This is a genomic window from Anaerovirgula multivorans (assembly GCF_900188145.1).
GTDB classification, from domain to species: domain Bacteria; phylum Bacillota; class Clostridia; order Peptostreptococcales; family Natronincolaceae; genus Anaerovirgula; species Anaerovirgula multivorans.
The window spans coordinates 1-57671 of the sequence record NZ_FZOJ01000028.1; the positions used below are offsets into that span (position 1 = coordinate 1).

General features: G+C 35.8%; 56 protein-coding genes, 1 pseudogene and 1 riboswitch (1 of these 58 running past the window's edge). Of the genes and pseudogenes, 54 read left to right on the forward strand and 3 right to left on the reverse strand.

The annotated features are described in order from the left end of the window. Positions 1–474: 474 nt before the first annotated feature. The 3 genes from CHB72_RS19735 to CHB72_RS19745 all read left to right on the forward strand — a co-directional run bounded on the left by CHB72_RS19735 (position 475) and on the right by CHB72_RS19745 (position 2985). On the forward strand, positions 475–1182 hold the full coding sequence (locus CHB72_RS19735; protein WP_089284597.1) for a LytR/AlgR family response regulator transcription factor: 708 nt from the start codon (positions 475–477) through the stop codon (positions 1180–1182). Positions 1183–1184: 2 nt separating this feature from the next. Next, on the forward strand, positions 1185–2558 hold the full coding sequence (locus CHB72_RS19740) for a sensor histidine kinase (RefSeq protein WP_089284598.1): 1374 nt from the start codon (positions 1185–1187) through the stop codon (positions 2556–2558). A 97-nt stretch (positions 2559–2655) separates the two neighbouring features. Next, on the forward strand, positions 2656–2985 hold the full coding sequence (locus CHB72_RS19745; protein ID WP_089284599.1) for a FlxA-like family protein: 330 nt from the start codon (positions 2656–2658) through the stop codon (positions 2983–2985). A 60-nt stretch (positions 2986–3045) separates the two neighbouring features. On the opposite strand, the pseudogene CHB72_RS28345 reads toward CHB72_RS19745, so the two are convergent. Beyond that, positions 3046–3150: pseudogene (locus CHB72_RS28345) on the reverse strand (hypothetical protein); the annotation flags it as partial. A 142-nt stretch (positions 3151–3292) separates the two neighbouring features. On the opposite strand from CHB72_RS28345, the gene CHB72_RS19750 reads away from it, so the two are divergent. From CHB72_RS19750 to CHB72_RS19800, 11 genes are all read left to right on the forward strand, one after another. Next, on the forward strand, positions 3293–4195 hold the full coding sequence (locus CHB72_RS19750) for a helix-turn-helix transcriptional regulator (RefSeq protein ID WP_089284600.1): 903 nt from the start codon (positions 3293–3295) through the stop codon (positions 4193–4195). A gap of 426 nt (positions 4196–4621) precedes the next feature. Then, positions 4622–5155, forward strand: a complete 534-nt coding sequence (locus tag CHB72_RS19755) for an RNA polymerase sigma factor (protein ID WP_089284601.1) — start codon at positions 4622–4624, stop codon at positions 5153–5155. Next, positions 5130–6371 carry a hypothetical protein gene (locus tag CHB72_RS19760; protein ID WP_089284602.1) on the forward strand — a complete coding sequence of 414 codons (1242 nt, stop codon included), beginning with the start codon at positions 5130–5132 and terminating at the stop codon, positions 6369–6371. The genes CHB72_RS19755 and CHB72_RS19760 overlap by 26 nt, the downstream gene beginning before the upstream one ends. Positions 6372–6947: 576 nt before the next feature. Continuing rightward, a complete protein-coding gene (locus tag CHB72_RS19765; protein ID WP_089284603.1) occupies positions 6948–8081 on the forward strand; it encodes a hypothetical protein in 1134 nt (377 codons plus the stop codon). A 201-nt stretch (positions 8082–8282) separates the two neighbouring features. Continuing rightward, complete coding sequence (locus CHB72_RS19770; protein ID WP_089284604.1) at positions 8283–8924, forward strand: GyrI-like domain-containing protein; 642 nt, start codon at positions 8283–8285, stop codon at positions 8922–8924. Next, entirely contained in the window at positions 8921–9964 is a 1044-nt protein-coding gene (locus CHB72_RS19775; protein WP_089284605.1) for a BtrH N-terminal domain-containing protein, read from the forward strand. Before CHB72_RS19770 ends, CHB72_RS19775 begins: the two co-directional genes overlap by 4 nt. A 198-nt stretch (positions 9965–10162) precedes the next feature. Beyond that, complete coding sequence (locus CHB72_RS19780) at positions 10163–10756, forward strand: TetR/AcrR family transcriptional regulator (protein ID WP_089284653.1); 594 nt, start codon at positions 10163–10165, stop codon at positions 10754–10756. A 246-nt stretch (positions 10757–11002) separates the two neighbouring features. Continuing rightward, positions 11003–11824: a DUF4097 family beta strand repeat-containing protein gene (locus tag CHB72_RS19785; RefSeq protein ID WP_089284606.1), complete on the forward strand. Its 822-nt coding sequence runs from the start codon at positions 11003–11005 to the stop codon at positions 11822–11824. Between the two features lie 543 nt (positions 11825–12367). Further along, positions 12368–13480: a hypothetical protein gene (locus tag CHB72_RS19790; protein ID WP_089284607.1), complete on the forward strand. Its 1113-nt coding sequence runs from the start codon at positions 12368–12370 to the stop codon at positions 13478–13480. A 314-nt stretch (positions 13481–13794) separates the two neighbouring features. Continuing rightward, a complete protein-coding gene (locus CHB72_RS19795; protein WP_089284608.1) occupies positions 13795–14151 on the forward strand; it encodes a hypothetical protein in 357 nt (118 codons plus the stop codon). Between the two features lie 19 nt (positions 14152–14170). After that, entirely contained in the window at positions 14171–14413 is a 243-nt protein-coding gene (locus tag CHB72_RS19800) for a hypothetical protein (protein WP_089284609.1), read from the forward strand. 211 nt (positions 14414–14624) lie between these two features. Here the strand turns inward: CHB72_RS19800 and CHB72_RS19805 are convergent, their stop codons facing one another. Beyond that, a complete protein-coding gene (locus CHB72_RS19805; protein ID WP_089284610.1) occupies positions 14625–15086 on the reverse strand; it encodes a redoxin domain-containing protein in 462 nt (153 codons plus the stop codon). Between the two features lie 337 nt (positions 15087–15423). On the opposite strand from CHB72_RS19805, the gene CHB72_RS19810 reads away from it, so the two are divergent. From CHB72_RS19810 to CHB72_RS19845, 8 genes are all read left to right on the forward strand, one after another. Beyond that, on the forward strand, positions 15424–16542 hold the full coding sequence (locus CHB72_RS19810; protein ID WP_089284611.1) for a carbohydrate-binding domain-containing protein: 1119 nt from the start codon (positions 15424–15426) through the stop codon (positions 16540–16542). 207 nt (positions 16543–16749) lie between these two features. Then, on the forward strand, positions 16750–17406 hold the full coding sequence (locus tag CHB72_RS19815) for a pentapeptide repeat-containing protein (RefSeq protein WP_089284612.1): 657 nt from the start codon (positions 16750–16752) through the stop codon (positions 17404–17406). Between the two features lie 230 nt (positions 17407–17636). Beyond that, a complete protein-coding gene (locus CHB72_RS19820; RefSeq protein ID WP_089284613.1) occupies positions 17637–17897 on the forward strand; it encodes a DUF5320 domain-containing protein in 261 nt (86 codons plus the stop codon). A gap of 63 nt (positions 17898–17960) precedes the next feature. Then, positions 17961–18341, forward strand: a complete 381-nt coding sequence (locus tag CHB72_RS19825; RefSeq protein ID WP_089284614.1) for a DUF134 domain-containing protein — start codon at positions 17961–17963, stop codon at positions 18339–18341. Between the two features lie 35 nt (positions 18342–18376). Continuing rightward, positions 18377–18745 carry a NifB/NifX family molybdenum-iron cluster-binding protein gene (locus tag CHB72_RS19830; RefSeq protein WP_089284615.1) on the forward strand — a complete coding sequence of 123 codons (369 nt, stop codon included), beginning with the start codon at positions 18377–18379 and terminating at the stop codon, positions 18743–18745. A 1-nt stretch (position 18746) separates the two neighbouring features. Then, complete coding sequence (locus CHB72_RS19835) at positions 18747–19604, forward strand: nucleotide-binding protein (RefSeq protein ID WP_089284616.1); 858 nt, start codon at positions 18747–18749, stop codon at positions 19602–19604. Further along, the gene (locus CHB72_RS19840) at positions 19582–20448 is read left to right on the forward strand and encodes an ATP-binding protein (protein WP_089284617.1); all 867 of its coding nucleotides are present in this window, start codon (positions 19582–19584) and stop codon (positions 20446–20448) included. The genes CHB72_RS19835 and CHB72_RS19840 overlap by 23 nt, the downstream gene beginning before the upstream one ends. A gap of 204 nt (positions 20449–20652) precedes the next feature. Next, positions 20653–21864, forward strand: a complete 1212-nt coding sequence (locus CHB72_RS19845; protein ID WP_089284618.1) for an iron-sulfur cluster carrier protein MrpORP — start codon at positions 20653–20655, stop codon at positions 21862–21864. Positions 21865–22203: 339 nt separating this feature from the next. Here CHB72_RS19845 and CHB72_RS19850 read toward each other — a convergent pair whose 3' ends face one another. Beyond that, positions 22204–22782, reverse strand: a complete 579-nt coding sequence (locus CHB72_RS19850; protein ID WP_242975207.1) for a hypothetical protein — start codon at positions 22780–22782, stop codon at positions 22204–22206. Positions 22783–22976: 194 nt separating this feature from the next. Here CHB72_RS19850 and CHB72_RS19855 point away from each other — a divergent pair, with 194 nt between their 5' ends. The 32 genes from CHB72_RS19855 to CHB72_RS20010 form a co-directional block, all read left to right on the forward strand. After that, positions 22977–23426, forward strand: coding sequence for a MarR family winged helix-turn-helix transcriptional regulator (locus CHB72_RS19855; RefSeq protein ID WP_089284619.1), 450 nt, complete (start codon positions 22977–22979; stop codon positions 23424–23426). Between the two features lie 6 nt (positions 23427–23432). Beyond that, complete coding sequence (locus tag CHB72_RS19860) at positions 23433–24851, forward strand: MATE family efflux transporter (protein ID WP_089284620.1); 1419 nt, start codon at positions 23433–23435, stop codon at positions 24849–24851. Between the two features lie 219 nt (positions 24852–25070). Then, the gene (locus CHB72_RS19865; RefSeq protein ID WP_089284621.1) at positions 25071–25754 is read left to right on the forward strand and encodes a sialidase family protein; all 684 of its coding nucleotides are present in this window, start codon (positions 25071–25073) and stop codon (positions 25752–25754) included. A gap of 148 nt (positions 25755–25902) precedes the next feature. Next, the gene (locus CHB72_RS19870; RefSeq protein ID WP_089284622.1) at positions 25903–26589 is read left to right on the forward strand and encodes a response regulator transcription factor; all 687 of its coding nucleotides are present in this window, start codon (positions 25903–25905) and stop codon (positions 26587–26589) included. 1 nt (position 26590) lies between these two features. Then, positions 26591–27874, forward strand: coding sequence for a sensor histidine kinase (locus CHB72_RS19875; RefSeq protein WP_089284623.1), 1284 nt, complete (start codon positions 26591–26593; stop codon positions 27872–27874). Between the two features lie 336 nt (positions 27875–28210). After that, positions 28211–29656 (forward strand): ABC transporter permease, encoded by a 1446-nt coding sequence (locus tag CHB72_RS19880; RefSeq protein ID WP_089284624.1) that lies wholly within the window; start codon positions 28211–28213, stop codon positions 29654–29656. A gap of 13 nt (positions 29657–29669) precedes the next feature. After that, on the forward strand, positions 29670–30335 hold the full coding sequence (locus CHB72_RS19885; RefSeq protein ID WP_089284625.1) for an ABC transporter ATP-binding protein: 666 nt from the start codon (positions 29670–29672) through the stop codon (positions 30333–30335). Positions 30336–30436: 101 nt separating this feature from the next. Continuing rightward, complete coding sequence (locus CHB72_RS19890; protein ID WP_089284626.1) at positions 30437–30790, forward strand: hypothetical protein; 354 nt, start codon at positions 30437–30439, stop codon at positions 30788–30790. A gap of 166 nt (positions 30791–30956) precedes the next feature. After that, on the forward strand, positions 30957–31838 hold the full coding sequence (locus CHB72_RS19895) for a carbohydrate ABC transporter permease (RefSeq protein WP_089284627.1): 882 nt from the start codon (positions 30957–30959) through the stop codon (positions 31836–31838). A gap of 7 nt (positions 31839–31845) precedes the next feature. Beyond that, on the forward strand, positions 31846–32742 hold the full coding sequence (locus CHB72_RS19900) for a carbohydrate ABC transporter permease (RefSeq protein ID WP_242975208.1): 897 nt from the start codon (positions 31846–31848) through the stop codon (positions 32740–32742). A gap of 79 nt (positions 32743–32821) precedes the next feature. Beyond that, positions 32822–34150: an HlyD family secretion protein gene (locus tag CHB72_RS19905; protein ID WP_242975209.1), complete on the forward strand. Its 1329-nt coding sequence runs from the start codon at positions 32822–32824 to the stop codon at positions 34148–34150. A gap of 14 nt (positions 34151–34164) precedes the next feature. Further along, entirely contained in the window at positions 34165–35565 is a 1401-nt protein-coding gene (locus tag CHB72_RS19910) for an ABC transporter permease (RefSeq protein WP_089284656.1), read from the forward strand. After that, the gene (locus CHB72_RS19915) at positions 35558–37903 is read left to right on the forward strand and encodes an extracellular solute-binding protein (protein WP_089284629.1); all 2346 of its coding nucleotides are present in this window, start codon (positions 35558–35560) and stop codon (positions 37901–37903) included. Before CHB72_RS19910 ends, CHB72_RS19915 begins: the two co-directional genes overlap by 8 nt. A 115-nt stretch (positions 37904–38018) precedes the next feature. Continuing rightward, positions 38019–38378, forward strand: coding sequence for a BlaI/MecI/CopY family transcriptional regulator (locus CHB72_RS19920; protein WP_089284630.1), 360 nt, complete (start codon positions 38019–38021; stop codon positions 38376–38378). A 10-nt stretch (positions 38379–38388) separates the two neighbouring features. Then, the gene (locus CHB72_RS19925) at positions 38389–39864 is read left to right on the forward strand and encodes a M56 family metallopeptidase (protein WP_089284631.1); all 1476 of its coding nucleotides are present in this window, start codon (positions 38389–38391) and stop codon (positions 39862–39864) included. Positions 39865–40326: 462 nt separating this feature from the next. Next, positions 40327–40986, forward strand: coding sequence for a hypothetical protein (locus CHB72_RS19930; RefSeq protein WP_089284632.1), 660 nt, complete (start codon positions 40327–40329; stop codon positions 40984–40986). A gap of 82 nt (positions 40987–41068) precedes the next feature. Beyond that, complete coding sequence (locus tag CHB72_RS19935; protein ID WP_089284633.1) at positions 41069–41854, forward strand: copper amine oxidase N-terminal domain-containing protein; 786 nt, start codon at positions 41069–41071, stop codon at positions 41852–41854. A gap of 411 nt (positions 41855–42265) precedes the next feature. Then, a complete protein-coding gene (gene rpsD, locus CHB72_RS19940; RefSeq protein WP_089284634.1) occupies positions 42266–42862 on the forward strand; it encodes a 30S ribosomal protein S4 in 597 nt (198 codons plus the stop codon). Between the two features lie 27 nt (positions 42863–42889). Then, a complete protein-coding gene (locus CHB72_RS19945; protein WP_089284635.1) occupies positions 42890–43606 on the forward strand; it encodes a hypothetical protein in 717 nt (238 codons plus the stop codon). A 143-nt stretch (positions 43607–43749) separates the two neighbouring features. Then, a riboswitch (cobalamin riboswitch) is annotated at positions 43750–43932 on the forward strand. Positions 43933–44418: 486 nt separating this feature from the next. Continuing rightward, positions 44419–44604, forward strand: a complete 186-nt coding sequence (locus CHB72_RS19950; protein ID WP_089284636.1) for a hypothetical protein — start codon at positions 44419–44421, stop codon at positions 44602–44604. A 119-nt stretch (positions 44605–44723) separates the two neighbouring features. After that, entirely contained in the window at positions 44724–46340 is a 1617-nt protein-coding gene (nikA, locus tag CHB72_RS19955) for a nickel ABC transporter substrate-binding protein (RefSeq protein ID WP_089284637.1), read from the forward strand. Positions 46341–46410: 70 nt separating this feature from the next. Then, the gene (opp1B, locus tag CHB72_RS19960; protein WP_089284638.1) at positions 46411–47349 is read left to right on the forward strand and encodes a nickel/cobalt ABC transporter permease; all 939 of its coding nucleotides are present in this window, start codon (positions 46411–46413) and stop codon (positions 47347–47349) included. Continuing rightward, on the forward strand, positions 47350–48186 hold the full coding sequence (gene nikC, locus CHB72_RS19965; protein WP_089284639.1) for a nickel ABC transporter permease subunit NikC: 837 nt from the start codon (positions 47350–47352) through the stop codon (positions 48184–48186). Between the two features lie 13 nt (positions 48187–48199). Next, on the forward strand, positions 48200–49195 hold the full coding sequence (locus tag CHB72_RS19970) for an ABC transporter ATP-binding protein (RefSeq protein WP_089284657.1): 996 nt from the start codon (positions 48200–48202) through the stop codon (positions 49193–49195). Beyond that, positions 49182–50144 (forward strand): oligopeptide/dipeptide ABC transporter ATP-binding protein, encoded by a 963-nt coding sequence (locus CHB72_RS19975; protein ID WP_089284640.1) that lies wholly within the window; start codon positions 49182–49184, stop codon positions 50142–50144. Before CHB72_RS19970 ends, CHB72_RS19975 begins: the two co-directional genes overlap by 14 nt. Before the next feature lie 93 nt (positions 50145–50237). Beyond that, the gene (locus CHB72_RS19980) at positions 50238–50984 is read left to right on the forward strand and encodes a class I SAM-dependent methyltransferase (RefSeq protein WP_089284641.1); all 747 of its coding nucleotides are present in this window, start codon (positions 50238–50240) and stop codon (positions 50982–50984) included. A gap of 179 nt (positions 50985–51163) precedes the next feature. Beyond that, on the forward strand, positions 51164–52891 hold the full coding sequence (locus CHB72_RS19985) for an ABC transporter ATP-binding protein/permease (RefSeq protein WP_089284642.1): 1728 nt from the start codon (positions 51164–51166) through the stop codon (positions 52889–52891). 13 nt (positions 52892–52904) lie between these two features. Further along, positions 52905–54677, forward strand: a complete 1773-nt coding sequence (locus CHB72_RS19990; protein ID WP_089284643.1) for an ABC transporter ATP-binding protein — start codon at positions 52905–52907, stop codon at positions 54675–54677. 130 nt (positions 54678–54807) lie between these two features. After that, a complete protein-coding gene (locus tag CHB72_RS19995) occupies positions 54808–55362 on the forward strand; it encodes a TroA family protein (RefSeq protein ID WP_089284644.1) in 555 nt (184 codons plus the stop codon). Then, entirely contained in the window at positions 55298–55963 is a 666-nt protein-coding gene (locus tag CHB72_RS20000) for an ABC transporter substrate-binding protein (RefSeq protein WP_207652614.1), read from the forward strand. The genes CHB72_RS19995 and CHB72_RS20000 overlap by 65 nt, the downstream gene beginning before the upstream one ends. 465 nt (positions 55964–56428) lie before the next feature. After that, positions 56429–56683 carry a TIGR03905 family TSCPD domain-containing protein gene (locus CHB72_RS20005; protein ID WP_089284646.1) on the forward strand — a complete coding sequence of 85 codons (255 nt, stop codon included), beginning with the start codon at positions 56429–56431 and terminating at the stop codon, positions 56681–56683. 490 nt (positions 56684–57173) lie between these two features. After that, positions 57174–57671, forward strand: the 5' portion of a protein-coding gene (locus CHB72_RS20010) for a CobW family GTP-binding protein (RefSeq protein ID WP_089284647.1). 417 nt of this gene lie beyond the right edge of the window; only the first 498 of its 915 coding nucleotides appear in the window; it begins with the start codon at positions 57174–57176; the stop codon falls past the right edge of the window.

A 57671-nucleotide genomic window follows, 5' to 3' on the forward strand; every position in this document is an offset into this window, starting at 1 on the left:
GTTTGTCAATAGTGAATTAGCACTATTTGTTAATTATATTCTTATGCAATTTTCAAGGATCAAAAAACTTATTTTCTTAAGTTGATGACAGTGACATCGAGACACTATATATTGATCTTAGCGATTTTAGAAATGCTATTTATGCTTGGTGAAAAAGAAATGTGCGTAGATGAAATTGCGAGTGTTTGTTATTACCTCAGTGGTGACAGTGTCACACTAATCGGAAGTATAGCCGCACTTCCTGTGCTTGCTATGTTACTCAATCCTTCTATTACTACAACCAAAAGTCTTGAATTTGTCTAATTTATTTAAAAAAGTGAAAAAGTATTCTTAAGGCTATAATGCAAGATAAAATTTCTTTTTTAATAATCATAACATTATGGAACAGGAAACTTACATTTTAGAGCAGTGCTATTGAATGTAGATATATAAATCTATATACTTAAATGGATAGCGCTAAAAAGGGGGGAAACCATGATTTCAATTGCTATTTGTGATGATGAAGATTATATGTTAAATGAATTACAACAAAAAATATCGACATATATGGACACTAACGAATTGCTATATTCAATACAATTGTTTAACTCATCCGAAAGTTTATTATATAAAAAAAGTCATTTTGATATTATTTTTTTGGATATTCAAATGGATAGAGTAAATGGAATGGAAGCTGCAAAACAAATTAGAAAAAAAGATGAAAAATGCTTTATTATTTTTATTACAGTGTTAAAAGAAATGGTATTTGAGGCATTTGAAGTAGGAGCTTCAAATTATTTAATTAAGCCCCTTGCAGATGATAAATTATCACGAACTTTAGATAGAATTATCAAGCAATTATCAGATGCAGAGTGCCAATACATAATAATACATAAAGGACAGGCATATTGGCAAATTAAGATTTCAGATATTTATTACTGCGAAGTCATAAAACGAAAAATATATATTCATTTAAAGAATGAAATTATGGATTATTATGATAGCATTGAAAGTTTAGAAAAAACCTTACCTACAAATTTTTTTCGTTGCCACAGAAGCTATTTAATTAACCTAAATTATGTAAAAGGCTATGAAAATAGTAATGCAATTTTAGCGAACGGCAGTAGTATACCAGTTTCCAGACTGCGACAACAAGATTTTTCACAAGCTATATTAAAATACATGAAGAATAGAGGAAAATAGAAATGAATAGTCTTTTAATCAATCCATCTTTTGGATATGGATTTTTATTTATCGCAGTTGCATATAATAGTTTTTTATTTTTTATTCAATGTTATTTTCTCATATCTTTTACAAAGGTTAGCTCAAAAAAAACATTTTATTTGTGGTATTTGTTGTTATCGTATATAAATGTATTTGCAATATCCTATTTTCATTTTTCAGAATTGTTGTCGGTATTGCTTTTTTTATGCACAATATATATTTTTGCAAAATTTATTTTAAAGCAATCTGTGGCATTAGCAATTATATCTAGTTTGTTAATATATGTACTAGGACAACTTGCTTTAGGCATTGTAGCGCCATTAAATTATATGATATTTAATCATGGCAACAGCATATTAGTATACCAAGTGGGTATGATGGCTTATTCCTTACTGACCATAATAATAATAACAGTTATGTATCGGTATATTGCAAAAAAAATAGAACTTAAATCTGTTGAATTAAATCGCTATTTTTTTATACTGCTGGCACCAATGTTACTTCTATTATCCTTTTTTAAATTAACTGAAAATACAGGATACTGGGATACTACTACAGTTATTGATATAGAGAGTAATCAGGTGCAGATTTTATTTCAACCTCCTTTTGTTCAAGAATTACAGGTTTTTTGTATCTCTCTTATAGCATTTGCAAGTATATTTGCAATATTGTTTTCTTATCAAAAAGTTATAGAGTTTTTTTATGCAGAACAAAAGAAAATTATTTTAGAACAACAAATTTACGCACAGAAAAATTATATTAAAGAGGCAAAATCGAGGATAACTCAAACTCTGGCTTTCCAGCATGATTTTAAAAATCATCTTTCTATTGTAAATGGATTATTGGAAAAAGCCAATATAGCGGAAGCTATAGGTTATTTGAATAAGCTGGAAAAAGTAACAAATAGCCTTTCCTTTTTATGCAATACAGGGAATCCTACTGTAGATGCACTTTTTTGCAACAAACTAAGCATAGCCAAGCAAATGAACATTGAAATTGAATGCGAAGTAACTATTCCTTTCGACCAAGCCCTTGATGATTTGGATTTGTGTATTATTTTTGCTAATGCAATTGACAATGCTATAACAGCCTGCCTATTAGTCGATAATAGAAAGAAATATATTAAACTCTCCACTAAATTGGATGGTAACTTTTTTATGATAGAAATATCAAATAGTTTTAATCCATTTAAAAAAGTAACAGGCGGTTCTGGTATAGGTATCTCTAATATGCAAGAAGTCGCTAAAAAATATAATGGAGCTTTAAGTACAGATAGAACATCAGATTGTTTTGTCTTAAATATTTTACTAATTCTTTCGGGACATTTAGACGACATCTCGGAACAACTCTATTGAAAAAAAGTGTTTTCTTTCCGATATGTTATATGTAAATATTTTACAAAAGAACACCAAATTGCTGATAATAAAATAAAAATTGAAAGGCGGGAAGAATATGAAAATTGATGGAATGAATAACATGGTACCAACTCTTAGTAATATGGGTGACAAGAATGGAGATGAAATTGCCAATTTGCAAAAACAAATTCAAAATGTCAGAAAGGAAATAATTCAACTATCCCAAAAAAAAGAATTATCAAAGGAAGAACAGACTAAAAAAAAGGAATTAGAACAGCAATTATCCAAATTACAAAATCAACTTCAAAAAGCGAAGGCTGAAAAGCAAAAGGAAAAATCAGAAGAACAGATAGGAGAAAAAACAGATAACTCTATGATAGCTCCAAAGGAAAAAGGACATGGAGAAAATGTGGATATATTAGTATGAAGATGAATATATCCAAAAGAAAATATTTCGATATTAAAATAAATAAGGAAGTGGATATTACTATCTATCCACTTCCTTTGCTTCAACTATTCCATTTGCTGTAGCCTGCATGATGATTAAATCTTTATCATCAAAATTATTTAGCGTTTCTTTCAACCGTCTACGTTTGGTGCTTTTTAAGAACGAGCATCAGGGACAGTAGAATGTTGGAGCATATCACGACGAAGAAATAGGATGGATACAAATTTAGCTACGGGTCCTTCATTATGATTTGTGCATGAATGAAGCGAAAGGAATGTGAGTTAGAATGGCTGGAAATAGATTGTTCCAAATGGTGTATCTTTTACTGGAAAAAGGAAGTATAACCGCTCCCCAATTGGCAAGCTATTTTGAAGTTTCGGTGAGAACCATATACAGGGATATTGATATACTAAGCGCCGCGGGTATTCCTGTGTATACAACACCCGGCAAGGGTGGCGGCATTTCCCTTCAAGAGAATTTTGTATTGAATAAATCTTTGATTTCCGAGGGGGAGCAAGAGCAAATCCTGATGGCATTACAAGGAATCTGTATTGTTGATGCTGAAAACACTAATGCGCTTCTAGCCAAGCTGAGCAGCGTTTTTCAGAAGAAAAATGTAAATTGGATAGAGGTGGACTTTTCTGATTGGGTCAAGAACGAAGCTAACGAAAGTGTTTTTAACACGCTAAAAAGTGCCATTTTTCAAAACAAAAAAGTCTCCTTCCTATATTTTAGCGGTAAAGGGGAATCTATAAATAGGTTGGTTGAGCCCCTCAAGCTGGTTTTCAAAAGCAAAGACTGGTTCCTGTATGGTTACTGCTGCTTACGGGAGAACAACCGACTGTTCAAATTGACACGGATAAAAGAATTGGAGTTGACGTCTGAGAGTTTCACGCGCTTTGTAGCGCCACAAATATTTGAGGGGGTTGAAAAAATCTCTGAAAAGATCATTCCGGTGACTCTTGCTTTTGATAAGGAAATGTCGTTTCGAGTTTATGATGAATTTGCCGATGGGGTTACCTGCAATGATGATGGCAGCTTTTTGGTAAAAACCCATTTGCCCCATAATGAACGGTTATTCAGCTACCTCTTTTCCTTCGGTGATAAAGTCGAGGTTATTGCACCCCAAAGCATCCGTGACGAACTGCAAATACGTCTCAAAAAGATTCAAGATAAATATATAACCTAACACAGGATTACAAGTTATATATGATACGATAATACCAAAATCATTTTTAAGCTTCATTTTAATAAAAGGATAGACAATACAACTAACCGGTACCCTTTATCAGTACCGGTTTTGGTATTTCTTTGAATCTTTGTAGTATTTCTTTAACTCCCAGTATGTTAATTACACGACATATTTTGTATAACACTCCAGTTTTACTTTATTGTTCCTAATGGATGCTCTACTATAATCTGGTGAAGCTTGTACTTATTTAAATTAAGATCTGTTTGTAAGTCTATGGTATAAAAAACCTGAGCTACATATGACATATGCTACTGATTTTTGTTCTGGATAGAAAATAAATGAACCTTTTTTGATCTCGTGACTAAATATAGGTGAAGGGTTAATTTGAAGGGTGTATTTTCAAAAAAAGAAAGGAGGGTTTGCTTGAGACCCGAAAAGATAGACAGTCTTGTTGATCTATACGGCAACTCATTGTACAAGTTTTGTCGTAAACTTACTGCAAATAAAGTTGATGCAGATGATTTATACCAAGAAACTTTTTTGAAGGGAGTGGAACAATGCCATAAAATAGATGAAAGCAATAATCCTAAAGGATACCTTATCTCAATCTCAATATATATATGGAAAAGTAATCGCCGCAAGTATGCCCGACGTCAAAATCTAGCTCCGGATATGGATATGGATGATTCTTTTTTACTGTCAGACGACTATAATTTGGAAAATGACATTGTTAAAAGAGAACTCTATGATTGTATTAAAACCGCAGTAAACTGCCTAGATGACAAATTTAGAATACCTATCTATATGTATTATACTGTGGAAATGACAGTTGAAGATATAGCATCAACTTTGAAAATTCCTTCGGGCACGGTGAAAAGCAGGTTGTATAAAGCTCGTGCCCTTATAAAAAAAAGATTGGAGGCTGTGGGGTATGGATCAACATCAACATCAACATGACTCAATTGATTTATTGTTAAAAAGAACCTTGAATTCAACACATTCTCCCGATGAAGTGTTGAATCAAAAAATTAAAAAACGTATGAAGGAGAAGATGAACATGGAAAGAACACGTAGAAAGTCAGTTTATAAAGTAAGTTTGATTGCTTCCTTACTTATCATAGTAATGTCCGTTGGGGCCTTTGCAGCATGGAATTATCTTTCACCCGACGAGTTGGCAGAGCACTTCGAATATTCTGTTCTTTCAGAGGCGTTTAAAGGTGAAGACGCTATACTAATCAATAAATCGGAGACTTCTGGTGAATACAAATTTACATTGATGGGTATTGTTTCCGGAAAGGGACTTGGACTTACCTCATTTTCGGATGATTATGATATAGATACTGAAGAAAGCTATATTGCCGTAGCCATTGAAAAGTTGAATGGAAAAATGCCCGATATCCAATCCGAAGAGTACGGCAATGAGCGATTCTTTATATCTCCACTTATAAAGGGCCTTATACCATGGCATGTTAATGTAGCATCTTTGGATATCGGAGGTTACAATGAATCAGTAATTGATGGTGTACAGTACAGACTGATTTCATGCAGCTCGATAGAAATGTTTGCCGACAGAGGTATTTACCTTGCAGTAAGTTCCGGAGGAGATTTTTATGATACAAATGCCTTCACCTTTGATTTTGAAAGTGGTGAAATCATACCTAACCCAGACTTTGACGGTGTGAATGTGATTTTTGATCTGCCCATTGACAAAGCCAAGGCTGATCCTAAGAAGGTAGAGGAGTTTTTGAATGAAAGATATCAGGGTGATTACGTTAAGGAAATGAAGAGAATTGAGATTCATGTTAAGGCTCAGCAATACTTTGATGAGGAATATCAAGGGGATTATCAGAAGGATGAAATGAAGGCTAGTCTCCAAAAGCTTCTAGATGGACTATTCTCTGGAGAATACACTGAGGAAATGCTGGAGGAAATGGTTGAAAATGCTATATTTTCCAAAAAACTAGAAGAAGATAGATCTAATCCTGAAATAGTCCAACAACAAGAACAGTTTAATAAATTAATAGATGAATTAATTATTTTTGAAGCATCCTATACAGAAGAAGAAATTAAGATAAAGGTTGAACAATTTATGGACAGTATCCATGACGGTAGCTATACTGAGGAAATGCTGGATGAGATGATGGCACGAGTAAAGGAGTCCTTACAGAGATAGGATTTGGGACTATTGGAGGTTATGTCGAAAAGGATTCTTCAATTGTACCATATGGAAGTTGATCTGATAACAAGACTTCAACGTGAAATGGCATAGGTAATAGAGCTTTTTTACAATCAAAATTGACGGTTCAAAGTTGAACCGCCAATTTTGTGTTTGTAAAGAAAAACTACAGGCTACATTTTACCTCAATCACCAATCTTTAAAAATATAGAGCATGATTATTTGGACTTGAATATTAACAAAGGCAGTATAGCCGAATTCAAAATAGATTTAGATATAAGTCAATTAAAAGGAACACATACATTGTACAGCATATCTGTTCCTAAACATGGTGACGATTATATTATTAAAACAGGCTCTATTTTGCTTATTGTTAATCCTTAAATAAATGAAGCCAAATAAATAAATCATTATGAAAGGTTAATAATTTTATGATTTTTCAAAGATGGTGAAAGAAAGATACTATTGAGTTTAGAAAATATGGATAGCCTTATTAAACAGTAGAACATATTATCCATTAGACGTACAGCTATGACTAAAATGCCTTATTAAAAAGAGAGTAGGAGGATATAAATGAAAAAAATATTTTTAATAGTTGCAATAATTATAATGGCAATTTTTACAGGTTGCTCCAATACAATTAGCAATGCTTCTTCAGAGGATGAGATGACCGGCAGGTTAGGCAATAATTCTGTTGAGGAATCTGTAATGAATGAAACCAAACCAGTGAATGAAGACCGCAGTAGTATATACGAATGGGGCGATGGTAAAATTCTTATTAAATTAGACAAGCTCTATTTACTTGATATAAAAACACAAAAAATATTATCAGAAGAACCGTTAAAAGGGTTGAATTACATAGAATGGTATTATACTACAAATGATGGTTATTGTCTTATAGATACTTATATTATAGAAAATGATGGTATAATTGATGATATAATTTATAATGCTTATTTTTATAATAAAGATTTAGAGCAAATTAAGGAGATGAATCTAAATGAACTATTGGATTCAGATGATATACTAGCTATAGCTATTTCCAAATCAGGTAACAAAATAGCTTATACTACATTTGATGGATTATTTGTTTATGATATGTTAAAACAAACAAAACAATCTATATTAAATTTAAATTCAGAGAATTTTGAAATAAATAAAGGTTTTAACGTTATTACTAACATTGCATTTTTTAATCAAGATAAAAAAATTGCTTTTATTGGATACAATGACAAAACTACATTCGGCACAATTAATATCGATGGTTCAGAACTGGTAGATCATAAAGCTACATTACCTCGCCTGGAACATATGGATGTATCAGACACATACCTTTCTTTTAGTGAAGGGCTTTACCCTCGTGGTCATGGTGTACCTGCAGGAGAAGTAATTCTTATTAATAATGCTACAAACCAAATGCTAAAACACACTTTGCAGGATAAGAATGAAGGCTCTAATGTATTTCTTTCTGAAGAAGGAAAATATTTTGCTACATCAATTCAAAAGGGTTCTAACGAAATTATAATTAGGATATATGATAGCCAAACAGGCGAGCTAATACGTGAGATCAAACGGGACTTTGCCGGAAAACCTGTTGAGAAGTATAGGAGAACATATATTAAATTATTTGATAGTATAAATACATTTATAGCAGTTTCTACATTTTTTGATGGGCATGAACCAATGGTAGTTATCGATGAGTTTTAAGAGGGAGTGTATATGACTTGCAAAGGTCATTCGTGAGAATCATAAGACTATCCATATTTTGTTCATCACCGTGGGGATGATATTTCCTCTAAAAAGACCATTTCGGTGACCCTTGCCTTTGAAGATAAATATATAACCTGACACAGGATTGCAAGTTATATATGATACGATAATACCAAAATTGGAAATGAGGTTTTGGATATGAAACATGAGTGGAAAAAACACGAGAAGGAATTGTACAGTATAAAGAAGGAGCCGTCAGTTATAACTGTTCCCCGGCAGAAATTCATTATGATAAGTGGAAAGGGCAACCCGAATGACGCTGATTTTTCAGAAAGAGTTGGTGCTTTATACTCGCTAGCCTATTCAATAAAAATGCGGCACAAAGCTTTTTGCAGCAATAACCCTGATCATAATAAACAATTTGAGTATCTGGATTACACTGTGTTTCCGCTGGAAGGGATTTGGACATCAGCCGGAAACAGCCCATTAGATAAGGACAGCTTTGAATATACAATCATGATACGGCAGCCCGACTTCATCACGCAGGAAATGTTTGAAGCGGCATATTCGGTGGTAGAGAAGAAGAAACCTCATCCATTCTTGAAAGAAGTTGTCTTTGATACAATGGAAGATGGTCTGTGCGTTCAGATGCTCCATATTGGGCTTTTTGATGATGAACCGGCATCATTTGCATTGATGGATGCGTTTTCCAAAGACAACGGGCTTGAACGTATCAGCCATACTCACAGGGAAATTTATCTGAACGATGCCAGAAAAGTGCAACCAGCCAAATATCAAACGATTTTGCGGTATCAGGTGAGAAAGGGAGGAGTCCAATGAAAAAGGTAATTGAGCATTTCAAGCCGCAAGGCGGCAAACACTGTATCACCACCTCAATGAAGCAGGTATTTGATTTTTACGGCTACTCCTTGTCTGAAGAAATGCTGTTTGGCATTGGTGAAGGACTGGATTTTACCTATATTAACCTTGCGGCAGCCCCTATGGTGGCAGGCCGGTCAAAGGTATTAGAATTTGAAGAAACGCTTGCTGGACGGCTTGGGATAACGATACGAGTTAAACAAAACAAGGATTACGGCAAAGTATTTGAAAAAACGAAACAAATGATAGAGAGCGACCATCCTGTCATGGCTTATGTAGACATGCCCTTCATCAGTTACTTTGGATTGGATGATAACAGTCATTTCGGCGGACACTCCATCATCCTGTTTGGCTATGATGACGAAGAAGAATGCTTTTATGTGAGCGACCGTGACAATTCCGACTATCCAATCAGAACACCTAATGGGCCCATCCGTGAAGATTATCATCTTGTACCTTATAGAGAGATGCAGGCTGCCCGGAGCAGTAATTACAAGCCCTTTCCCCCAAACAATAAATATGCCGAGTTTGACTTTAGCGGTTTTCGGGGCATCAATAGGGATAACCTTACGGCCTCCATACTGGCTGTATGTGAAAAGATGCTAAATCCTCCGGCTAGCTTGAAGGGCGTCAGCGGTATTCAGAAGTTTTCAAAAGAAGTTAGGAAATGGAGTAAGTTTGATGTCCACAAGCTAAAACGGGCCGGTATAACCAACTATTTCCTGATAAATGCTGATGGCGGCACCGGCGGGGGGATTTTTAGAAAAATGTATGGCGTATTCCTGAATGAAGCCGCTGGGATATTTCAAAACGATACAGTAAGTCAAATTGGAAATCAGTATATTGAATTATCCGGTCAGTGGGATATTGTAGGGGATACTATGTGGCAGCTTCACCAAACCGGTGAACAGGGGCTATTGGAGGTTATGTCGGAAAGGATTCTTCAATTGTACCATATGGAAGTTGATCTGATGACAAGGCTGCAACGCGAAATGTCATAGGTAACCGGACTTTTTTTAACAATCTGAATTGGCGGTTCATAGTCGAACCGCCAATTTTCTGCATTTTTAAAGTTTTTTACTGATAATACATCATGCTTTATAAGTAAATTTTCTATAAGGATATCGACAGGAGGAAAGCTTTGTGCTATAATTGGAATGAATAAAAAAATATTCATTCCAATTATGGAGGTTTGTAAAGTGGAAGAGACAAAAGCTGATATTTTTAATTGTGGGAAAGAGCTATTTAGTTCCAAAGGATTTAAAGGCACGAATGTTTCCGATATTACAAAAACGGTCGGGATAGGGGTAGGCAAATTTTATAAATACTACTCCTCAAAAGAGCAGCTTTTCATAGATATTTTTCTGGATGAAAATGATAAGTTAAAAAAGAGTATCATGGAATCAGTTAACCTAGATGATGATCCCATAAAAGTAGTTAAAGAAATAATAGCGTTGGATCATAACGGCATGAAATCAAATCCAATACTGAACGTATGGTACAACAGGGATTTTATCAGTAAGCTTGAGAAAGAATATTATAAACTTGGCGGTATAGATAAGAGCCTTGAGACAATGGACAGTGTTAGTTTGAAATTGTTTACAAAATGGAAGTCCGAAGGAAAAGTAAGGGAAGATATCGACGATGAATTTATAAACACGTTATTTAAATCTCTGTTATATATTGATATTCATAAAGAAGAAATTGGTATGCAATATTTTCCTCAAATTATTGAGTACATTACAGAATGTATAATGAAAAATTTACTGATTTCCGAAAATAAAAATGCATAAAAGCATTTTTATTTTTCTCTGTATAGAATGAATAAAAAAATATTCATTCTATACAGAGGCTTATGCAATAATATCCATCCAAATATTAGACTTACATGCGGTGTTATCTATATAAAAATAATGACCAAAGGAGGGGTATATAAATGAAGAGCTACTTATAAGACGGTGAAGGTATAGATTTAGACAATTGAAGTTAAGCGCTGAAGGAAGATAAGAATGTATGATAATGGAAGGTGAAAAGACAGTATGAAAACTAAATTAAATAAAAAGAAATTTCTAATTGGAATAATTTTGATAGGAGTGATATTCACTATGGGTATATTTGGTATCAGAGCATTAACGTCTACTAAAGAAATCAATGAAGAAAAAAGCTTTTCTCTGGAAAATATTGAAGAAATACAGGTGTCAATGTTAAATGAAGCGGTTCATGTTATACAAACAGAAGCAGGCGAAGAAGTGAAGTTTCATCTCTATGGTAAATCAGCAACAGAAACAAATCTTGTCTATAAAATTGATAGGGAGAAGGTTGTAGTTAAGGAAAATCGCAGTAAATGTGGAGCATTTGAAGATATGTATTTGGATATATATATTCCTGAGGATTATATCAAAAATCTTTCAATTAATGTAACTTCAGGTGATACAAGGATGGATTCTTTTAATTTGTCAAGTTTTTCACTTAGCAGCACTTCTGGAAAAGTGGAAATTGGAAAAATAATTACCGATAAATTAGAATTAAAGACTACGGCAGGGGATATCAGCTTAAATGAGTGCAGTGCTAGAGAAGCTAAAATTGAAACTTCTTCAGGAAAAGTCAATATAAGCTATAAGGAGTTTGAACATGGGAATATAAATATAAAAACATCGTCTGGGGATATCACCACAGAGCTTCCCAGTACTGCTGAATTTTTATTAAAAGCTCAAACCAACGCCGGAAAGATCCAAAACGATTTTTCTGCTGATACGGTTGGTAGTGTTGGTAAAAAGAAGATTGAGGAGCAAATCGGAACAAGAAGTAATGAAATTACTCTTCAAAGCTCATCAGGAAGTATAGGTATTTTGAAAAAGTAATTGCTATATAGAACACGCATGAGATTGGCTTATACGCACTTCTATTACCTTGGTTTATCTTACGGCTGTCTATTAGTTCGTCTCCAATAACAGTTTACAGTTCCTGTTTTGATGGTAAAACGATATATCAGAACTATGTAAACAGGAATTATTAGAACGTATTACTAATTAAGCCTATTCTTCTCAATACTTCATACTTAAGCCCTCACACGGTGGCAGAGTCAAGCGTGTTTTACCGATTTGGAATACACGACAAGAGTAATGGAAGGATAGAACAAACATTAGGTTATTTTGCATATATTCCTATTTTTATTGTACTTTTATGATGGTAAATGATGCCTGCTGTTTTAAAAGTGCAAAACCATAGTTTTGTGAAAAGGCTTAATATTGTTAAAATATAACCGATATATAGTAATAAAGATACAAAATATTCCATTTCAGTTAAGAAAGATACATAAAAGACTTACTATAACAATAAAGAGAAAGGGCACTGCTTTGCATATCAGAATTTGCTGTGCCTAGAGAAAGGGATGATTTTGCATTATGAACATTAATAAAGCTAATGATTTTTTTAACTGGTATTTGAAACTTTTCGATGATAGTGGAAATTCTGGAAAAAAGAGGGCATTTAGCCAACAAGCAAATACGAAAATCTGGACGTCTGATATCGTTACAATATCCAGGGAAGCAAAATATGCCCGAATAAAAAATATTATATCCTCTGGCAAACCGCTGATGGATGTGAGCTTTGATGATTTTTGCAGTGATTACTATTTCAGTTCTTTAAAGACGTCGGGAAGGGGCGGTATGTATGAAGCTAAGCAGGCCTATAAAGAAGCTGTAAGAGGGACAAATGATATTATCGAAAAGCAGGATTGGTATGCAGAAGGAGTGATTTATACACCAGAGATTGTAAATAGTACAGCCTTTCAGGAGCATTTGAAGTCACTTGCAGAAAAATGGGCTAGCGGTGCAGAGTTGTCGGAAGCAGAAAAACGCATTATAACAAGTGATTTTAATGCATATGAGAACGCATTTGCAGGACGATCCTTTCATAAAAAATCAGCACAGCTGAACCAAATTTTATTGGATAAGGGTATAGTGCTGGCGGAAGATGAAAAGATAGAAATCTCGCTTCGAGGAAGTATTTTCACCGTATCCGGTGATCTTTCTGAGGAAAAACGGAAAGCTGTTGAAGAGGCACTGAACAGTATGGAAAAGAGTGAGAAGGACAGTTATGGAGCCTTGTTTTCAATGCATAGCGTTTCATCCTATGAAAAGAATATATCACAGAGCCAGCGTTTTTTATCCACATCCATTACGCAGGCAGAGTATCTCTTGGAACAATATTCAGGAGGTACCATTAAGCTTCAGGACATATTCATTGACAGCAGCGGTCAATTGCAGGGTTTGCCGGAAGAACTGACAAAGCGGTTTGAAGGCATCGACACTTCCGGAGACCCGATTCTTCCGGAGAAATATGTTTCAGATTTAGCCAAAACAAAGCAGTGGATCAAAGATAGAGCTGATAAGGTTTACTTTGAAACAGCAGTAAAAGCCATGTTGAAACAAGGGTATGAAAATCTTCCCCGATATAGCTATGAGTTTGTGTTCAGCAATGGAAAGCTGAGTACAGTTGACATATATGTAAAATAATAATAGGTATTGACATACCGCATCTAGTGATACTATGATATACATAACCAGAACCAGAACCAGAACTATCAACTAGGATACTTAAGATAATCATTGGCTTATATGTAGTTTGCTGGATACGTAGAAAGGCTGGTATAATAATTAAATACATGAACGGATGTGTTCACCAATGGGAAAAGGGTACTTTTAGTCAGCTCCAAGGGAGTTTTTGTATTGCAGGAGAATAACAATATTAGAATACATCCCGGTTCGGAAACATTGCTGGAAGAGCTGGGAGAACATCAAGAAGATGAACCGTTAATGAGGAAGGTAGAATGAAGAGCATAGAAGAATATATATTGGCTTTTGAAGCATTACATTTTTTACTGAAAAAAACCGGGGTTAACAGTTGGGTAAATTGGATTGATGTAGATATCGAGCTTGCAAAAGAAAATTGTGAACGAGCTATCATAAGAGAAATGATGAGGAGGCGTAAATTTATGTTATTAAGAAATATTCAGAATGGGAAATATGGCTTGGGAGGGGAAGTATATTTTGAGCTCTTTAAAAAATATATTAATTTCTCTGCAGATGATGGTATAGCTGTAGAATATATAGAAAAATGTGCTCAATATCTGAATTCACTTAACGCTGAAGTAATAAACAGCTATTATCATTACTACAGGCGATGATGGTATTCATGCAGATGAAATGCTTATTATCAGTGGTGGTAATATAAAAATACTCGACAGCTATGAAGGTTTAGAAAGTGCAGTTATTTATATACATGGTGGGACGATTGATATTGTTGCCAGTGACGATGGTATAAATGCAGCAGGTGACTCTGGAGAAGGCGAGTTTGGATTTGGAAGGATGCCAAATATGGTGGCTGCTGATGTAGATGTCCAATATAAACTTGTTATTACTGGCGGTACAATCAATATCAGCTGCTGAAGAAGAGCAAGTAGCATCGTTAGAAATAATAGCAAGTTCATCAAAGGATTTGCAACTAATAGCAGAAGCATTAAATAGAGAAATTAGTAAATTTAAAATTCAATAGAAAAAAGTTTTGACTTGTCTTCTTTGAGGCTGCAATGAAAAGGATTGCGGCCTCAAACTTTATTTTACCTTATCAAAGGCTCGTGACATTTAATAAAAGACTCCTTCAACTACTAGATAAAACCTGCAGAACTTCATTAATATCTGGAAGTTGTCCTGATGGATAAACTTTGACCCACTTTACCTTGCTATTTTCGTCGATAATGATATTCGCTCGCTCTGATACGCCTTCGGTCTCGTTAAATATCCCATAGTCCTGGGCTATTTTACCGTGAGGCCAAAAATCAGATGGGAGACTAACGTTATTAATTTGAATTGCTGTTGCCCATGCTTCTTTGCAAGGCTGAGAATCTACACTGAATCCAAGGGGAACAGTGTTTAGATTTTGAAAATTTTGCAAATTAGTTTCCAATGATCGCATTTGGTCGGTACAAACTGGAGTCCAGGCTAGAGGGTGCCAAGAAAGAAGTACTTTTTTTCCTTTATAGGTAGATAAGCGTATATTTTGATTTTTATTATCCTTTACATTAAAGTCTGGTGCGTTTGTGCCAACTGCAATTAAATTCATTGTAATCTTCCTCTCATCTTTTATTTTTTCTTATTCTATTTATATAGGGTGCCCTAAACAAAAATTTCTATAAAAATGTAAAGATTTTGGTACGGATGGTTACTTCGAATACATTTCATCATAAAAATTTTATTCTTCGGTGTATTGCTAATACTCCCCCTGAATTAAGTCTCATTTTATATAAAGATGGTTTTATTTAAGGTTCATTTAAGATTTAAAGTGTAAAATGAAGATATTAAAAGACTTCACATAGATTTAAGAAAATGGAGGATTACTATGAAAAAAAGAAAATTATATGCCAAGCTATTAACAGTATTTTTATGTACGATTTTACTGTATGGATGTGGGGGGTGAAACACAAATTAATACAGATTCACAAGTGGGAAAGCCCCAAGATTTAGTGAAAATTAGTGATACAGATGCTGAAATTAACGAAAGAGTTACTTATGATGATGATGACTTTTATAGTGATTGGAGAAATGAAAATCCAAACTATATTGAGTTAAAAGGAACTGTTGCTGACTCAACAGGTACCGGTGTAGAGATGAAAGAAGATACCATAACGATCACAAAAGCAGGTGTATATGCTTTGAGTGGTAAATTGGATAACGGCCAAATCATTGTGGATGAGCAAGATAAAGGAACTGTAAAATTGGTATTAAATGGTGTAGAAATTCACGCGACAGACAGTGCACCTATTTATGTAAAAAAAGCAGGGAAAACCATTATAACCTTAGAAGATGGAACAGAAAATATGATATCAGATGGTGAAAACTATGTATTTGAAGATGACACAACAGATGAGCCTAATGCGGCTATTTTCAGTAAAGACAATCTTACCATCAACGGAACAGGGAAGCTAACAGTTTATGGCAATTATAACAATGGTATTTCAAGTAAAGATGATCTTAAAATCACGGGAGGTCAAATAAATATTTATTCAGCCGATGATGGTTTAATGGGAAGAGATCTGGTTGCCGTAAAAGATGGAACAATCACTATTAAATCAGCTGGAGATGGTATCAAATCTTCAAAAGGACTTATCGTACTTGAAGGAGACATTTTTAACATACAGGCTGATGCAGATGGTATACAAGGTGAAACAGCTGTCTATATTTTAGGGGGAGATTATTCCATTTTTTCTGGAGGCGGTAGTGTAGATGGTAGTGATAAAACAAATACTAAGGGAAATCCAATGGGAAGTTGGAGAGATAATAATACTGTAGCAAATACAGAGCAGGAGACAGAAACAAAAAGTACAAAAGGAATTAAATCATCTACACTTATAGCTATCGAAGGTGGTACTTTCAATTTAGATACTTCTGATGATGCCATCCATAGTGATGATAGTATTATCATAACAGATGGAGATATAACCATTGCAACTGGTGATGATGGTATTCATGCAGATAAATCCATTATTATAAATGGTGGAAAGCATCAGAGGTGTATTTAAAAGTTTTGCTAAATTATTACTGGAGGTGTAAGGTGGTGGTGGAGGAATTAGTATTGCGAGGGCTATAAGCTGGATAAAAGCATATTAACCATGTTATGGTAAACTAAATTATAGAAAAGATATTTTATTATAATAGTATTGATTTATAATTTAAAGTTATTTGCAAGTAAAAACTGTTAAATAAATTTAAAGGAGATTGACTGTATAGTGAATAGCAAGAAAGATGAATTTATAATAATAAAACCAAAGCTTATTAAGGGAATTGAAAGTACTTATATTAAAATTACTGATATTGAAGATGAGGATAGCTTTGAAAATGTATGTGTATCAGACTGTAAAATTGAAAATCAAGCAGCAAACCATGTAAGCTTTGAAAGAGTAATTTTTAAAAACATAGATTTTAAAGATATAACACTGAATTCACTGGAGCTTACCGATGTAAGATTTGAAAATTGTGATCTATCAAATGCAGATTTCAGTGGAGCAATTATTCATAGAACAGAGTTTATAAGCTGTAAGCTAATGGGTTTAAATCTTTGCAATGCTACACTCCAAAACACCTACATAAAGCAATGCAATGGACAATTTGTTTTAATGAGATTTGTTAAAATGAAGAAAGTTATACTAGAAGATAGTATGTTTGAAAATAGTAATTTTCAAGATAGTAATTTTACTAAGGTACAATTCAGAAAGTGTAATCTAAAGTTAAGTCAGATGTCAGGTACAAGTCTATTTGGGATAGATTTGAGTGATTCCAATGTTGAAGGACTAGGTATACGACTAGAAGATATTAAGGGGGCAATAGTTTCTCCAATGCAAGCAGTAGATTTTTCAAAAATGTTGGGACTTATAATAAAATCATAATTTCTTTCGTCTATATAAAGTCCTCTCTTTTTACTTTATATTTGTTTTCATAAATTAAAATGATATTTAGTCCAGTTGAGGTAAGTGTTCACCTTGACTGGCATTTTTTATGTTAATAAGTACAAGGAAAAAATTTTTAATAATTAAAAAATAATTATTGACATATGTCAATAATGGGGTATAATAAAAGCATAAATGACATATGTCAAAAACTGAAAGGAGGTGTCCATATGCCAAGGAGAGATGGGACTGGGCCAATGGGAATGGGCTCAGTAACTGGAAATGGTTTAGGCGTTTGCACTAGAGCCAATACTGTTAAATATGGTGCTGGTTTTGGGCCTGGCTTCAGGCGAGGCTTTGGAAGAGGTTTGGGAAGATATTTTGTAGTAGATGAAACTGATTCAAAACTACAAAAAGAACTACTCCAAGAGCAAAAAGATTTGCTTAAAAGCAGGCTTGATGTCATTGAGAAGCAGCTAGAAAACCTATAAAAGTCAACAAAGGTGGCAGGAGGGTGCTCCTGTTACTTTTGCCGTAAATGAGGTGAAAAAATTATGCCTAGACCAAGAAAATGGAGAAAAGTATGCTGTTTGCCAGAAAGCAATAGATTTGGGCCACTGAATACTTCGATTCATGGAGAACATTTTGTTACTATGACTATTGATGAGTATGAAACCATACGACTAATTGATTTGGAAGGATTTACGCAGGAAGAGTGTGCTAGTAAAATGAATATTGCACGCACAACTGTTCAAGGTATTTACAATGATGCGAGAAAAAAGCTTGCAGAGTCACTAGTGAATGGCAAAGTGCTAAGGATCGAGGGTGGAGATTATAAACTTTGTGACGGTCTTGAAGAATCCTGTGGCGGTGGAGGATGTCGCAGATATCGATGTGGTAAAGGTTTTATGGAAGATGATGACAAAGGTAAGTGATTATTTAAGAAAATAAATATAAAGGAGGTACTCTAGTGAAAATAGCAATACCAGTTGATAATAAGTCCATGGAAAAAAATGTATGCCAGTCATTTGGTCGTACACCGTATTTTCTTATTTATGATACAGAATCAGAGGAAAGCGTTTATTTAGATAATAGTGCCGCTGCTAGCCAGGGTGGTGCTGGAATCAAAGCTGCGCAAACTATTGTGGATAATAAGGTAAGTGCCTTGCTTACTCCACGATGTGGTGAGAACGCTGCAGAGGTGATAAAAGCAGCCAATATCAAAATATACAAGACGATCGAGGCTTCTGTTAAGGATCACATCAATGCTTTTATAGATGGTAAGCTGTCTTTGTTGGACGAAATTCACCCGGGATTTCATAATCATGGAGGGAAATAGTATGAAGATAGCTGTGCTAAGTGGCAAGGGTGGCACAGGCAAAACTTTGGTATCTGTAAATTTGGCTGCGGCAGCAAAGGAATCTATTTATATAGACTGTGACGTTGAAGAGCCAAATGGTCATCTTTTTTTCAAACCAGAGGATATTCAATCAGAAGACATTTCGATTAAGATTCCTTCTGTAGATGGAAAGCTTTGCAACGGTTGTCGTACTTGTGTTGAATTTTGTAAATTCAATGCATTGGCCTATATCAAAAATCAGTTAATAATCTTTGATGAGGTTTGCCATTCCTGTGGAGGATGTGTGTTGTTTTGCCCTGAGAAAGCCCTGATGGAAAAAGAAAAAATTATTGGAGAAATTCAACGGGGTACTTCAGAAAATACAACGGTAATAACGGGAATATTAAATACCGGGGAAGCCTCTGGAATTCCAATAATTAAGAAACTATTGAGTCATACTAGTGCAGATAAAGAACTCACTTTTATTGACTGTCCGCCGGGAAGTGCTTGTATTGTTATGGAAAGTATCAAGGGTGCAGATTATTGTATCTTAGTGGCAGAGCCTACTTTATTTGCTGTTCATAACCTCAATATGGTCTATGAACTGGTAAAATTGTTTGATAAACCCCATGGTGTAATACTTAACAAGTGCTTGGGGGAAGAAAGTCCTGCTGAAAAATTCTGCATAGAAAATAGCACTAAAATCATAGGCAGGATTCCATTTGATAACGAGCTTGGCAAACTAAATTCCAACGCTCTCATATCAGTTAGAGAAAGTCAAAAATACAGGGGTATCTTCTCTTCTCTGCTTAAAACAGTGACTAAGGAGGTGCAGCATGAGACAATTACTGATCCTTAGCGGCAAGGGAGGCACAGGAAAAACAACGATTGCCAGTGCATTTATAAAGTTATCAAATGCCAAAACATATGCAGATTGTGACGTGGATGCTCCAAATTTACATCTCATTATGAATCAGTCAACAGTACCTAGAAAAAACGACTATTATGGATTATCTAAAGCAGAAATAGATCCAGAATTATGTGTACAATGTGACTTATGCAGACAGAATTGTCGTTTTGATGCAATTTATGCAGATGATGCATATAGCGTGAATTATTATGCTTGTGAAGGTTGCGGTGTCTGCGAAGATGTTTGTCCAGTAGCAGCGGTGTCACTTAAACCTGCGAAAGCAGGAGAATTAATGCTTTATGTAGGTGAAACTGTGTTTTCTACTGCTCAGCTTAGAATGGGAAGTGGTACATCTGGAATGTTAGTTACTGAGGTAAAAAAACAGATGAAATTAGCGTCTAAAAATAGTGAACTGGCAATTATAGATGGATCCCCTGGTATCGGTTGTCCAGTTATAGCATCGCTGAGTGGTGTCGATATGGTTCTAATAGTAGCCGAACCTTCTTTATCGGGTATCAGTGATATGGAGCGTATTATTAAAACAGCAGAAACATTCCAAACCAAAGCTGTTGTTTGTATCAATAAATATGATACCAACATTGAAAATACAGAAAAAATAGAGAACTATTGTAAAAAGCTTAATTTGCCTTTTGTCGGTAGAATACCCTTTGACCAAGATGCAGTAAAAGCTATTAACACTGGGCAGAGTATTGTTGATATCGATTGTATGGCGGGCAAAGCAGTAAAAGATATCTTTGATAAAACCTTAAATGTACTATATAGAGGAAGATAAGAGATCAAAAGTATAAAAATCAAAATTTTCGTAGAGAACACATCAATTTCTCAAAGTCTTTAAAGTCAACATGCTTAAAGTATTACACTTGCCATTACACAGGTATTAAATCTCATAATAGACTTAAAGGTATTATGGGAGAAAAGATAGATCATTTATCAATGGGTAGTCAATTAACAATATAAACGTAAAGGAGTAAGTAAAATGAGTGAAAATTGTAGTCAGAATTGTAATACACACAGCAATGACTGTGCTGAAAGGAAAGAACAGAAAACTGATTTTTCAGAAAAACCTCATGAGCTGAGTAATATCAAAAAAGTAATTGGTATTGTTAGTGGCAAGGGCGGTGTAGGCAAATCATTGCTTACCTCTATGCTCGCAGTAATTATGAATCGAAGAGGTTATAAAACAGCCATCCTTGATGCTGATGTAACGGGGCCATCGATACCTAAAGCATTTGGTATTCAGGGAAAAGCAACAGGAACTGAACTGGGATTATTTCCTATTAAAAGCAAGACAGGTATCGATATCATGTCAATCAATCTTCTTTTAGAAAATGACACAGATCCTGTAGTCTGGAGAGGTCCAATTATTGCTAATACCGTAAAGCAGTTCTGGACAGATGTTATATGGAGCGATGTGGATTTTATGTTTATTGATATGCCACCCGGAACAGGCGATGTACCACTCACTGTATTTCAATCTATAGCAGTAGATGGAATTGTTATAGTAACATCCCCACAGGAATTGGTTTCAATGATAGTATCCAAGGCAGTTAAGATGGCAGAAATGATGAACATACCAATTATAGGATTGGTAGAAAATATGGCATATTTCAAATGCCCAGATTGTGATAAGGAATATAAGCTATTTGGAGACAGTCATATTGAGAAAATTGCAGGAAAGCATAACATTGATGTTCTTGCCAAGTTACCAATTGATCCACAAATATCAGCAGCTTGCGACAAAGGTATGATAGAACTTTTTGATGGTAATTGGCTTGATCATATTGAAGAAGTCCTAGATAAAAAAATAGAGGGAAGAAATGGAGGGAAGAAAATGAAAATTGCAGTAGCAAGTGAGAATGAAATGGTTACAGAGCATTTTGGTCATTGTGAAAATTTTAATATTTTTGAGGTGAAAAACAATCAAATTGTCAAGAGTGAATCCATACCTAACCCCGGACATAGACCCGGATTTTTGCCTAATTTCTTAAATGATAGAGGAGTTAAGGTAATTATTTCAGGCGGCATGGGTCGTGGCGCAATTGATATCTTTAATGAAAAAGGTATAGAAGTAATCATAGGAGCAACAGGAAATGCAAAGGTTGCGGCAGGACAGTACTTGCAAGGTAATCTTAAATCTACAGGCTCTGTCTGTCATGAGCATCAGCACCATGACGAATGTGGCAATTAATAGTCGATAAGCGATTTGCGGTCATTAAATTTGAAAAATTTAAAGCAAATATTAAAATGTGTTTTATGATCCCTCAACCTAAAGTTTGAGGGATTTCTTTTTAAAAACTAACAAATATGCAGAATGAATAATTATTTGTAAAAAGAGTAAAGGCAGATTAAAAATTTAATTAATCATGAATCTTCTATTGCAGAAAAATACTTAAAACAATATGTATTGTCAAAAATGTGATAGTAACGATAAGAAACAATTATGGTAGGTTTAAAAGTGTACCCCTTGAATGTATAAGTCAAGGGGACGTTTTGTTTTCTACATAATTTTTATTGCGTAGTCTCATTATTAATTCGCCAAACTATCTAACTCATAATTTTTATTGCTATCTACTCGAATACCTTTACTCAATATTGTGTCCTTAGTCTTTCTCTCGTAATTACATTGATCAAAAGCTATTTGACATTTCATGCGATGCTTACAGGTTTGGCAAGCTACTTTTTTAATATGTTGTTTCTGTCTTGTTGATATTTTAATTAGCCTTATATAGTCTTTCTTATTTCTAATAGTTTCTGTTATATAGGATTTAACTGCTTTCGTATAATGTTTTTTTAGTAAATATAATGATTTTCTTCTATCGCTTAGTTTAATAAACTCTAATGATACTGTGTTATTCACTATAGTTCCACGAATTGTCTTTGTGTTAATTTCAATGTTTAAGCTTTGATAGGGTATTTCTAAAAAACCAACCTTAGGAATAATTTGTCCCTTTATCTTTATTGGAAACAAAGCATCCAAATCATAGCTTTCTTCTAAGTAAATTTGAAAGTACTTATCAAAAAGTCTTGTTGGAAATAAGAATATATAAATCAGTACAGCGGAAAAAATACTTAAGATCACAATAATCATGTCAATATTGGTTAACATAACATCACCCTTTCTAATTACATTTTAGCACATTATAACAACAGCGTTTAGTGGATATTTTTAACAAGGCAAGTCACAGGAGAGATTTCAAGTTATTTGAGAAAGCTAAAGAAATTCTTGACAATTCCAGTTAAAACTGTTAGAATTCAAATAGTTATAAATCAAACTAAATACACTACTTAGGAGAGAATAGTATGATTACTAATGAGGAAAGAATTGCAGAATTAGCAGGTCTCTTGCCAATGTTTATTGGGGCTTTATTAGAGGGGAGTGAAGTAAAGCCATCGGTAAAACTAAATATTAGTGAAGAAAGAACACTGATGTATCTTCTTAAAGATGAAGGTAATCCTATGACGGAATACAGTAAAAAAGTGGGACTGACTAAGGGATCATTTACGACAGTTGCAGATCGATTAGAAACAAAAGGATTTATCAAAAGAATATCTGTATGTGAAGACAGAAGAAAAAATGCCTTAATTCTTACGAAAGAAGGAAAAAGTATTGCAAAAGAAATTGATGCTTACTTCAAGCAACATATTTCAAATAAAGTAGCACAGTTAGAAGAAGAAGATATCAACAATCTTAAAAATGCTTTAGAAACCATGGTAGTTATTATGGGAAAATTAAAAGAAAGAAAGGAATGAATCTCTTTGAAGGAATCAAAAAATATGAACATCCAGCAAGATCGAATGGTTATTTTGGAATCTATGCCTGTGAATAAAGCCATATGGGCTTTAGCAATCCCTACTATGGTGGCTATGCTGATTCAAGTTGTTTATAACATGACAGATACTTTTTTTATTGGTAAGTTAAATGATCCCAATATGGTAGCTGCTATCTCTATATCCATGCCTATCTTTATGATTATTCAAGCATTTGGTAATGTCTTTGCAATCGGAGGGGCTTCTCTGATATCTAGGTTATTAGGAAAAGGAGAAAAAGAAAATGCCAGTCAAGTAGGGTCAATCTCCTTTTGGTCGGCTTTAACTGTCTGTACTATTGTGTCTATTATTGGTCTTTTATTTATCGAGCCCATATTAATGTTTTGTGGTGCCAGTGAGAATACCATTGGATATGGAAAAAGCTATTTGATGATTATGCTGTTGGGAAGTCCATTTATTGGCATGCAGATGGCACTGGGAGGATTATTACGATCAGAGGGTGCTACAAAGGAATCTATGATTGGAATGATAACTGGTTCCATATTAAATATCGTGTTAGATCCGATATTTATTTTACTATTGAACTTAGGAGTTGCTGGGGCAGCTTTAGCAACAACGATTGGTAATATCGTAGGCTTTACATATTATATCGTATTTTATTTAAAGAAACGAGGTATCATATCTATTTCATATAGACATTTTACTTTTAATAAGGAGATATTTGCTGGAATATTTAAGATTGGTATCCCTGCCTCTGTAGGCATGGTTTTAATGAGTATTGGGATGGCGGTATCAAATATTTTTGCGGCCGGGTTTGGTGATGATGTAGTAGCTGCTAATGGTGTAGCTATGCGGGTTACCAGTATTACAATCATGCTTACCATCGGATTAGCTCAAGGTTGTCAGCCTCTTATGGGATATAGTTACGGTGCTAAAAAACACAGCCGCTTAATGGAGACGATAAAAAGAGCAATTATTGTAGGTACTATTATGTGTACTGCCTTTGCAATCATATTTTTCATATTTGCTGACACTTGGATTAAAGTATTTATAAATGATGCTAAAGTTATAAGTCTAGGAGTACAAATTATTAGAGTACTTATATTATCCATGCCCTTGCTGGCTGTCCAAATGGTACTTATGACCATGTTTCAATCACTTGGTAAAAGCGTAGAGTCCTTGATTATATCCCTTGGAAGACAGGGCATATTCTATATCCCTGCATTAATCATTTTTAGTTCATTATGGGGATTTAATGGATTTATTTTTGCCCTGCCTGCTGCTGATTTTGCTACTACTTTACTCTCATTGACATTGTTTTTCTCTATGAGGAAAAAACTACATATTTCTTCTAAAGGGATGTTAGAAAAAGTCCAGGCTACAGAATTAGAGCTAAGCAATCAGTAGTTGCTAAGGCAAGATTTACGATTTTTTGCCTTTGTAGAATTTTAAATGAAAATTGAAGTGTGTTTAAAGTTCTCCCTAATTTTGGGGGAACTTTTCGTTGCACAACAACCTTAATATATAATTTAAATTATATATTAAAGGTTCGCTAAAGGTAGAGTGTTTATGATAGTACATGTAAGGCAGATTCTTACAAAAAAATTTTTAGGAGGTATCATAAACATGAAAAGCAAAATTTTATTAACAATGAACACTACAAAGAAAAAAGCAGGTGTTGCGCTTCTTTGTGGAGCACTTGTAGCCACAATAGGTGCTGGAACAGTCTTTGCGGCAAACGATAGTGCTACTATGTTGAGAAAGATTGAAGATGGTGTTACAATTTATTCTACAGATGGTGGCCAAACATGGAGTGAGAATGCACCTGAGGGCGTAACAGAATTTAATGGCAAGGAAGGAAGTAGAGGGTTCATTAGAGGTATGGGATTTAATGGTGAATTTAACGATGGCACAGGTTATATGATGAAGAGCAAAGACGGCGCAGGCTATATGGTGAAGGTTGAAGATGGAACCAAGCTCTACTCCATAGACGGCGGAGAAACATGGAGCGAGAATGCACCAGAGGGTATGCCAGCATTCAATGGTAAAGAAGGAACTGTCATTAGAGGTACAGGCCCCAATGATGGCACAGGTTATATGATGAAGACAAGAGATGGTACAGGTTATATGGTAAAGATAGAAAACGAAACCAAGCTCTACTCCACAGACGGCGGAGAAACATGGAGTGAGAATGTACCAGAGGGTGTGCTAGCACTTAATGGTAAAGAAGGAACTGTCTTTAGAGGTATGGGTCCCAGTGATGGTACAGGTTATGAGATGAAGATTAGAGACGCTGCAGAGGTTATATAAGTAGGGGTAATAAAATTAATTAAGAAAAATTAGAATACAGATTTGATTTTTATTCAAAAGTAAAGTGTCCACGAAAAGGAGCTGTTGAAAGCTTCCTTTTTGGGGATACTTTTTATGATATAGTAAAAAACAATGAGGAGGCCTACAGATGAGAATTTTAATGGTTGAAGATGAAAAGTATATGGCTGAAGCTATTGTTCAGGTGCTAAAAAAGAATAACTATAGTGTTGATTTAGTATATAATGGAGAAGACGGACTGGATTGCGGACTTTCTGATATTTATGACATTATCATTCTCGACATCATGCTTCCTAAATTAAACGGGATCAACGTACTAAAGGAGCTACGAAAAAATGGTATTGAAACACCGGTTATTCTGTTAACAGCAAGAGGTGAAACGGAAGACAAGGTACAGGGACTTGACAGCGGAGCTGATGATTATTTAGCAAAACCCTTCCATACTGACGAGCTGTTGGCTCGCTTGCGTGCATTAGGGCGCAGAAAAACAGAACTTATAAATGATGGTATACTTAAATATGGAGATATTCAGCTTAATCCCCTTACCCTTATGCTTGGCTGTGGAAGCAAGGAAATAAAACTAACCTTAAAAGAATCACAAATACTAGAAATACTAATAAAAAGAAATAATATGGTTATATCAAAAGAGATGATCATTGAAAAACTATGGGGCTTTGATACGGATGCTGATGATAACCATGTGGAAATACATGTATCCCTTTTACGGAAAAAATTAAATCGTCTGGAATCTGAGGTTTTGATTCATACGATAAGGGGTGCAGGATATGTCTTAAAAACGGCAAAGGATGGAGAATAAAATGTTCACAAAGCTTAGGAATAAATTTCTCATTCTTAACATGTCTATCACTTCTCTGGTGATGATTACTGCATTTGCTATAATATATTTCATTACCTATAACAATATACATTCGGAAATTCAAAGTAAATTGACTTCACGAGCTGAAATGCCAATAAGGATGAGCATGTTTAATGACGCAGAAAAAGGAGTAGCTGTAATCCAAAGGATTCCTTTGGAGGATACGCTTACATTTAATATAGAGCTGGACTCCTATGGGGAGATTTTAGAAATCAACTCCTTTATTGATATGCCTGAGGAAGCATATTATAAAGCTGTAGAGGCTGTTTGGAGCAAGAATAAAAGCAGTGCTTCAATAACTTTAGAGGGCAGGCAATGGCAATATCTTATAACCCAAAAGGGCAGGCGTATGATTCTTAGAGGTGGGCAACAATATTCCCTTGTGGAAGATAAATATCTGATTACATTTTTAGATATTACAGCATACAAAAAGACACTGTTTGCACTGCTTACTACATTAATTTTCGTGGGAGCAATTACACTTTTTGTAATTTTTGTCATCAGCCTTTACTTTGCCAACCGGTCAATTAAACCAATAGCCGAAACATGGGAAAAACAGAAGCAATTTATTGCTGATGCTTCCCATGAATTGAAAACTCCCCTTTCAATTATAAACGCCAATTACGACGCACTTTTGGAAAATCAGGAAGAAACCATCAAAAGCCAATTAAAATGGCTTGACTATATAAAAATTGGAACAGATAGAATGACAAAGCTTATCAATGATCTTTTGTCTTTGGCTAAGCTGGAGGATGTAAATTTTGAAACACGAAAAATTTCATTTAATATAAGTAACGTTGTAAAAGATGTGATGCTGTCGATGGAAGCCATAATGCTTGAAAAAGATATTAAGCTCTCCCAGTGGATAGAGGATGACATCATTGTTAAAGGGGACCCAGAAAGGGTTAAACAATTAGTTGCGATTTTATTTGATAATGCAATAAAGTATTCAAATGAAAATGGGCAGATTGATATATCCCTTAAAAAATCAAAAAGCCAGGTTATATATTCTATAAGAAATAGTGGGAAAGGAATAGCAAAGGAAGATTTGTCGAGGGTTTTTGATAGATTTTATAGAGGAGATCCCTCCAGAACCCATGAAGGCGGCAGTTATGGTTTGGGCTTATCCATTGCGAAAACCATCATAGATAGGTTAGGTGGCGAGATTCAGGTCACAAGTGTGGAAAATGAATACACCACCTTTACTTTTACACTTGGACTATAACCGTTGAATAACGAGTAAAGCCCTTATTGAATGCATTAAACAAAACTAACTACAGAAGAAAGAAGCGATAGCTATTGAGTGAGTTATCGCTTTTTTCTATGTTGAAGAAATTATGCTTCAAATCCATTTCTTGCTGTTGTTTATATAAAATGCCTTAATCAGTCTTAGGATTCGCCTAAGATCTCCAGGCGGTCACATAGGTAATGGAATTTAATACACACTATTGCATTTATTGTCAGGCATCAATGAAGAACCATTCAAGGTTCGCTAAAGGATTCGTCTTTATACTTAGGGATGTAAGATTTTAAAAATAAAAGCGAAAGGAGAAAACAATATATGTACATCTTACAAAACGCATTTCATAATATCCTCCGAAACCGAGGACGTAATATTTTGCTTGGGGCAATCATATTTGTCATTATCATCGCCTCGGTAGTAGCTCTTATGATTAACAACACCACAAAGGGGATTATTGATGACTATAAAAGCCGCTTTTCATCTGCTGTAACCATTATACCCAATATGGAGAGGATGCGGGATGAGGCAATGAAAAACAGCTCAGGGGGTCGGATGAGAATAATGGCCCCAGTCATCCCCTCTGAACAATATGTGGAATTTGGGAATTCCGATTATTTATATGATGCAGTTTATAGGGCTTCCACAGGGTTGAACAGTGACAACATTATGGCAATTGATGCCAAGCTTGGTGGTGGAGGATCAACAACCGGAACGATTGTGAGTGGAGGAACGATGTCAACGCCAACAAGTTATATGTTCAGCTTGCAAGGTAATAGATTTGAAGATTTTGATGAAGGGTTACGGGACCTTGCCGAAGGTAGTATGCCTAAAAACAAAAACGAGTGTATTATAAGCAGCGACATTGCGGAATTAAACGGGATTTCTGTAGGTGACATTATTTCTTTTACTTCAGAGCTTGCCTACAAGGGAGAAACTTTTACAGATACCACATATATAGAAACCTACTATGAATTGACGGTTGTGGGAATCTATTACGACGCAACAGATGAATACAATCCAGGTGGGCAACAAAACGCCTACACAAACCGCAGAAATGAGATATTGACAAACTATGAAACCGTGGTAGCGCAGATGCAACCGGGGCTTTCAGGAATTAACATAACAGCTACCTATTATGTAGAAAACCCAGATATGATTGATGCTTTTGCTGAGGAGCTTTATGCTAAGGGGCTTGACCCCATATTCGACGTAACAACCGATGAAACCAGCTATAACAAAATAGTAGGTCCAGTGGAAGGACTGAAAAATATCTCCATTTCATTCATGATTATTGTTATGATCTTTGGCGGCATAATCATTGCGCTACTTTCTTCCATTGCCATCCGGGAGCGTAAATATGAAATCGGCGTACTGCGGGCTATGGGAATGAAAAAGCATAAGGTGGCCCTGAGCTTGTGGTCAGAAATACTGATTATAACTTGCTTGTGCCTAGTGCTTGGACTAGGTATCGGAACGTTAGTTGCACAACCGATTACAAATCTTCTGCTTGTCCAGCAAATAGAAGCAGCGGAATCGGTGGCCTCTACTGCCGGGTTCAGTGGCGGCATGATGATGGGAAGCGTAGTCAACCCTGTGGCAAATTCAAGTGCTCAGCCCCTTGAAAATATCGATATAGCCCTTGGTTTCAATACCATACTTGAAATCATAGGCATCGCTCTATTACTGGCATCCTTTGCCGGGCTTGTATCAATCAGTAAAATTACAAAGTATGAACCTATCAAAATATTGATGGAAAGAAATTAGGGAGGTATTTACAATGAGTGTATTAGTACTAAAAGATATATCCTATCAATATGAAGGAACGAAAAAATCTGTCCTCAAAAACATCAATGTAGCATTTGAAAGAAGAAAAGTGTATACCATTGTTGGAAAATCCGGCGCAGGAAAATCCACCCTGCTGTCTTTAATCTCTGGACTTGACGTTTGTGTGAAGGGAGAGATATTGTATGAGGGCACCAGTCTTAAAGCCCTCGACCGTGATGATTACAGGGCTAAAAGTATCGGTGTTATTTTTCAAAGCTTTAATTTGCTTACCAACGCCACTGCAGTAGAAAATATCCTTCTTTCTATGAACATCAGTGGAAGCAAGATTAAGGATAAAAAGGCCTTTGCTTATGAACTTTTAGAAAAGGTGGGAATAGACAGGGAGAAGGCAGGCCGAAAAATATTGAAGCTTTCCGGTGGAGAGCAGCAGCGGGTAGGCATTGCCCGTGCATTATCCCACAATCCTGATGTCATTATTGCAGACGAACCAACAGGGAATCTGGATCGGGATACCGAAGCCGATGTTCTAAAGGTTTTAACCTCTCTTGCCCATGATGAGGGTAAATGCGTCATCATTGTCACTCATTCAAGAAAGGTAACATCTATTGCAGATGAGATCTGGGGAATCAATGATGGAAAGCTGCTTTTAATGCATTAGGAAAAGCCCGATGACAGGGTCAATTATTGATTGAGATAAGTAGCGGCGGTATGCCGATACCTGGAAGGTGAGACAAAAAATTCACAGAAAGGCGGTAAAGTATGAGGGGAAAAAAAGTTCCAGCTTTAAGCACCATTTTATATATACTTGCAGGATTGCTTGCACTTTATACACTTTGGGCGGCGTTTTACTCCTTTGACTATATTTCCAAGATGATAGCACAGAATCAACTGGTGATAAGGGGAAACGAATTTGAAATAGTAAATTTCCACATGTCAAATTTTGCACAATACCTGCTGTTTGCAGTCATTCTATTTACATTGGGAAGAATATTGCAAATGAATTTATTCGGTACAGTTAATACCGGAAATCAGGTAGTATCATCCGAAGAAATATCGGATGACGCTACTGATGAAGACGATTTTGAGGATTGGTTTCAACACATTGATGAATAATTAATTTTTTTATTAACTACCAGAATAGTCATTGACAAGAGATGACTATTCTGGTAGTATTTACTTATTACATGACTATTTTAGTAGTCATGTAAAGAAAAATGTATATACATAATTGAGATAATGTATATGGTTTCGGAGCGAAGATACCACAGGAGGATGGCTAATGTCAGCATTATTAAAGACAAGTAAAAAAAATGATAATAAAACGGCACTATTTTTTCTGGCACCAAGTCTTATAGGGTTTCTAATTTTTTTCTTTATACCCTTTGTTGGAGGGCTTTATTATTCCTTTGTAGACAGTCCTATCGGAGGCAGATTTGTTGGGCTGGCAAATTATATGGAGCTTATGAAAAATCCTGTTTTCTTGAAAGCAGCCTATAATACCCTAATTTTTACAGCAATTAGTGTTCCTCTTAATATTTTGCTTTCTCTTGGCCTTGCCATGCTGCTGAACAGGAAAATCTACGGCCGAAATATTGTACGCATGGGTTTTATTATTCCACTGGTGGTTCCAGTGGCTTCGGTGGTTCTGGTATGGCAGATATTGTTTGACATGAATGGATCCCTGAATGCCTTTATTTCATCCTTCGGATTGTTACCGATAGATTGGATGAAGACAGGTTATGCCAGGATCGTGGTGGTAATTGTCTATTTATGGAAGAACATGGGATATAATATGGTACTGTTCCTGGCGGGGCTTCAAAATATACCACAAGAGTATTATGAAGCAGCCGATATTGATGGGGCCAGCAATTGCCAAAAATTTACTAACATTACTTTGGTCTATCTTACACCTACTATGTTTTTTGTATTTATTATATCCATCATTAACTCTTTTAAGGTTTTTAGAGAGGTATATTTGATTTCCGGTGCATACCCCCACGACAGCATTTACATGCTGCAGCATTATATGAATAATAAGTTTACCTCCTTGGATTACCAGATGTTAACATCAGCTGCTTTTATCATGGCTGTTTTTATCTACATACTTGTACTATTTTTATTCAAAGTTCAAAGAAAAGTCAGTAATACAATAGGAGGATGATAGCGTTATGGGAATGAGTCGGCATATAAAGAGAAGATTTGGAAAAATTGTATTGTCCGCTATGCTGTTTATTATGGTTACAGTGTTCTTATTTCCCCTCATATTGACCATTACCAATTCCTTTATGAGTGAACAGGAGATAGAAACCAGCTACAGTATGGTAATTTCAGAGGATTCAAGTCAACAAAATAATGCTTTTATCGGCGAATACGCCAATGTAAAACTAATACCTGACATGGTGACTGTTAAACAATACTACACAGCACTTATAAAAAGGACACAGTTTCTTATTAAGTTCTGGAATTCGGGAATCATAGTAATCCCGATTATATTGGGGCAGATACTTGTTTCTTCTATGGCGGCCTATGCCTTTGCAAAGATAAATTTTGCTTTTCGTGACAAATTATTCTTTACCTATATCATTATTATGATGATGCCCTTTCAGGTTACACTGGTTCCCAATTATATCATGGCCAGCAGGCTGGGGCTTGTGGGGAACTATTTATCTATCATATTGCCGGGCATATTTGGTACCTTTGGCGTTTTCTTGATGAGGCAGTTTATGGTACATATTCCAGATGCCTATATCGAAGCTGCAAAAGTAGATGGAGCCACCCATTTTAAGATTTTTTTTAGCATTATTCTCCCTATGTCGAAGACAGCACTTGCTGCACTGTCTATTTTGGTTTTCATAGATAACTGGAACATGGTGGAGCAGCCCTTAATATTCCTGCAGGATGTGAACATGCATCCACTGTCAGTTTATCTGTCAAATATCAACCAGGGGGAGATGGGGATAGCTTTTGCCGCTTCGACGATTTATATGCTGCCAATGCTGCTGATTTTCCTCTATGGAGAGAATTACCTGGTGGAAGGTATTCAACGTTCAGGACTAAAGGATTAAATGATTAGCTTTAATTAGTAATACTAACTGCTAAATTTCTAAGGTAGGATGATCACCCTGATTATTAAGAATTGGAGGTATGACAAAGAATATGAAAGCACTAGAAGAGGATGCCAATATTAGGAGAAGGAAAATAACAGGGAAGGCAACGATAATATTCCTTACAGTAATGCTTCTTTTAACCTTTTTCTCAAAAACTATAAACAACTTTACACTGCCAAAGGTGACCTATGAAACACCTTCAAGCGGGACTCTAATCAAAGAGGTTTCGGACACAGGAAATGTACAGGCAAAAATCATTCACGATCAGTATGTCCGTAGCAATATGAAGGTAACGGGAGTCACGGTAGAGGTAGGAGATTCTGTAAAGCGGGGGCAAACCCTGTTAACCCTTGACACAACCGATATAGAGAATCAGTTGAAGGATGAGCAGGACAAATACGCTCAAAAAAAATTACACCTTGAAAGATTAATACAAGCCGGTGAAAAGCTTGAAGAAGCCAATTCTCCAGGCAATCTGTTGAGCCTGGACAAAGCAGTTCAAACTGCCCGACAGAATCTAGAGAAAGCCCAGAGGGATTACGACAATAATAAAATTCTTTATGAAGCAGGTGCTATACCTGCAAATGCCTTTGCTGATGGGGAAATGAGCCTTGATAGTGCCAGGATGGACTATGAAATAGCAAAAAACAACAGGGATAAAGCAATAAGAGATAATAACAGAGATATTGAAAATAATAACAGAGATATTGAAACCACAAAGCTGGATATAGCTATGGCGGAGCGAAAAATAGCTGAGCTGGCAAAAGAAGTCAACATGAGTACAGTGACAGCTCCCTGTGACGGTATCGTTACAGAGCTGTATTATTCTGAGGGAATGACGGCAAATACTTCTCAGCCCTTATATAAAATTGCCGACATCAATGGAGGATTCCAATTTGTAGCTACCGTCAATGTAAGTGCAGCCGAATACTTAGAAGTGGGGGACACAGCGGAAATATCTATTCATTCATTCAATAACAGAAGAATTGAAGGGAAGGTAGGTCAAATCAAAGATAATCAACAGCACATTGGTGTAAAAAAGGATGTTATCATCGACATTTCTTCCGAGGAATTGATTGGCGGGGAAATAGGAACAGCAAGCATCAGGAAAAATATGGGATCCTATAATATACTGGTTTCTAATTCAGCAGTGGGGCTGGATAGTGATGGACATTTTGTATATATCCTGAAGGAGAGGGAAGGACCCTTGGGTAATGAATTTTATGTGGAAAAAGTATCTGTCAGCACCGGTGACTCCGATAACATAAAAACCGCAATTTTAAGCGGTATTAACGCCAGGGATCAGGTTGTTTCCAACAGTGACAAACCCTTATCCGACGGTTCACGGGTTATGCTGGCAGATTGAGGAGTGGATTGATGATGAAAAAAAGAAAAGCTGTGTGGATTTTATCTTTTTTAGGAATTTTTTTAATACTATCCTTTATTATCTTTGGTAATGGGCTGGTGACTGAATCCTACCGATTGAATGGCAAACATTCTATGGAAAAAGTACTTGTGTCTGTTAAAAACCACATGGATTCCCATAGTATAAACGCCTTTTCACTTGATGATATAAACAAGCTTAAAAGGGAGCTTTCCACAGAAGATATCAGCTATATTGTCCAGTCAGGTCTTATCAATACTTCAGCTTCCAATGAAAACAGGTCTTTGCCCGTCGGGTTGATAGGTGTAGATTATATGCACTCGTTATTTATCGGTCAAATACTGGAGGAAGGCAGTTTTATTACACAACAGCAGGAGGAAGAGGGGGGAAAGGTTGCAGTAATTGATGGGGAACTGGCTTGGAACCTATTTAAAACAGAAAAGGCTGCCGGAGAAACCATTGAAATTTTTGGTGATATCTTCAGAATCGTTGGTGTTGTAAAAAAGGAGAATACCCTCATAGAAAAATTAACAGAGGATGGTCTGCCAAAGGTATATATACCTGCTGAAGTAATGCTGGAGCTGGATACTACGTCCAGCATTACAGCTCTTCAGATAAAAACAGAGGATGACGACAGGTTAGGTGAGAATATCATCGATATATCAACTGCATTACAACAAATAGGCAAAAATCCTGGAAATTATCATATCATTGACTTTAATTTAAGGTATGAGCTACTGAAACAGTGGCCCCTTTTGTTCCTATTTATTCTTGGAATGACAGCCATCCTTATACTGCTGGCATATATGAAGAATTCCATAATAAAGCTGTATTTTTTAATCAAGGATGAGTGTAAGAAGGATTATTTTTCAAATGTAATCAAGCACAACGATAGGGTAATTCTGGCCTACAGCTTTGAAATAGCATTGATATCCTTAGGGGTTATGTTGATTTGGCTTGGAATAAGCTTCAGACCTTATATTCCACCAAATTATATTCCCGATGAACTAATCAATATTTCCTATTACCTTGATTTGATTAAAAATGTCATTCAAGGGGGCATACAAAATATAGGGTATGTACCACCACAATCCCAGTTGGTGATGAATACCGCCAATAGGTTGATGCACTTGTTTTTCTGGATTACAATTGTTTTAGGATTTTTGCTTTTGTATACGGGTTTCAGGGGATTTAAAGAGTTAAATATAACCTCTATCAGGATTATTGGAGTGCTTAGTATCTTCTTTTTTATTGCTCTGGCAATTTTAGCTGCTTTAGCACCCTTGATAGGATTAACTTTTATGTTGGAAGTAAAAGACCTACTGGTGACATGGTCATTTATATTCTTATATAGCTTACACACTACAATGAGAAAGGAACGTGATATCAATGTTTAAAAAAGTTATTAGTTTTCTGATGATAGGGATGCTTACCCTCAGTTTGGCAGCCTGCAGTGCAGGAAATAAAAGCACTTCTCAGGAACCAAGCATTCCTGCATATACTGAAATGGAGATAGGAAGCAATTCCGGTCTTATGTGGCCGGGAGGTAGTCGGGTGAATTCCAAAAACCAACTGGTATTTTTTGACAGAGGGTATGAAGCAAATTCAGGATTTGTAACTTTAGAGCAAAATGGTGATCTAATAGATGGCTCACAGATCAGCTTTTTGGAAAATGTCAGTGCCTTTACCCTTGATAAAGAGGATAATATCTATGCGGTGACTACAGCTTCTATGGAGAATAGTATTGCCCAAAAACTTACAGTCCTCAGCCCTCAAGGAGATATCTTGAAAAATGTTGAACTTGGAACATTTTCCAGTGCCGGAGGTAATGGAATGCAAAGAATGGGTTTTACGGATATAGCAGTAGATGCTAATGGATACATATACCTGTCTAATCCTTCCCAACACATTCAGGTCCTTGACAAGGAGGGGCAAGGGGTGAGAACCCTCGGCTCAGAAGGCTATGAAAGCATCGATATGGATTTCGAGGGTAACCTTATTGCCTTAAATATAATAATGGGGAAGAGAGCTATTGAAAAATTGGATGTATCTACAGGAAGAACCCTCTGGTCCAATGATTTATCTCAGCAGAATACAAGCGGATTTAGCATGATGGGTTCAAATAAAATCAGGTCTTCAAAAGAGGATGACAGTATATATTATCTAACCAGCCAAAACATTTCGAAATATGATTCCTCCGGAAACCATATCGGGACTGTCATTGATTTTAAAGCCTATACCATTCTGGCTAGCGGATACAATATTTCTGATATGAGTATTGATGCTGAAGGCAATATCTATGTAGCCGCTACATCGCTGCCTGCCGGGGCGGGAAGAGTGAGCATAGGAGGGGGTTCCTCTCATCAATCTGCTAATCCTGCTGACTCTATAAAATATGAACTGTATAAGTATTCAGTACAGAGTGGAGAAATCACTGCACCAAAGCAGGAAATAATCACAGTTTCTGTTCCGGTATCCAACAGAACACTTGAAATAGCAGCAAGTAAATTTCAGAGGGAGAACCCCGGATACAGGATTGATATACAGATCTATCCTAGTGGGGACTATGAAACCTATATAAGAAACCTAAATACCCAGATACTTTCCGGAAAGGGCCCCGACGTCATATCTCTTGGTGGGTTACCTTATGAGAACTATATTTCCAGAAATGTCCTGGCGGATATAGGTGAGATGATGGATAGTGACAATAGCTTCGATATGAGCAAATACCATACCAATATTTTTGATGCATTGAAAACCAACGGAGGTTTGTATGTACTACCCATAGATTTCACCTTCAATGTTTTAATGGCAAATCAGGCAATTCTTAATCAGGAATCTATCATCATTGATGACAGGAATTGGACCTGGAATGATTTTAAATCAATTGCGGAAAAAGTGACGCAAAAAAATGGCAATGGTGGAAATCGAACAGCGCTGCCTTCTGTCACCTCCGTGGAGCTGCTGAATCTATTTACCAGGGGCAGCTATAGCAATTACATCGATGCCGATAGAAAAAATGCCAACTTCACTTCCGAAGGCTTCATGGATTTGCTGAAGACTATCAAGGCCTTTGATGAGGAAAATCTTACCAACAGCAATGTTGATAACAATATGGTTTCCATACTGGAGGCAGCAGGCAGGGAGGCAATCGTATTTTATCCTTACAATATCATAGACTATAATTTGTATGGATTTATGAAATCTGCATTTAAAGAACAATTAAGCCTTTACAATATGCCTTCTTCAGGTGATGCTAATGTAAGAACCTTTTCATCAAACTCAATGTATGGTATAAACAGGAATTCTGATTATAAAGCAGAAGGCTGGGAATTTTTAAAAATCCTTTTATCCGATGAGATTCAATCCCAGTCTATGCAAGGGGGGGCAATGCAGACCTCATCAGGGAGCAATGCCTTAGGAGGTTTTTCAGTGAACAAGGCGGCACAACAGCAAAGGGCTCAACAGGCAATAGACGCTTCCCAAGGCGGAAATATGAGAATAATGTTGAGAAGCGGGGATGGTAGTATTTCACTAAGCTCTGCTCCTATGGCCCAAACCGATATCGAATATATCAATGAATTTATAGCAGGTTTGAATACCTATGCCAATATAGATGCAAATATTACCAGTATTATACAGGATGAGACGAGAGGCTTTTTCTCAGGAAACAAATCTGTAGAAGAGACAGCAAAGCTGATACAGGATCGAGTAAATACCTATCTTAAAGAGTAGAGAAACACGCAATAAATCCCTGGTTTATCCAAAATAGTCCTTGACAGGTTATGACTATTGGGATAGTATTTACTTATATTAAACTATCCCAATAGTCATGCAAGGAGAGATGAATATGAAAATTAAGTTATTTGATTCCGAGCTGAAGGTGATGGAAGTATTATGGAAAGAAGGTAATTTGACAGCAGGTCAGCTTGCCCGTATTTTGAAGGAGGAAACAGGTTGGAACAGGAACACCACCTATACCGTTATCAAAAAATGCATTGAAAAAGACGCTATTGAAAGATTGGAACCAAATTTTACATGCAGGGCATTGATTACCAGAGAAGAAGTCCAGGAGCAGGAAACGACGGAATTCATTAATAAAATGTTTGATGGGTCTACGGAGATGTTTTTTGCAACATTTGTTAATGAAAAAAATCTGACAAAAGATGAAATTAATAAATTGAAGCAGATTGTTAACAAGCTAAAGTGAGGTGCTTATAATGGATGTACTTCAAATGAGTGTTTCAGCCGCCATGCTCATTCTTATAGTTGCTGTTATAAGAGTTTCTGCAATAAACAGGCTGCCGAAAACCATGTTCCTTGCACTTTGGGGAATTGCCTTATGTCGATTGATTATTCCCTTTTCCATTCCCTTAAAATTTGGTCTTTATAACCTGATCAATCGTTTAAGCTTTGTAGGAAAAGCTGGAAGGGCAAGGGTCGGGGGTGCGAGGGTTTTCATATATGAAAATATGGAATATATGGAGACAGTAAATAAACCTTTACAGTTAGAACCCATGATGATGCTTTGGATGGTAGGAGCAGTCCTTCTAATTCTATTCTTTATAGTATCCTTCAATAAAAGCTATAGGGAAATCAGAACAGCCTTGCCAATAAAAGATAACCCTTTGATTGACAGGTGGATACGTGAGATAAAGACATATCGATCCATAAGTGTTCTGGTGTCGGATAAAGCTACAACGCCCCTAACCTATGGCATAATAAAGCCCAAAATCATACTTCCAAAGGTCATGGATTACAGCAATGAAATACAAATGAGATATATTCTTACCCATGAATTAATACATATCAAGCGGCTTGATGCCCTATGGAAGCTTTTATTAATCAGCGCACTGTGCCTTCATTGGTTTAATCCCATGGTATGGGTATTGTATGTGCTAATGAATAGAGATTTGGAGATTGCCTGTGATGAGGAGGTAATTAAACTATTCGGTGATAGCACAAAGTCCGACTATGCACTATCCTTAATTGAAATGGCGGAAAGCAGAACCCAGTTTACTCCTTTATATAGTAGTTTCAGTAAAAATGCCACGGAAGAAAGAATTGTGTCAATTATGAAATTTAAGAAAACATCCATATTTAGTTTGGTGTTAGCTTTTATACTTGTTGCAGGAGCAACTTTAGTATTTGCTGAAAGTACTGTAAACACAATTCATCAGATAAGAGGAGTAATTGAAACAGACAGCGGCAGGTTCAGTTTTGAAATGAATGAAAAGGGAAAGATTACTGTAAAAGATGCTGAAGGAAGGATCATTAGCAAGACTAGTATAGGTAGTGACGGTGAGGTTATCTTGACTGACGATAGTGGAAATGTAATTGAAACATTACATTTAAATATTCCTATAGATATTCCTAAAGATATCCTAGGAAAACGAGTTCTACTCCATAAACCAGGAATACTGTCAGAAAAAGGTATTGTTGCTACCGAAATGCTACAAAAGCTTATTGCAGAGGTCAATGAAAATGGTTTTGTCACGATAAAGGATACTGAGGGCAATGTACTTGCTGCAGGAAGAGCTGATAACAGTGATGCAGTAATCATAATGGATAACAACGGCGTGAAAATTGGAGCCGCAATGCTTGAAAATGGCAGCATTGCTAAACTAATTATAAACCTTAATAATAATGACAATAGGGATGCTGTGTTTAAGATAACCAATGAAAGCTTACAATAATTTTTTCTATAGGAATGCTTTCTTATAGAAGATGGGTATTGGAAAAAGATAAAGCAGATAGATTTCTGATTTCAGTTAATCAAAAAAGCGGATGAAATCAGAGATGCTATCTGCTTTTTGATGGTGATTTTTTAGTCTATTGTAAAATCTAATTGTGACAGAAATATTTCTAGAAAAAAATCATTGAAAATTTTTCTATAACTACCACAATAGTCATTGACATATTATGACTATTGTGGTAGTATTTATTTGTAAATTGACTATTGAGATAGTCGCGATCGACAAAGTCGTCCTTTAAAGCTTCTAAAGAAAGACGTTGTTCTATATTTATACTGTTTATATTAGAAGAAGATTTGACTTTGGTATAGGGGGGAGTGTATATCTATAGGATGGGTTATATAAACTTGATTTAATCTAGAAGCTTATTAGATCAAGCTAAAAATGAAAGAGGTGTTTTGTTGTATGAAATATCAAAGATACAAAAAAGGAATTGTTATGATTTCACTGCTTATTATAGTAGCACTTTTATTTGCAGGTTGTGGACAGAATGAGGCTGATAAAAAGGGTCAGGATGACAGTATGACCAATAGTACTGAAAATAACATAGAAATAGAAGAAAATCCAAATGAAGATGAAAATGTAACACCTGCCGAAGAAGAAAATATAAATGTTACCCTAGTACCAGCAGTACCCGAAGAAAGCCCAAAAGCTGAACAACAGCAAAAATTCCCGGTTCAAAATAACAATAACAATACATCCGATACTGCAAAAGTGAATAATGCTCTTGGAACATCGGATGTTAACCCAAGCGGCAGTACTGAAAATAAAATAACTACATCTTCTGGAGGAGCAAAAACTTCAAATCCTGAAGAACTGAAAGACAGAATGAGAAATAGTACCCAGGGCTTGGTAAACGACGGCACCATAACACAGGAACAGGCAGAAAAAATTGTTCATGTTTTTGTTGATATAGCTGCTTCAGGCTCTGGTGTGAGAATTACCCCAAATTCGTTGAGTGGGCTGGTGGAACAGGGAGTCATTACACAGGAGCAGGCTGATGCTGTAATGAATGCATTGATGGCAAATTCACAAGGAGCAACGAACATGAAGTCAAGCCAATAAAATAATTGATGCATTTAAAGAGTTTTTAAGCGAATAGAGGAGTTTTATAATTTATAAAACAATCAAAATGAGGAGGATGTATATGTTTTGGAAAAAGTTTGCTTTAATTTGCATTATTTGTCTGCTGACTTTAAATGGAGTTGCTGTAACTGCTAGCGCTCAGGATAAAATCAATGTAAAAGTGGATAACAGTTACATTGTATTTGAGGATCAGGATCCAATGGTTGTTGATGGCAGAACCATGGTGCCTATGAAAAAAATATTTGAAACCCTTGGGGCAGACATTGACTGGGATGGAAGTACAAATACTGTAACTGCTTTAAAAGAAGATACCAAAATTGTTTTAAAAATTGGTGCCGATACTGCCAGAATAAATGGTAAGGAAGTTATGCTGGATGTACCTGCTCAAGTAATAAACGGACGAACCATGGTGCCTTTAAAATTTGTGAGCGAAGCTATGGGAGCTGAAGTTAGTTGGGATGATAGGACAAAAACAGTAGTGATAAGTACAGGGGAAATTAACAATGGCAATATGTTTGATGTTGAGCCTGCTAAAGCTCAGGAACAGAAGAATACGTCACAGGATAGCGGCATGATGGCTGTGCCGTCTGAGGGAGGAAGCAGTCGAACCCCTGAACAACAGAGAGAGGAACTAAAAAATAAAATCCAAAATTTGGTAGAAAATGGCACCATAACACAGAGACAGGCAGAAAAAATATTTGATGCTTTTAGCGGGCCTGCAGGCATAATGATGACCCCAAATGCGTTAAATGGTTTGGTGGAACAAGGAGTTATTACAAAGGAGCAGGCTGATGCTGTTATGAATGCAGTTAGAATAGGCGGACAGGTAACGAAATTGTCGGTGTAAGGGGAATAGCAAGGGGATGTATCGGGAATTCTTGGAATATATGCAAAGACTTTGTGCTTTTGTGGAAAGAAAAGATTTATTATTCCTAAAAAAATAAAAACAATGGTACCTGTATATAGAAAAATCACTTAATCATAAAGATTATAGTGATTTTTTTCTGTAACTTTTCCAATAATTGTTGTAGATGATATTAATTTAGACATTAAGTTATAAATTACTTTTAATGAGTTCATTAGGAAAGGCAATTATTGCAGATGATATGTTCTATAATTTTTTCTATTTGCTTCAGCTTATAAAATAAAAATTCAAGAAAATCTTTACAAATCTACCAGCATTCTATATAATATATATGAAAATGAAATTCATTATCAATTAATTATATATAATATAAAATGTATAGGAGGAAATAGAATGGCAACAAAGAATGGACCTAGATTTAAAGAATCTAGAAGATTGGGATTAAACGTATGCGGGCATCCAAAGGCAATGAATAGAGCGAAAAGTGGTACCAGCAGAGGAGATAGAAAGTTATCGACATATGGAATTCAATTGTTAGAAAAACAAAGATTAAAGGCTTATTATGGAGTACTAGAAAAACAGATGAGAGGCTATGTAGAACAGGCAAAAAGAACCCCAGGCATTACTGGAGAAGTATTAGTAAAAATCTTGGAGTGCAGATTAGATAATATGGTTTATCGAATGGGATTTGCAAAAACCATTAGACAGGCAAGACAAATGGTGGTTCATGGACATATTATGATAAATGGTGAAAAGGTAGATAGACCTTCTTATTCAGTAAAGATAGGAGATGAGATCAACCTGGTTGAAAAATCAAAAAATCTACAGCTATTTATCGAAAACTTTGAAGTGAACAGCTTGAATACGCTTCCTTATATTCAAAAAGATTTTAATCAAAAAGGCGCTACGTTAATGAAGTCACCAGAAAGAGAAGAGATTCCCATTGAAATTCAAGACCAACTAGTAATAGAATACTACTCAACTAAATAGTATTCAAGAAACTAAGGAGCGCTCATGATGATTGGTAAAGGGAATAGCCTCAAAGAAAAATCTGTATCAAAATATGAATCCTTTTATTTTTGGGAAAATCTTATCCATAAAGAAGAGCCTTTGTGGGAAAATGGTTTTCAAAATAAACCTTTAACAGAAAGTTCTATTTATATATATACCGTCTTGATGGATCATAATAAAGATTTCCTAAAGAGTAAATGGGCCTACTATCCAGATGTGTATGCTCTTTTAGGATTTTTACAATATGTTTTTTTGCCCACTAGTTTTTTCACCTGGCTAGATAACGATGTAGATGGTTTTAATATTCCGCTTACAACAGGTGAAGAATTGCTTCAGATTATGTTGGAAGTAGAAAAAACTTTAGACCCATGGGAGATAGGATTAATGAAAACTCAGCTGGAAGAAGTAAAAGCCTTCTGGCAATTGTCGGAAGAAGCGTGCTTGGAAAAAATTCATCAGTTCTCAGTTGCTTTTAATCAAAGCTGGATCGGGAAATCAGATAAGCTGGTGTATTTTAAAATTTTTCAGACACCAGTAGATATTGGAAAATATGTACTCCAAGGTGGAGAGATTGCGGGTGAAGGCTTTACAGAGGTTATGGAAGAAGAAATTGAGATGACAAAAGCTCAATGGGAAGATGTCTACCAAAAGGTATATCAGGATCCCTTCATGCGAAAGAAGTTTATCGATATTTTAAATTACAAAATCGGGTGTTTGGTTTAAAAATAAAATAGAATTTATTGGATGGCATAAAGTTTCTAGGGTACTTAAAAAATAAAGAAAGGTAAGTTTCTTATTTTGAAATGATAAATATTTATCAAGAAAAGAATTGATTATCAGTTTTGTTTATGCTATACTTCGATTAAGTTAATATACGTTAGACAAGTTTTCATTAAATAAATGAAATGGGAAGTTTGGTGAAAATCCAACGCGGTCCCGCCACTGTAAGGGTGAGTCTTTTTACAACTTATGCCACTGGATGTTATCTGGGAAGGCGTGAAAAGATGATGAGCCTAAGTCAGGATACCAGCTTGTTTAAATTGATGTTTTTTAAATTCACGGTGTATGGATTTGGGGACTGGATGATTATTGGTTTTGATTCTTTGTTTTAAATATATAAAACCTAATCATAGTATAGTCTTGTATTGCCTGCTCATACATTGTAAGTGCAGGCTTTTTTATGTGCTTAAAAACTACAGCTATAGCAGATTAGAAACAATTTGGTGCCCCCTTCAGCAAAGCTAAGAGTAAAATCTAAGCCAGTTTTACTCCCCCTTAGCAATGCTGATTATATATAAATTTAATATTAAATTTATTATTAAAATGGTAGGCGTCCTGTAACGCCTACCGCCCCCTTTTTTAAAATTATATATAAAAATAAATAAAGATTGTTAGATTTTCAAATTTGTGAATCATCTTTGATTTTAAGAAATGAAAAACAATTGTTAATTATTTGACAAAATTTTACCAATGTATTATGATATGAGTAATAAAATTCTAACTTTTTTAGCTAGATGATGATTCTAAGGATGTGCATGAAGCTATTTAGGACATACGAAATGATAAGCTATGAAAAATATACTTTGATGATAACCATGAAGGTTAGAGAGAAGAGTACTCTTCTTACTGATCTTCATGTTTTTGTTTTTGTGGCAATGTTTAAATATTTTGCGATACAAGGAACCATGTACATAGGAAAACATTTTATTTTTAAAGAATAATTTTAAAATAAATTTAAATACGAGTTTTTTGAAGGGAGCTGATGATCAGAAGATATAATCTTATAAACTTCAGGGCTAAACATAACAACAAATGATATGAAAGAGGTGTAAATAAAACAATGAGAAAAGCAAAGTGGCACGTATTATTTATATGTTTGGCTGTATCAGCTTCTATTCTGTTGGCAGGATGTGGCAGCAATAATCAACCAGTAGCACAAGAACAAGGTGAGGCAACAACACAGGAGAAGATCCTAACAATTTCTTGGGGGCAAGATATGGGAGAATTAAATCCTCATATGTACAGTCCAAATCAAATGTTTGCTCAAGATATGGTATATGAATCCTTAGTAAGGTATGGTGAAGATGGAGAAATTCAACCTAAACTAGCAGAGGATTGGGAAATCTCTCCTGATGGGAAAGAATACACCTTTAAACTAAGAAAAGATGTCAAATTTTCTGATGGTTCATCTTTTAATGCCGCTATAGCTAAAAAAAATTTTGATGTAGTATTAAGTAATGCCGAAAGACATAATTGGTTAGAATTGATTAATCAAATTGAAGCCACAGAAGTAGTAGAGGAATATACATTAAAGCTAGTATTTAAAAATCCTTATTATCCTGCTCTTCAGGAATTGGCATTAATTCGACCCTTAAGGTTTTTAGGGGAAGCTGGTTTTCCTGATAACGGTAATACTGCAGAAGGAATAAAGCAAGCCATCGGTACAGGCCCATGGGTTTTCAGTGAAGAGGTGAAGGGTGAATATGCAGTTTTCACAAAGAATGAACATTATTGGGGAGCCGAACCTAAGGTAGATAAAATAGTTATTAAAATTATTCCTGATGCAGAAACAAGAGCAATGGCCTTTGAGAAAAAAGAAATTGATCTAATTTATGGTAGTGGATTAATAAGCCTAGATTCTTTTAAGCAGTTTCGAGATTCTGGAAAATATAAAACAGACATTTCTAACCCTTTAGCTACTAGATTTTTAGCAATCAACTCAAATAAAGGGGCTACCAAAGAATTAGAAGTACGTAGAGCCATTCAGCATGCCTTTGACAAACAAACCTTTATAGATGCTGTGTTTTACGGTACAGAAAAAAAAGCCGATACATTGTTTGCATCAAACTTCCCCTATTGTGATTTGGGCTTAGAGGCTTATGATTACAATCTAGAAAAAGCTAGCCTTCTATTAGAGGAAGCTGGGTGGAAAAAAGGAGAAGGGAAAGAGTTTAGAGAAAAAAATGGACAATTGTTGGAAATGGAGTTTAACTTTGATAGTGATGATGCTATACAGAAATCTATTGGAGAAGTTTTACAAGGGGATTTGAAGAAGGCAGGAATTAAGTTAAACCTGGTTGGTGAAGAAACAGCATCCTACGCACAAAGGCAGAAAGATGGTAATTTCAACCTAATCTATGAAAGCAACTGGGGCGCACCTTACGACCCACATTCCTTTGTTTCTTCTATGAGGACCCCTGCCCACGCCGACTATCAAGCACAAATTGGTTTACCAATGAAATCGGAAATTGATGCTAAAATTACCGAAGTTTTATTGAGTACCAATGAAGAAGAACGTCAGGAGCTCTATGCTTATATTTTAGAAACTTTACATGAACAGGCGGTTTATTTGCCAATCTCTTATCGAAGCAATATAGCTGTCCATCATGATTATGTTTCCGGTGTAGTATTCTTTGGAACACAATACGAAATGCCCCTAGCCAATATAGATTTATAATAATCCTTTAATACTTCCAGCTTAAAGTTGGAAGTATTAAAAATAATCGTCTTACTTGTATGGAGGAAAAATGAGAAAATTTATTTTCAAAAGACTAATAAGTTTAGTTCCTATTTTATTGGGAATTTCCATCATAACCTTTGCTTTATTGCAACTTGTTCCTGTTGATCCAGCAGAGGTCTACTTAAGATTGTCACAAATCCCGCCAACGGAGGAGGCCATTGCTGTTACTAGGGCTGAATTAGGATTGAATGACCCTCTGCACCAGCAATACATTCAATGGGTTAAAAATGTTTTCAGCTTAGATTTTGGAAAATCCTTTGTTACAAGAAATCCAGTATTGGAGGAATTATTATACTATTTTCCTGCGACTATTCAATTAACCCTAACTTCTTTAGTTTTAGTGATTATAATAAGTATTCCGATGGCTATTCTTTCAGCTCTCTACAAAGATACGATCGTTGATAATATCGGTCGATGCTTTGCTTTTTTAGGCGCCTCCATGCCTAGCTTTTGGGTAGGGCTCTTACTAATGTATGTGTTTTCATTAAAATTTGATTTGTTACCAGTAGCCGGTAGAGGCTCAATAAAACACTTGATTTTGCCTTCCTTTACTTTAGCACTAGGGTCGGTGGCCACCTACACGAGATTACTAAGGACTACATTGCTAGAAAATTTTAAGGAAAATTATGTTCTGTACGGTAGAACAAGAGGGTTAAAGGAGGGTTTTATTTTATTACGGCATGTTTTTAAAAATGCGATACTACCAGTGATTACAGCCTTTGGCATGAGTATGGGTTATATGCTGGCAGGAAGTGTTATCGTAGAGAATGTTTTTGCATGGCCAGGGGTAGGGCGATATATTATTTCTGCTATTTTCAATAGAGATTATCCTGTAATACAATGCTATGTTTTAATTATGGCAGTCATATTTGTCCTTTTGAATCTGTTGGTGGATATCCTCTATGGTATTTTAGATCCCCGTATTAGGATAGGAGGGGATGAGTAAATGGCGATAGTAATAAAAAAACCAAACAAATTTATAAGAAATCATATGGTGATCTTCAGTTCAGTTATATTGTTAGTAATGGTATGCTTTAGTTTACTAGCACCTGTTATAGCCCCAAATCATCCAGAGGATGTAGATTTACTGCAAAAATTGCAGGGAACCAGTAGAGATTTTCCTTTAGGTACTGATCATTTGGGGAGATGCATATTATCAAGATTGATTTACGGAACAAAGGTATCGGTGGGAACTGCAGTAGCAGTCATGTTGATAACAGTTAGTATCAGTATAGTAGTGGGAACTATTTCGGGGTATAAGGGGGGTCTTATAGACGATATGATCATGCGCTTATGTGATATGATCATGGCCTTCCCTAACCTTGTGTTGACATTGGTAATCATTGGAATGTTAGGGCCTGGTTTAAGAAACCTGATGATTGCAATGATTTTAGTTCACTGGGTAGGATATGCTAGGATTATTAGAGGTATGGTTTTAAGCCATAAAGAGAAAAATTTTATCCTCTCAGCAAAGGTCTCCGGCAGCTCTGATTTTAAAATTATATTTCAACATATTTTACCCAATGTTTTACCACAAATTATTGTACTAGCTACTTTAGACTTAGGAAGTGTTATATTACATATCTCAGGATTTTCTTTTCTAGGGTTAGGGATACGGCCTCCAGATCCAGAATGGGGTGCCATGCTAAATGATGGAAGACAGTTTATTAGAAGCAATCCGTCCCTTATGATTTACCCTGGTATTATGATTCTAATGACAGTAGTTTCCTTCAATCTATTGGGGGATGCCTTAAGAGATTTTCTTGAAGAAAAAAATTACTAAGGGAGATTTAGCCATGAAGAATGAAGTGGTTCTAAAAACAGATAATCTACAGGTTTTTTTACCCAATAACCAGGGAATCCTTCGTGCCGTCAATGGTGTCGACCTGGAAATTAAAAAGGGAAAAATACTTGGATTGGTTGGTGAAAGTGGCTGTGGTAAATCCGTCATGTCTCTATCTTTATTGGGATTGCTTAAAAATAAAGAATGGAAAATAGAAGGGGAGATTGAGTTAAGGGGTAAGAACCTCTTATCTCTTTCCAAAGAAGAAATGAGAAAAGTCCGGGGGAAAGAAATGGCAATGATTATGCAAAATCCTATGAGTGTTTTTGATCCCCTAACAACTATAGGAGGCCACTTTGTTGATACAATCCAAAATCATATAAAGATTACAACCAAAGAAGCGAAAAAAATAGCCCTAGAAAACCTAAAAAAAGTAAGCTTACCCAACCCGGAAAAAATAATGAAACAATATCCCTTTCAACTCAGTGGAGGCATGCTGCAAAGGGTGATGATTGCTATCGCCATTGCACTGAATCCGGCGGTGTTGATCGCAGACGAACCTACTACCGCAGTAGATGTAACGGTGCAGCACCAAATTTTAGGACAGTTAAAAAAATTGGTAAAGGAGCACAATACAGGAGTATTGCTAGTATCCCATGACCTTGGGGTTATTGCTCAAATGGCAGATGAGGTGGCTGTGATGTATTGTGGTTATATTGTAGAAAAAGCTCCAGTAGAAGAACTGTTCCGACATCCTGCCCATCCCTATACGAAAGGATTATTATCCTCTAGATTTCAACTTACTAAGAGACGGTTAAAACCCATAGAGGGTCAGCCGCCATCCCTTATAAATTTAAGCAATCAATGTCCCTTTTTAGAGAGATGTAATGAAGCAGAGGAGATATGTACTAAATATAGAATGGATGAGATTGGTGGCATAAAAAATCATCTAGTGAGATGTGCTAAATATGTCACTGGAAACGAGGTAATGCTCCATGAGCTTGCTTAAAGTAGAAAATGTCAGCAAAGTTTATAAGAGTGATAGGTTTTTATGGGGACAACAAAGGATTACTGAAGCTGTTAAAAATGTAGATTTAATCATAGAAGAAGGAACATGTTTAGGCTTGGTAGGGGAAAGTGGTTGCGGTAAAAGCACTCTAGGAAAGGTTATTCTTGGCTTACTAAAACCAAACGAAGGAGAAGTTATTTTTCAAGGAAAGAACTTTTGCAAATCAAATGGTAGGCGGCAATATGGATTGCGGAGGGATTTACAAGTAGTATTTCAGGACTATTCTAGTTCTGTAAATCCAAAACATAATGTAGAAAAAATAATTAGTGAGCCCATAAGAAACTATTTAAAACTTAGTCCGTTAGAAGAAAAAAAGAAGGTGCTAGAGCTTTTAGAAATAGTAGGATTAAATCAAAATGATATTAAGAAATACCCACATCAATTTAGTGGAGGACAATTGCAAAGAATTTGCATCGCAAAGGCGATTGCCCTGAAGCCTAAACTAATTGTTTTAGATGAAGCCATAAGTAGTTTAGATGTATCAGTACAGGCTCAAATCTTAAATTTACTGTTAAGTTTGAAGGAACAATTTCATCTATCCTATTTATTTATATCCCATGACATTGAAGCTGTCAGCTATATAGCTGATCGTGTGGCGATAATGTATTTAGGGAGAATTGTTGAAGAGGCAGAAAATATTAAGAATTTAGAGGAGTTAAAGCATCCCTATAGTAAAAAATTGCTAGCCTCTGTGTTGAATCCATACCCAGAGGAGGGAAAATTTCTAGACTCTTCCTTTGATGAAGTCTCCATCAGTAAACAAATCTCCTGCGGATGTAATTACATAGAGCGATGTGAAAAGGCAATGGAGATATGCCATCAGCAGGTGCCTACCTTTAATTCAGTGGCAGAGGGACATAAAATAGCCTGCCATTGTGAAGGGATATAAAGCAAGAGGGAACTTCTGCTAAAGGAAGCAGAAATTTTAAGAATATATTCAAACATCAATATAGAAAATCTATTTTATAAAGGGAGGTCTACTATGTCAATTCAAAACCGTATCGAAAATTATTGGAACAGTCGTGCAGGTGACTACAGTGAAAGTATTCAAAAAGAAATGAATTCTTTCCAAATTAATGCCTGGAGAAAGTTAATTAGTGAAAATGCTCCATCTAAAGCTAATATCAAAGCCTTAGATATAGGAACGGGGCCAGGATTTTTCACGATTGTTATGTCAGACTTAGGATACAAGGTTACTGCAGTGGACTGTACAGAAAACATGCTGTCGGAAGCAAGAAAAAATGTTGAGAGGGCAGGATTTACTGCAGAGTTTTTACAAGGGGATTGTCATCAACTACCCTTTGAAGATGCCTCCTTTGATCTAATTGTATGTAGAAATCTAGTTTGGACCCTAGTAGATCCTATAGGTGCCTATTGTGAATGGTATAGACTATTGAAGCCTGAAGGAAAATTACTGATATTTGATGCAAACTGGTATTTAAGATTAACAGATCCAGAGTTACAGAAACGTTTTGAAGAGGACAGAAAAAGGATCGTGGAATTAGGATATGAGCCCTCCTTAGACACATTAGAAGAAGAAAGCAGCAATATTGGGAAGGACTTATACTTAACCTTTAGAGTAAGACCTCAGTGGGATGCTGAAGCATTTTTGAACCAAGGTTTTAAGAAAATTTTTATAGATAAAGATATTACAGAGTTAGTGTGGGATGAAGAAAGAAAGGTAAGATATAGATGTACACCCATGTTTTTGGCAGGGGCAGAAAAATAGAGATATTTAATAGATTTTGATCAAGTGAAGTAAAAGTTTCGTCTAATTCTTTAATGTTTTGCTTTAAGAATTAAGATTGATAGGAAAAAAATAGCCTTTCTAACTTTTCTATAGATTTGAAGAGTGAAAATTTATAGGAAGGATTTTAAAGAGCACCAACAGTTAGGAGTTGAATAACATTGAATTTATACTTTAGGTTATTTACATTTCTTAAGGGAGCAAGGGGACAATTGGCACTGAAGATTTCTATAGGTCTATTCATGATGTCTACCTATGTGGGACAAGCCTTTGCCACTGCAGCTACTATGAGAAGGGTATTTGGAGGAGGAAGTGTAGATGAGATTTTTCCTCTTCTTTTAGTCATTGCAGTTTTAATTGTTATAAGAACCTTCCTATTTCGAATAGATGAAATCTACGGAAAAAAAATTGCTTGTCATATAAAGAACCGGCTAAGGGAACGTCTACTTATGAGATTGATGGATTTAGGTCCCGGCTATCAAGAAAACTATAGAAGTGGTAATCTGCAATCGGTATTAATCGATGGTGTAGAATCTCTTGAGCCATTTTTAACAGGATATATCCCTCAGCTGTTGGTATCTTTAATAGGATCTGGTGCTGTTGTTATATATATTTGGACTTTAGATCCTATAGTAGGATGGATTACGGCAGGGGGCCTCCTTATAGCTGTGGGGGCGCCACAAATAGGAAGTAATTTCTTTAAAAGAATTATTTTAGAATATTGGCAGTCCTATGCAAAATTAAATGCCCAATATATTGATGGTCTTCAGGGTATGACTACCTTGAAAGTTTTCCAAGCTAGCAAAATAAAAGGTCAAGAGCTGGAGGCAGAAGCAAAAGATGTTTACAGACGTTCTATGAAAAGCTTAGGAGCATCTTTATTGGATTCGGCTATTGTAAAATGGGGTGCAGCGGCTGGTGCAGCCTTTGCTACAGCAGTAGGAGCATTGAGAGTAACTACTGGAAATTTACCTCCCCAACATCTCTTCGTTATACTCTTTTTAACAGTAGAATGTTTTCGGCCTTTAAATGACTTAAACCGCTTATGGCATCAAAGCTTTTTAGGCTTTGCAGCTGCTAGAGGGATTTTCAATCTTTTAGATGAACCATTAATTGTAGAAGAGAGAAATGATAGCACCAGTATAGCTATTGAAGCGTCTTTGCCAGAATTAACCTTCAAAGAAGTTAGCTTTGCATACTCCGGAGGAAAAAGACCAGCGGTGAAAAATGTTTCCTTTCATATAAAATCAGGAGAAAAGGTTGCCTTTGTAGGAAAATCTGGTTCTGGCAAATCAACTATTGTTCAATTGATTATGAGATTTTTTGATCCTCAATCAGGTAGCATTCTTTTGAACGGAGAGGATATAAGAGAATATTCCTTTGAGGATTTACGGGATAAAATTGCTGTTGTTTTTCAGGATACTTATCTGTTTTATGGTACTGTTTCAGAAAATCTAAGGGTAGCCAACCCGAAAGCTACCCAAGAGGAATTAGAGAGGGCGGCACAACTGGCAGGTGCCCATGAATTTATTGCTGAACTCCCCCAAGGTTATGATACTGTGATTGGGGAAAGAGGAATCCGTCTTTCAGGGGGACAAAAACAAAGACTTTCTATTGCTAGAGCCTTCCTAAAGGATGCCCCCCTACTTATTCTAGATGAAGCCACATCCAATGTAGATGCCCTCAGTGAAGAAAAGATTCAACATGCTCTAGAGCATCTGATGAAAAATAAAACTACCATTTTGATTGCTCATCGTCTGTCAACTATTCAAAGTGCCGACAGGATTTTTGTAATGGATGATCAAGAGTTGAAGGAAGAAGGAAATCATCAGGAACTACTCTTTAAGAAAGGCTTTTATGCTCAGCTGATAAAAGCCCAGCATGAGTAAAGGAGGAATTGTAATGAAAAAGAAGGGGATTATAATTTTTAAAGCCTTAAAACTAGAGGGTTTTTATGGACTTCTAAGCTACTTAAAACCCTATCAAAAGGGGATGACTCTTTCTGTAATCAGTGGAACTCTTCACCATCTTCTTGCTATCCTTGGACCGGCCTTAGGAGCCTATCTAGTTGGAGTAGCTGTTGGTGGAGGAGAAAGATCGGATATTGTTACATATTTGCCGCTATTGGGAATTTTAGTTACAGGAAGGGTGCTAATGCATTATTCCGATATGTGGTTTGCCCATGAGGTGGCTTTTCGTATTTTAGTAGATTTTCGTGTGAAGCTCTATGCCGCTATTGAAAGAGTAGCTCCTGCCTATCTTTTAAAACAGCGATCTGGAGAACTGGCAGCTACCCTTATGGCAGATACAGAGGTGTTAGAATGGTTTTTTGCCCACACTGCAGGAGCTTTTTTAGTAGCGGTTATTGTACCCTTCATTACCCTGGCAATACTTTTTCAAATTCACTGGGCATTGAGTCTAGTGCTCCTACCCTTTATAATTATTCTGTTTAGTATCCCTTTTTGGTTCAAGAAGGAGGCGGACCGAGGAGGAACTGAAACAAGAGTGAAATTAGCGGCGGTTCATGGAGAAGCTATTGACGGTATACAGGGTTTACGGGAAATTGTATCCTTCAATTTTGGAGTGGGTTATAAAAAACGTCTTAGAAAATTTTCGGATGACTTGTATGAAAGTCAGCTTTCCTATGGAAAGAGGATGGGATTGGAAGGAGCTTTTCTAAATGCAGTCAGTTCACTGGGAATCGTGACAATTTTGGGGTTTTCAGCCCATCTGATTTTGCTGGGAGAAATAGAGCGTCAGTGGCTTCCAGTGATAATGATTCTTGCAGCAAATATCTTTAGTCCAATTTTAGAAGTGACTTCTATGGGAAGGAACTTTAGCATTATTTTAGCGGCAGCCCAACGGGTGGCTGGTGTATTAGAAACGAAGGAGATTGTAGAAGATCAAGGGATGAAAAACCTCGAAGGAGCAGAAAAGTTAAAAATTGAGTTTCGTGAGGTCTCTTTTGCCTATGAAAGTGATCTTCCTCTTGTTTTAAACAGAGCCTCCTTTCAGGTAAACCCTGGGGAAACAGTGGCCTTAGTAGGGGAATCAGGAGTTGGGAAAACAACCTCTATTAATCTACTGCAACGGTTTTGGGATGTTGATGGAGGAAAGATTACCATTAATGGAATAGATATTCGAGATCTATCGATAGATGCCCTTCGGTCACTGATCACTGTGGTACCACAGGATATTTACTTATTTAATATGTCTATTAGAGACAACATTCGTTTAAGTAATCCTAATGCTACCCATCAGGAGGTGGAGGAAGCCGCTAAGGCAGCCTATATTCATGAATTTATTATGAGTCTACCGGAAGGATACGATACAAATACAGGAGAACGGGGATTGCAGATGTCAGGAGGACAAAGACAGCGTTTGGCCATTGCCAGAGCCTTCTTGAAAAATTCTCCCATTCTTATCCTTGATGAAGCTTTATCCAGCTTAGATACGGAAAACGAACGACTATTGCAGCAATCTCTAAACAATTTGAGAAAAGGCAGGACTACTTTAATTGTTGCCCATCGTCTGTCAACTTTTAGAGAGGCTGATGGATTGGTGGTACTTCAGAATGGAAAAGTAACGGAGATAGGAAATCACGCTGCATTAGTGGAAAAAAGAGGCTATTATTTTGAGCTTATTACAGGTCAGCTATCTTCTATTGCTGTATAGAAGTATAACGCTAAGAGGCATCTATACTACATTGCCTAAGCTAGTATAGGTGATAAAGTTGATATAGAGCACATTAAAATATGCATCATAAACTAGAAATAAAAACTTTTTAATGAGAGGGATATAAGAGATGAAAATGAAAAAGAGCAAAAAGATTTATGGGATAATGGTACTGGTTTTATTCATTAGTATCATAGCAACTGGATGTGGGAATACAACGCAAACAGTACAGCCTAAAGGAGGAGTAGAGGGAATTGTTGTAACAGATTTAGCCGGAAGAGAAGTAATGCTTCAGGGTACTATTCAAAAAACAGTTGTAAACTGGAGTGGTGCTGGTGGCGCCTTTATGACGATGTCAGCATTATTAGGGGAAGATGTTGCTGATTATATTGTTGGATGGGGAAATTCCCTTCCACAACATCGTTATGATATGTATGAGCAATACTTGAAAACTATTCCTAGTTTAGCAGATATTGTTGATATAGGTAATGTAGAAAACGATGATTTCAATACGGAAAAGGTTATTCAACTAAATACTGATGTGGTGATTCTCACATTGCAGGTGAAGGAACAAGCAGAAAAGTCAGTCCTCCCAGCCTTGGAAGCTGCTGGAATCCCCGTTGTTTTTATTGATCATCATGCACAAACTCTTGAAAACCACAGAGTTATTAGGAAAAATATTTAATCAAGAGGAAAGAGCAAATGAAATAATTGATTTCTACACATCAAAAACTAACGAAGTTAAAAATAGATTAAGCGAAACCGAAAAAGAAAAACCAAGTGTGTATATTGAGGTTGGAAGTAAAGGGCCTGCGGAATATGGTAATAGCTATGGAGATAGCGTTATGTGGGGAGCCTTAGCTAAAGACAGTGGTGGAGACAATATTGCTGCTGGCATTATTAATACTTGGGAGCCCATTAATCCAGAATTTTTGCTTAGGGCGAACCCAGACTATATCATTATGACGGGTTCTTACTGGCCAGCTACCCCTGACTCCCTACGTTTAGGTTTCCTATCAACCGAAGAAGCATCTCAAGAACTTTTAAAATCCTTTACCCAAAGGAGTGGTTGGGAAGGACTTAAAGCAGTAGAAAATAAAAATGTTTACGCTATTCATCATGGATTAGGAAGAGAAATGTATGATTGTGCTGCAACTGAGTTTTTTGCAAAAGTATTATATACAGAAGAATTTGCTGATATCAACCCTATGGCTACGTTACAAGAATACTATGATAGATTTTTACCCTTTGATTTATCTGGAGTATGGATGATGCAGCTAAAATAGTCCTGATTCAATCCATGCTAGATTATCAAAGAAAGGACTTGATTACATGGAAAATACAATAGAAATTTATGATTATAAAGCTGACATCAGACGTAAATCTCTATATTTACTAGTGGGGGTTCTTATTTGTCTTCTTAGCTTAATAGGGAATGTTTTAGTTGGACCTGCTTGGTTAACGCCTATAATAGACAATCTTACTATATACGCTTTTTAGTTTTTAGCTGAAATTTATTCCATGGTAAAACTTTCATTCATGCTTTTGCCGTGATAATAATGATAAACAGCATTGACAAAAGGACCATAATTCATTAAAATTTTAATGGATTGGGTCTTTTTATACATAGAAGCTATTTCTATAAACTCCTTAATTTCTTTAAGTATTTTGACAAACGCAAGAAGTATAACTTTTTAAGAAAAAATGTGCTTTACAAAAAAATTAGAACTAATTTAGAAAGGGGTTTCGATATGTATTCATTTACACCTAGAGGGGTATGTGCACAACAAATGATTTTCTCCATCAATGATGGTATAGTCAGAGATGTAGTGATCTATGGAGGATGTCCTGGTAACCTACAAGCAGTTAGTCGACTGATTGAGGGCATGCAGGCAGAGGAAGCAATTACCAAGTTAAGAGGTATTACCTGTGGAGGAAAAGTCACATCTTGTCCTGACCAGCTGGCTACAGCGCTGGAGGCAAGCATAAAAAAGCAAGCTGGCTAAACTTTACACGGAATAATCGTTGTAGGTTATAGTATTAGCCTTCTATCAATACATACGTATGTGGCGGCTGTTTTGAGGATAGAGAAGATAATAGCCTTGATATAAAGGTTGTGTAGGATTTTAAGTAAAAATTGAAGTGAGTTTGAATATTTGAAGTTCCCTCAGATTAAGTTTGAGGGAATTTTTAATTATAGAAATATTTTATGAAGAATTATTTTTTAATAGAAATTATCAATTAGATATATATTATTTCGAATGCTACAATTACTTTAAAAGCATCGACAAAATAAGATAAATACTTTTTAAAAAGATACTAAATTTACTTTTTATGTATGAATAGTAATTGAACTATTTTAGAAGACCAAATATTGAAAACGACAGGGATAATAATGTATCTAAACTTATTTTTATACTGATTTTTTAACATAGATAAGAATATTTACCCTTTAAGAGAAATGTGAAGAGACTTTAGTTGCAAAGGAGGTTTACATTGAGTATCTATATAAATATCATCTCTGGATTTTTGGGAGCTGGCAAGACTACATTTTTGAAAAAGATCATTCCAAAGATGAAAGGCAAAGTTGTTTTAATTGAAAATGAATTTGGTGATATTGGAGTTGATGGAGACTTGATTCCAAAGGAATTTCCCATTAGAGAAATCTATGCTGGATGCATTTGTTGTAGCGTAGTACAAGATTTTAGAAAAGCTATAGAAGAGCTGGCTTTAGAATATAAACCAGATCATATATTAATCGAGCCATCTGGTGTAGGGAGTCTTTCAGACATAATAAAGATTTGTGAGAGTATTTCTAAAAAATCAGATCTGGATATAAGAATAAAACACTTAATAACCATTGTAGATGTGAGTGCATTTGAGGATTATGTGGAAAATTTTGGTGGGTTCTATTTAGATCAAATTCGGAATGCCCATATTATTTTTTTAAGCCACTTTGACAAAATAGAACACAAAGAAATGGTAAGAATTATT

Coding starts and splice junctions, on each gene's coding strand:
- CHB72_RS19740 (WP_089284598.1), top strand. CDS start 1,185: ATGAATAGTCTTTTAATCAATCCATCTTTTGGATATGGATTTTTATTT.
- CHB72_RS19840 (WP_089284617.1), top strand. CDS start 19,582: ATGAGACAATTACTGATCCTTAGCGGCAAGGGAGGCACAGGAAAAACA.
- CHB72_RS19890 (WP_089284626.1), top strand. CDS start 30,437: ATGAGGGGAAAAAAAGTTCCAGCTTTAAGCACCATTTTATATATACTT.
- CHB72_RS19820 (WP_089284613.1), top strand. CDS start 17,637: ATGCCAAGGAGAGATGGGACTGGGCCAATGGGAATGGGCTCAGTAACT.
- CHB72_RS19745 (WP_089284599.1), top strand. CDS start 2,656: ATGAAAATTGATGGAATGAATAACATGGTACCAACTCTTAGTAATATG.
- CHB72_RS19895 (WP_089284627.1), top strand. CDS start 30,957: ATGTCAGCATTATTAAAGACAAGTAAAAAAAATGATAATAAAACGGCA.
- CHB72_RS19770 (WP_089284604.1), top strand. CDS start 8,283: ATGAAACATGAGTGGAAAAAACACGAGAAGGAATTGTACAGTATAAAG.
- opp1B (WP_089284638.1), top strand. CDS start 46,411: ATGAGAAAATTTATTTTCAAAAGACTAATAAGTTTAGTTCCTATTTTA.
- CHB72_RS19855 (WP_089284619.1), top strand. CDS start 22,977: ATGATTACTAATGAGGAAAGAATTGCAGAATTAGCAGGTCTCTTGCCA.
- CHB72_RS19785 (WP_089284606.1), top strand. CDS start 11,003: ATGAAAACTAAATTAAATAAAAAGAAATTTCTAATTGGAATAATTTTG.
- CHB72_RS19900 (WP_242975208.1), top strand. CDS start 31,846: ATGGGAATGAGTCGGCATATAAAGAGAAGATTTGGAAAAATTGTATTG.
- CHB72_RS19805 (WP_089284610.1), bottom strand. CDS start 15,086: ATGAATTTAATTGCAGTTGGCACAAACGCACCAGACTTTAATGTAAAG.
- nikC (WP_089284639.1), top strand. CDS start 47,350: ATGGCGATAGTAATAAAAAAACCAAACAAATTTATAAGAAATCATATG.
- CHB72_RS19920 (WP_089284630.1), top strand. CDS start 38,019: ATGAAAATTAAGTTATTTGATTCCGAGCTGAAGGTGATGGAAGTATTA.
- CHB72_RS19950 (WP_089284636.1), top strand. CDS start 44,419: ATGAAGCTATTTAGGACATACGAAATGATAAGCTATGAAAAATATACT.
- CHB72_RS19865 (WP_089284621.1), top strand. CDS start 25,071: ATGAAAAGCAAAATTTTATTAACAATGAACACTACAAAGAAAAAAGCA.
- CHB72_RS19760 (WP_089284602.1), top strand. CDS start 5,130: ATGGATCAACATCAACATCAACATGACTCAATTGATTTATTGTTAAAA.
- CHB72_RS19750 (WP_089284600.1), top strand. CDS start 3,293: ATGGCTGGAAATAGATTGTTCCAAATGGTGTATCTTTTACTGGAAAAA.
- CHB72_RS20005 (WP_089284646.1), top strand. CDS start 56,429: ATGTATTCATTTACACCTAGAGGGGTATGTGCACAACAAATGATTTTC.
- CHB72_RS19990 (WP_089284643.1), top strand. CDS start 52,905: ATGAAAAAGAAGGGGATTATAATTTTTAAAGCCTTAAAACTAGAGGGT.
- CHB72_RS19810 (WP_089284611.1), top strand. CDS start 15,424: ATGGATGTGGGGGGTGAAACACAAATTAATACAGATTCACAAGTGGGA.
- CHB72_RS19850 (WP_242975207.1), bottom strand. CDS start 22,782: ATGTTAACCAATATTGACATGATTATTGTGATCTTAAGTATTTTTTCC.
- rpsD (WP_089284634.1), top strand. CDS start 42,266: ATGGCAACAAAGAATGGACCTAGATTTAAAGAATCTAGAAGATTGGGA.
- CHB72_RS19945 (WP_089284635.1), top strand. CDS start 42,890: ATGATTGGTAAAGGGAATAGCCTCAAAGAAAAATCTGTATCAAAATAT.
- CHB72_RS19765 (WP_089284603.1), top strand. CDS start 6,948: ATGAAAAAAATATTTTTAATAGTTGCAATAATTATAATGGCAATTTTT.
- CHB72_RS19825 (WP_089284614.1), top strand. CDS start 17,961: ATGCCTAGACCAAGAAAATGGAGAAAAGTATGCTGTTTGCCAGAAAGC.
- CHB72_RS19845 (WP_089284618.1), top strand. CDS start 20,653: ATGAGTGAAAATTGTAGTCAGAATTGTAATACACACAGCAATGACTGT.
- CHB72_RS19980 (WP_089284641.1), top strand. CDS start 50,238: ATGTCAATTCAAAACCGTATCGAAAATTATTGGAACAGTCGTGCAGGT.
- CHB72_RS19905 (WP_242975209.1), top strand. CDS start 32,822: ATGACAAAGAATATGAAAGCACTAGAAGAGGATGCCAATATTAGGAGA.
- CHB72_RS19800 (WP_089284609.1), top strand. CDS start 14,171: ATGCTTATTATCAGTGGTGGTAATATAAAAATACTCGACAGCTATGAA.
- CHB72_RS19735 (WP_089284597.1), top strand. CDS start 475: ATGATTTCAATTGCTATTTGTGATGATGAAGATTATATGTTAAATGAA.
- CHB72_RS19975 (WP_089284640.1), top strand. CDS start 49,182: ATGAGCTTGCTTAAAGTAGAAAATGTCAGCAAAGTTTATAAGAGTGAT.
- CHB72_RS19880 (WP_089284624.1), top strand. CDS start 28,211: ATGTACATCTTACAAAACGCATTTCATAATATCCTCCGAAACCGAGGA.
- CHB72_RS19995 (WP_089284644.1), top strand. CDS start 54,808: ATGAAAATGAAAAAGAGCAAAAAGATTTATGGGATAATGGTACTGGTT.
- CHB72_RS19795 (WP_089284608.1), top strand. CDS start 13,795: ATGAAGAGCATAGAAGAATATATATTGGCTTTTGAAGCATTACATTTT.
- CHB72_RS19790 (WP_089284607.1), top strand. CDS start 12,368: ATGAACATTAATAAAGCTAATGATTTTTTTAACTGGTATTTGAAACTT.
- CHB72_RS19870 (WP_089284622.1), top strand. CDS start 25,903: ATGAGAATTTTAATGGTTGAAGATGAAAAGTATATGGCTGAAGCTATT.
- CHB72_RS19915 (WP_089284629.1), top strand. CDS start 35,558: ATGTTTAAAAAAGTTATTAGTTTTCTGATGATAGGGATGCTTACCCTC.
- CHB72_RS19910 (WP_089284656.1), top strand. CDS start 34,165: ATGAAAAAAAGAAAAGCTGTGTGGATTTTATCTTTTTTAGGAATTTTT.
- CHB72_RS19925 (WP_089284631.1), top strand. CDS start 38,389: ATGGATGTACTTCAAATGAGTGTTTCAGCCGCCATGCTCATTCTTATA.
- CHB72_RS19885 (WP_089284625.1), top strand. CDS start 29,670: ATGAGTGTATTAGTACTAAAAGATATATCCTATCAATATGAAGGAACG.
- CHB72_RS19970 (WP_089284657.1), top strand. CDS start 48,200: ATGAAGAATGAAGTGGTTCTAAAAACAGATAATCTACAGGTTTTTTTA.
- nikA (WP_089284637.1), top strand. CDS start 44,724: ATGAGAAAAGCAAAGTGGCACGTATTATTTATATGTTTGGCTGTATCA.
- CHB72_RS19775 (WP_089284605.1), top strand. CDS start 8,921: ATGAAAAAGGTAATTGAGCATTTCAAGCCGCAAGGCGGCAAACACTGT.
- CHB72_RS19930 (WP_089284632.1), top strand. CDS start 40,327: ATGAAATATCAAAGATACAAAAAAGGAATTGTTATGATTTCACTGCTT.
- CHB72_RS19935 (WP_089284633.1), top strand. CDS start 41,069: ATGTTTTGGAAAAAGTTTGCTTTAATTTGCATTATTTGTCTGCTGACT.
- CHB72_RS19875 (WP_089284623.1), top strand. CDS start 26,591: ATGTTCACAAAGCTTAGGAATAAATTTCTCATTCTTAACATGTCTATC.
- CHB72_RS19835 (WP_089284616.1), top strand. CDS start 18,747: ATGAAGATAGCTGTGCTAAGTGGCAAGGGTGGCACAGGCAAAACTTTG.